Source organism: Streptomyces montanisoli (assembly GCF_017813245.1).
Taxonomy (GTDB): Bacteria; Actinomycetota; Actinomycetes; order Streptomycetales; family Streptomycetaceae; genus Streptomyces; species Streptomyces montanisoli.
The window spans coordinates 55886-111292 of the sequence record NZ_JAGIQL010000002.1 but is presented as its reverse complement, the minus strand read 5'-3'; the positions used below and the strand labels follow the sequence as shown (position 1 = coordinate 111292).

The window sequence follows — 55407 nt, the reverse complement described above, 5'->3', positions numbered from 1 at the left end:
AGCGCGATCCCGACATCGGGTGGGGCGAGGGACCCTGCCTCTTCCTGGGCGACATCCACACCCTGCCCGACCAGACAGACGACATCACCCGGCTGATCACCCTGTGGGCCTCCGACTACGCCGACCGGCTCGACCTTCCCCACGTACGAGCCGAAACCCTGACCGGCGAGAGCCCCCAAACCGAGCCCACCGCAGTCTTTCTGCGCAGGCTCACCGACGTGGGCTGGCACGTGCACGAGTCCGGCCCGGGCAGGGAGGCCGATCTTGTCACGCGCCTCGAACTCGCCGCCGAGCACCGGCCCGGGTTGAGCGCACTCATCGGCTGCCTCGTCGACGAACCACAGCCGGATCTGGGCGTTCGGGGCAGCGCGTGACGATCACAGAACCACAGCGGCCCGACCTCGCCCGCGAGCTGATCGCCCGCGCAGCACAATCAGCCACGCACCGGGCCCGACGGGTGCGCAACCAGCTCGACGCCGTCCAGTTCGGCCAAGCCCGCCACGCCGACCACGCCAACACGAAGGTGCTGCGCCGCATCCTGGCCGAACACGACTGGCCCGGCCACTGCCTTGTCGGCTCCACCGCTGCCCGCGCCGCCTGGAGCATCGCCCTGCACAGCAACGACGATCCCGCCTTCCAGCGCGCCGCCACCATCCTGCTGCAACGCGCCGTCAAGGCCGGCGATGCACCCATCCAGCACTGGGCACACCTGCACGATCGCACCCTCATCAACCACGGGAACGACCAGGAGTACGGAACCCAGTTCCTTCTCCACGAGGGCGGCGTCGAACTGTGCCCGCTACGCGCCCCGGAATCACTGGACGAGCGAAGGGCCAGCGTCGGACTGCCTCCCATCGCCGCCGCCCTCAAAACCGTGCGCTGCCGGTACGCCCAAGATCTCGGCACTGAAGATGCCCCGAACTTCGCGCTCGCGGAGGCCGCATGACACCGGAGCCGCTACCTCGCCACCAGGCCGACCCACTTCCGCAACTTCGCTCTACGACAGGACTGTTCAACCATGAAGCTCACCACCGCCGTCCTCGCTGCCGGTGCTGCCCTCTCCCTCACTACCGCCGTGGTGGGCGCCGCACGGCTCAGGCAGGACGCACGGCACCAAGCCGAGCGCAACGAAGCGATCGTCGCACGCAACCAGCTCGACTGGCTGGCGCAGTTGTCCGTCAACCCCGACCTCGCGAAACTCTGGGCACCCGAGGACATGGACGTCGATGAATACGTGCAGCTACTGAAGGCCAACCAGCTGATCTGCACACTCAGCCTGCGCGACCGCCTCGGCTTCGTCCGCATCGGTGACCTGCCGTTCTACGCAGCGAAGCTGATGGACAGCGAAGTGAGCCGACGGTACTGGCACCACTTCGGCGACCTCCGCGCCCAGGAGGCTGAGGGCGACGAGCGCGCCGAGCACTTCACCAGGGTGCTGGACCAGGCCGCGAACAACCACCCTCAGGCTCAGCCCGCAGCGGCAGCCTGACGGCAACACACCCCGACCCCCAGACGCCGCGGCTCGGTCGACTTCCCGAGCCTCTGCCGTCTGGCATCGATCTCCGGGGCCCCGACCGGGTTCCGGTAGGACACACCGTCCCACTCATAGGAGGCATGTATGACCGCCATCCAGGCCGAGAAGCCGGCCGAACAGGCCCAGGCGAACCTCGCGAAGACCGACGAGGACCCGTTCGGGCTCGACATCACCTTCATCGAGGGTACGCCGGCGACCGAGACGGTCCTGATGTGCAGCACCGGCGACACCTGCGGCAGTTCCTGCCCCAGCGCCTGCACTACTTCGTAAGCCGGGGCCACCCCGGCAGCGGCCGGGCGGGGATCTCCCCGTCCGGCCTGCCCCCGCCCGTCACGCCAGAAGATGAGGAGAGCGCTGATGACTCGGCACCGGTCCCGCCAGTACGAGGGCACGGGGCAGGCCATGCTGCGCGCCGCGGCGCACACGACCGAGCCCGCCATGCCGCCCTGGCCGGCGCCCACGGCAACAGCGGACCAGTGGCGCGGATGGCTGAGCACCGTGTGGTCCGACACCGCCTTCCGTCGGGCCGTGTCACAAGCCAGCCCTCACCTGGCTGAGCAGGTGCAGGCCATCATCAACGGCCGCACGCCGAAGGTGCGCCGGATGCATCGGGCGGCCCTGGCCACCGTGCGTTACGCGATCCGCTACGCCCACCGCTCGACCCCGTACGGTCTGTTCGCCGGTGTCACACCGCTCGGCTTCGACCAGGCCGCGTCCGTGCGCTTCGGCGAAGAGCACCGAGCCGTCGCCCGCCCCGACCCTGCCAGGCTCGACGAGATGCTCACTGCCTGGGAGAGCGACGCCGCACGCATGGCCAGCGCGGAGGTGTGCGTCAACACGCTGATCCGGCAGGACGGACAGCACATCCACGTGCCGTCCGAGGGCGATGCCGAGTTCCGCCTCGCATTGAACCCTGCGCTGCGTCTCGTGCTCGACCTGGCCCGATCACCGATCGCCTATCGGCAGCTGTCCGACAAGCTGGCCGCGGAGTTCCCCGCCGTGAACGACACGGCGCGCGACAGCTTCCTGCGTGAACTGCTGCGTGTGCGGCTGCTGCGCTCCTCGCTGCGCGCGCCCGCCACCATCGCCGACCCCGCCAGCGTCTTGCCCCCTATGTCGCGCGCGCAGATGGCCGACCTGCGGACAGCGTGCGACCTGCGGCTGGACGCCGAGGTGCGACTGCCCAAGCAGGTGCTGACCGAGGTGGAGACCGCGGCAACTGTACTGGCCCGCCTGGCCACTCATCCGAACGGGACACCGTCCTGGCGCCGGTGGATCGAGCAGTTCACCGCGCTCTACGGCGAAAACGCCGCGATTCCGGTGGAGCTGGCAACAGACCCTGACGGAGGTGTGGGCTTCCCGGCAGGGTTCACCGCAGCGAGCGAACCGCCCCGGCCAATGTCCCGGCGCGATCGCCTGCTGCTGGAACTTGCCGGCACCGCCGCCATCGAAGGCAGCCGCACCGTCACGCTGACCGGCGCCATGATCGAGGAACTGCAAGCAGCCGGCGACGATCCGCGCCACGTGGCTCCCCACCTGGAACTGGCCGCACAGGTCCACGCCACCACAGTTCCTACCCTGGACCGAGGCGACTTCCGGCTGCGTGTTCTGACCGTTTCCCGTTCGGCGGGATCGATGACCGGCCGGTTCTGGCACCTGTTCCCCGGCACCGAGGCAACGTACGCAAAGCTGCCTACCGTCGATCCGCAGGCGGAACTCGCGCAGCTCTCCTTCCACGCCGGGCGGGTGCCGGCCGATCTGCTCACCCGCGCGCCGCAGGCCCTGCCCCGCATCGTCAGCGTCGGCGAATTCCGCCACCCCGACCCGAGCGTTCTCTTTCCCCGCGACCTCTCGGTCACCGTCGCCGACGGCCGACCCCAGCTGGTGGAGTCCACCACGGGTAAACGACTGGAGCTGCTGGCCCCCACCGCCATCAACTTCCTGTGGAACAACTACACCCCACCGATGGCCCGCTTCCTCGGAGAGATCAGCCGGGCCGCGTCCCCGCAGGTGACCTGGTTCGACTGGGGTGCCGCTTGGACGCTGCCCTTCACCCCGGCCCTCACCTACCGGCGCACCATCCTCGCCGCTGCCCGGTGGAAGCTCCACAGCCGCACGCTGCCTGCCCGAACCGTCCCACTCCCGCAATGGGGCGACCAACTCCATGCCTGGCGTGCCCGGTTCCGAGTGCCGGAGCGGGTCCTTCTCCCCAAGGACGACCAGCAGCTGCCCCTCGACCTCACCCGCCACGTCGACCTGGCCCTCCTGCGCGCGCACCTGGACGCCAGCTCTTTCGGCATCGCCACGCTGCACGAAGCGCCCCCGCCGGACGCCGACGGGTGGATCAACGGTCGGGCCCACAGCATCGTCGTCCCCCTGGCCAGGCGCTCATGACCACGACAACCCTGCCCCGAACGCAGGACCTGTCCGAGGGCGCCCTGGGGATGGCTCTGCTCGACATCGAGCGCCGCGATCTGTCCACCGCCCGCCGCCACCTCGCCCGGGCCACCGCCCGGGGAGTCAGCACCGGCAGCAACGCCAGTCTCTTCCACGGCGCGCCCGCCCTGGAGTTCGTCCTGTCCCGCGCCCACAGCGCCGACGACGACGTCCGGGCGGCCGTCGATCGTGTCGTGGACGCCCGGCTCGCCGCCGCCCACCGCCGACAGGCGACCGGCGCTCTGCCCCATCTCGCCGAGTGGGACCTCGTCCGCGGCATGACCGGCCTTGCCGCACTGCTGCTGTCCCGCCGCCCGCCAGCACCCCGACTGCCCGACGTGCTTGCCTGTCTCGTCTCGCTCGCGCAACACGGCCGTTGTGAGGGGCGGATGGTGCCCGGGTGGTGGTCACCGGTCGGCCCGGACGGGAAGGAGATGGCCGGCGGGCACGGCAACAACGGCATGGCCCACGGCATCGCGGGGCCCCTGGCCGTGCTCTCCCTCGCCCTGCGCGCCGGAGTCAGCGTCCCCGGGCAGGAGGAAGCCGTCGACACGTTCGCCACCTGGCTCGACCGACATGGCGCCCACTACTGGACCACCGCAGCACACCTGGACACCGATCAGCCGCCCGCAGCGGAGCCGGCCCGCCAGTCCTGGTGCTACGGCCAGCCCGGCATCGCCCGCGCGCAACAGCTCGCCGCGCACGCCCTCAGGGACCCCGCCCGGCGCCAAAGAGCCGAGGACACCGTCGAGACCATCCTGACCGATCCGCTGCGGCTCGCCCGCATCACCGACTCGACGCTGTGCCACGGCTGGGCCGGACTGCTGGCCCTCGCCCGCGCGGTCGCCGCCGACAGCCCCGCACCCGCGCGCTTCATCCCCATCATCCACGACCTCCAGCGACGGCTGGCCGCTGACTGGGAGCGTCTGCCCAAACCCGGATTCATGGAAGGCCGCGCCGGCGCCCGCCTCGCCCTGGACGCCACCGACACCACCGGCTGGACCCGTGTCCTCCTGCTCACCTGACCCCACCCCGCCGCATCGCAAGGAGTTCCCTCCCTCATGACCTTCGACGACGAGAACCTGCCGATCCGCTTGGACACGTCCTGGTGGCACGCCTCCGTGGCCTTCCCCGACCAGCACGGGGACGCCGCCGCCCAGGCCCTGGCGACCGCACTGGCCGGACACCGCTTCCACTTCCTGCGCAAGGACGCCGGCGTGCGTCTGCGCACCGAACAGCCCTCCACCGGCCTGCTGGACCAGCTCGTCGCCGACAGCGTGATCACGGGCTGGGCGGCGGGCGTCTACGAGCCGGAGACCCATGCTTTCGGCGGTCCCGAGGGCATGGCGGTCGCGCACGACGTGTTCTGCGCCGACAGCCCGGCCGCGCTCGCCCAGACCGGCGTCCCCGGCGCCCGGGAGCGCAGCGTGATGCTGCTGTCCGCCATGATCCGCGAGGCCGGGCTGGACCCGTTCGAAGCCGGGGACGTGTACGCCCGGTGGGCCGCCCTGCGGCCCACCCTTAGCCCGCCCCAAGGGCCCACGCTGGACAAGGCCGTCTCCGCGATGCGGCGACTGATGAACGCGGACGCCGCCCTGCGCCCCGAGGCGGAGACGGGCTGGGGCGAGCGGTTCGCCGCTTTCGAGGAAGCCGGCCGCCGCCTGCGCCGGCTCGCCGCCGACGGCCGACTGATACGCGGAATCCGGGCCGTCATCGCCCATCACGCGATCTTCGCGTTCAACCGCGCAGGCGTGCCTGCCGACGTGCAGGCCGCCACCGCGTGGCTCGGCCGTCACGTCGCCTTCTCCACCGGAGAGGCAGCTGACGTGTCTACCCCCACGTCCGCCCCGGCGGACCCTAGCCTCCCTCGAATGGAGACCACCGTGACACCCGTAACCCAGCCCGCCCAGCTGAGCGAAGCCCTCGCCCAGCGACTCGTCGACAGCGGCCACCTGCACAGCCATACCGTCATCGACGCCTTCCGCACCACCGACCGGCACGCCTTCCTGCCCGGCATCGACCCGGAGAGCGCGTACAAGGAGGACGCGGTCCCGATCAAGCACGACGAGCACGGAGAGATGATCTCCTGCATCTCCGCACCGTCCATCGTCGCCACCCAGCTCGAACAACTCGGCGCCCAACCCGGCCACAAGGTCATGGAAGCAGGAGCCGCCACCGGCTACAACGCCGCCCTCCTCGGCAAAATCGTCGCCCCCGGCGGCCAGGTGTGGACCCTCGACGTCGACCAGGACCTCGTCGCCGGCGCGAGCAGGCACCTCGCCGAAGCCGGCGTCGACAACGCCACCGCGGTGATGGCCGACGGCGCGGCCGGCTTGCCCGAGCACGCCCCCTACGACCGCATCATCTTCACGGTCGGCGCCGGCGACGTACCCGTGAAAATCCTCGACCAGCTCGCCCCCGGCGGACGCCTGGTCCTGCCCATGCGGATCCGCGGCAGCATCTCCCGCTCCTTCGCCTTCGAACGCGACGGCGACACCTGGAAGACCGTCTCCTGCGAGATGGCCACCTTCATCCCGCTCCGTAAGGGCGTCTGCGACGACGTGTACACCCTCGTCCCCATGGCCGGCGAGGGCAACGTGCGCCTGGAGACGTTCAGCGAACAGGACGTCGACCGCGACGCGCTGCGTACCGTCCTCGACCAGCACCAGACCAAGATCTACACCGGGGTGAAGTTCCGGCAGGGCTCCGCGTGGGAGTGGCTGTACCTGTACCTGGCCTGCGTGCTGCCCAACGGCCTGTCTCGGCTGCCGGGCCAGCGCCCCGGGTTCACCCCACACTTCGGCTGGGGCTCCATGGCCGCCCTCGACGGCGGGTCGCTCGCCTACCTGACCATCCGCGAAGGCGAGGACGACAAGGGCCGGTACTGGGAGGTCGGCGTGATCGGCCACGGCGAGGCCGGCTCCACCCTCGCCGAGCGCGTCGTGGGCGAGATCCGTGCCTGGGACGCCAGCGGCGGTAACGACGCCCCCGAACCGGGCTTCCGGATGGCCGTCGCGGATGCACGTGACCGGCTCACGGTTGACGACACGCGCTTCCTCGTCGACAAGCCCTACAGCCGACTGGTCATCGACTGGGCGCGCAAGGGCTGAACCGATGGTTCCCGCGATAGCCGGCCGCATTCCACTGGTCCGCCGCACCAAGGCGCCCGCGCTCCCGCTTCCCGAGCGCATCAACCACCTCACCGGGCTGACCGTCGCGCCCGCAGGTGCGAGCCACCACGACCTGGTGGCCCGCGCCTGCGGGGTCCTCAACTACGCCGCGCTGATCGCCTCCGATGTCGGCCTGCCCGACCTGGCGGCCGACTTGTGCTGGCGCCAGCACCAGCTCTTCGCTCACACCGGCCGCTTGAGCGGGCCGATCGCCGTCATGTCGCTGATGCCGCTGGTCAACCTTTCCCGGCTGCTGACCCGCGACGGCCAAGGGGAAGCCGCCTATGACCTGCTGGTCCGCCTCAACCACGCCGCACGGCAGCGGGAGAAGACCGAAATCGACGGACGCACCGTCGATCTGTCCGACCTGACCGGCACGAATGAGGATCACCGCACGGTGTGCCGAGAGCTGTGGGTCACGCTCCTCGTGGACGGCGCCCGCGCCCTCGCCCGCATCGGGCGGTGGACCGACGCGGCCGAGGCCATGGCCCAGCATCGCGGCATCGGCAACCGGCTCCTCGACGGCCGGCAGATCAAGATCATGGCCCTAATGGAGCAGGGCCTCGACCAGCAGGCCCGCGAGCTGATCGACACCACCCAGCCCACGGAACCCTGGGAGATGACCGTCGCCACCATCCTGGGCGCCTACTGCCGTCCCGCCGCGGCACCGCTTCCGCGGGCCGACGTCGACCAGGCCCAGCGTGCAGCCGCCTCTCTCCTCGCTGATCCCGAATCGTCGATCGCCGTGTTCCAGGCCCGGACGGGCCTGGCCGCCCTGGAACTCGACGCCGACGGGCCGCACACGCACTCGCTCCTTTCGGCTCTCGCCGACGTGGCCCGCCTCGACGCCTATGCCGCATGTGAAGTGCTGGACCACCCGACCACCCGGACGCTGCTCAGCGCCGAGCGGGCATCCGCGCTCGGCTCGGTGGTCGCCAACGCAGGTCTCGGTTCCGGAAACCTGCCCGCGGATCATCAGCGGGCCTTGACCGAATCTGTCGCCTTTTCGGAAGCCGAGCTGAGGCGACTCCTCCGTGACGACCAGGCGACACCGGGCAATCCCCCGAAGGAGGTACCGCAACCACAACGTCGTCAAGGTCGTCGTCACGGCCCGCAGCGAGGCCCTCATGTTCTCGCGCCAGCCCATCCCGTACCCGAGGGGTGATCGGCCGAAGTACCTGCGTCAACTAGGCCTCTACGGCTTGACAGGCAAGGCTCTCCAACACTTTCGTGAGCTCCAGCAGGGGCCCTTGGAGCGTGCCGAAGGAGTGGAGATGCTGCGCTTCGTCGAGCACGGTAACGCCGTGCGGATGGTCCCCGTCCTGGACGGCGGTGTGGCAGTAGACACCCTCGAGGATCTGGCGCGAGCCGAGCGCCTCCTCGATCAGAACGACGGAGCACTGTGTACGCGAGGGGCCGCACGGCGTTCTGCACGGTGAGATGGGTTCACCTCACCCGCGGCTCGTGTCCGATCTTCGGAAAGCCCCCGCCCTCACACTTCTGGCGAACAGAAGTCCGGGGCCGGGAGCCTCTAAACACGGATGGGCAGTGTGACCAGCCCGCGGACGAGCCGAGTCCGTCGCCATTCCAGTTGGTCAGGCCGTTGGGCGAGCCGGATCCCGGGGAAGCGGGTCAAGATCGCCCGGAGCGCGATGTCTGCCTCGGCCATGGCCAGGGGAGCGCCGATACAGCGATGGATGCCGTGGCCGAAGCTGAGGTGAGCGGCGGCACTTCGGTCCAGGTCGAGCAGGTCCGGTGAAGGGAACTGATCCGGGTCGCGGTTGGCGGCTCCGAGAGCAACCAGCACCGGGACGCCAGCCGGAATATCGGTCTCGCCGAGAGTGACGGCCTCTGTGGTGAACCGGAAGGTGGCTGTACTGACGGGGGAGTCGTATCGAAGCAGCTCGTTCAGTGCCGCTGGGATGTCATCCGGATTCTCACGAAGGCGAGTCAGCGCGGCAGGGTTCTGGAGCAGCGCCAAGGTGGCATTGCCGAGGAAGTTGGTGGTGGTCTCGTGTCCAGCCACGAGCAACAGCACCGCCAGAGAGACCAGTTCCTCCTCGCTCAGGTGGTCGTCTCCGTCGCGCGCCGAGATGAGCCGGTCAAGGAGAGAGCTGCCGGCGGCCTGACGCTTGGCAGCGATGAGGTCGGTCATGTAGCCGGCCAGGGAATGCGAGGCCGCGTCGATCACGTCCGGCTTGCCTGCCGCGAACAGCTCCCCAGACCAGCGCTGGACATCGGGCCGGTCCTGTTCCGGGACTCCGAGCAGCTCACAGATCACGATGACCGGCAGCGGAACCGCGAGGCCGGCCACGAAGTCGAACTGGTCGCCGACGGGCCACTGATCCAGCAGTTCGTCGGTGACCTGGGCAATGAACGGACGCAGCTCGGCGACCGCACCGGTCGTGAACGCCTTGGTCACCAGCTTGCGGAGCCGGGTGTGCTGGGGCGGATCGCTGGCCAGCATGGTGTGCGCCACTGCAGGGTGCAGCCGACGCCGTGACCCCTTGTCTGCGAAGAACGTGGCCGTGTCCTTCGAGAGCCGAGCGTCACCGAGAGCCTCCCTCGCCTCCGCATACCCGGTGACCAGGTAGCTGACGTGCCCACCGGACCCGGTGGGCACGGCCTGCACCGGACACCTTGACCTCATGGCGGCATAGGTGGGGTAGGGGTCCTGGAGGAAGCGGGGGTCCTGAGTCGGGTCGGTCATGCCTTCAGGCTCCAACCCGGCCTGGATGGTTGTCGTCGGCGACACGCTCAACCTGGTACGCATTGGCCACCAGGAGGAGCCACTCGGTGTCCGCACGAAGGTCCTTGCGGGCGGCGGCCTCCGCCGATGGTACGGCAACCTCATCTGCGAACCGGCCCGCTTTCGCAGCGGCGAGCGCTTCCCTCACCACAGCCGCTTCCACCGCTGCGGCTCCCTTCGCCCTTCCAACGTCGAAAGCTTTTTGGGCCGCCTCCTGCACTCTGCGGGACCGGTACGGCCGAAGGGCGAGGATGCCGTCTCCGATCTCGATGACTCGCCGCTGGAGCAAGAAGTCGGAGTCCGCAGAGGTGTCCTCGGCGGGGTCTGAAGGCGACAAGACGATCTCCGGAATCGCTGCTGCCAGGTCCTGCCAAAGGGGGCCGAGCGCTTCGAAGGACTGCGTTTCCCAACGACGTCGGCGGGCCTGGCTGATCGGGTACGTCACGGCAGGCAACGTGAGGCCGAGGCAGATCAGCAGAACGGCGAGCGCAGGAGACGTCACGCTGAAGACGCAGGGTGCGGCTACGAGCGACGAGCACTTCGCGTGGTCGGGCACGAGGCGTAGCCCCAAGCCGAGGGAGACGAGAACCGCCAGCTTGTAGCCGGCGTAGACCAGCGCGATGACGCAGCCTACTGCCGCCGTCCGCAGCCCTACCCGGACGCTGCTTCGACGAGTTGACTTCGACTGCCGCACTGCCTGGAGCAGGAAATCGACGATGGCGAAGCCGAGGTAGGAGATGAACAGGAGCAGGTAGATGGCGTACACCTGCGGTGAGCGGTGCATCACCTGCTCGCACGTGAAGAGCGTCGTCATGCCGAGGGTTGTCGTGGCGAAAAGGACGAGACGCAGGCGGACTCGGCGCTGTGCTTCCGTGGGTTCCAGGTTGAGCTGGAACGAGACGGCCAAGACCGCGGTGGCAGCGGCCAGTGAAGCGCAGTTACTCAGCAATCTGGCAACGTGCGGCACGACCGCTTCGACTGCGTCCTCGAACAGCGGCGCGTAGGAGGCGAAGGCCAGGGCGAACGAGCCGAGGAGCGCGCCTGTGGCCCACGTGCCGGTCGGACGGGGGGTCCCTCGGCCCAAGACCCAGTAGCCGGCAGCCCCTGCGAGCAGGCAGGCCATGCCGAGGAAGATGGCGTTCATCGTGACCGGAACCGGCCTTTCCTGACGGGTTGGGCGAAGAGTGCATCCCAGCTATCGGCCCCATTTTCAGGCTGGCGAGCAGGAGATTCACGTTCGCGATAGATGCGCTGGCGGATAACCGTGGCCATCATCTCCGCTTCGCGTTCGTCCGCCGTTGCGTAGCTTGTTCGCCCTGCCATGCGCATCACCAGCGTGGCGTTCACCCCGAGTGCATGGGCCGTGTCCGCGTTGATTTGCAGGCTTCCAGGATGGTCGCAGTACACGTGGCACAGTTCGTGTGTGAGTATGTGCCGCTGGTGGTGAACGGATGTGCCTTCCTCGTAATAAAGGAGGTCGGCTGTTGGAGTTTCGATCCTCACACCGCAGGGCGCATCGACAGCGCCGAGCGTGCTCAACGGCTTCAAGACAATCGGCTTCCCGCGAAGGTCCGCTATCGCCGCACACAACTCACGCGTAGTGAAGCGGTACGGCAGACGCAGCTGATCGATTTGCTTCTCGCAGCATCTACGTAGACGACTCTCGTCATGTTCCGGCAAGGGCACGGAATCCCCCCTCGGCCTCGACTGTGCACCAACTCGCTGGTGCGCGACAGCCAGAGGATGCCAAGAGGAAGGATGAACTCACACTTCCCGGAACCAAGAGTTCCGGTTACGGAAGGTGACTCAATCCGGGGAGAGAGGGGCGGGATGGTTCGGAACAGAAAGACCTGTCGAGCTTGGCTTCTGTGGCCGGTGCCGGTGATTTCGGGCTGACGCGATCTTCGGGGCGGGTGATTGAATAATCGACTATCCGTTATGTCTGACTACGCTGCATGATCATTCCATGATCTTTTGACGGGGACCCAGGGCGTGTTGTGACGCACGCCTCTTGCGAACGGGACCTAATCTCAGGTCATGGACTCTCAGGGAGGGTGGGGCGAGGGGGGCAAGCCCGACGACGGCGAGTCCTTGCCTGAGCTGCTGCGATCGTGGAGAAGCCGTACAAGCCCTCGGGCGATCCCGGGTCTGGCGGTCGCGGGGCGTCGCGGCGAGGGGCTGACGCAGCGTGATGTGGCCCGCCTGACGGGTGTAAGCGAACGCTGGTACGGCGCGTTGGAACGGGGTAATAAGGCCGACTATTCCGCTGACTTCCTCGATCGGTTGTCTTCGGTGTTAGGGCTGAGCCGTGCAGAACGCCATGCGCTGTACATGCGGGCCGTCGGGCATCCGCCGGCGCTCGCCGCCGTGCCGGAAGCTGAAGCGGCGGCGGAAGTCGATGAGTTGCTTCAGCGTTTTCTGGATGAGCAGGCGCCCCACCCTGCCCTCGCCACGGATCTTGCGTGGAACGTGGTCGGCTGTAATGGCCCATTCCTGGATTGGTTTCCATGGGCTGCCCATCAGGCCAACCAGATGCGTTGGGCCTTTCTCAGCCCGGAAGCGCAGGAGCAGCTCGTGAATTGGGAGAACGACTGGGCCCGCTCCTACTTGGGGCAGATTCGCTTCGAGCGTTCTCGTCATCCCGAGAATGGCGCCCTGCGGCAACTGGAGCGAGACATTCTCGCCGGGTCTTCGGCCGCTCGGAGAATCTGGAATCGACGCGAGATGGTTGAGCATGCCGACGGTGACTTGCGTCGGCTCAGGCTCCCTTATCACCGCGGGCGAGAAGTTGCTGTTCGGTTCGTAGCTCTGCGGCCCATGCGCAGTGACCGCCTACGAGTGGCCGTGTTGTTGGCGGATCGCCGAAGATCCGAAGGTGCCTGACTCGGTCAGGGAATCGGGGCACCCGACGGTTCGGGCGAGGATGGAATTACTCGTCGTCGAGCAGACCGGAGTCGTCCGAATCGTCTGGCATGCCTTCCAGTCGTCGGGCCTGGTCGATCACGGTGTTCAGCATGTGCAGGCTCGACGTGCTGAGCCCGTTTGCGCGTAGGGCGACTCGGCGTACGCCTTGGTCGCGCATGGCGGCAACCACCTGGATCTCCGCGCGCTGTCTCTCGGCCTCCTCCTCGTCGAAGAAGTAACCCGGTTTCACCCCGAAGAACCCGGCCAATGCCCGGATGGTCTGCATCTTCGGGTTCGTGTTGGTCCCTGTGCGGAGCTGCTGGATGGCGCTTGCGGAGATGGCCACGCCGGCGGATTCGCGGATGCCCTGTGACACCTCCGCGTACGTGTACGGACCGCGCCCCTTTGGGTGCACTTCACGGAACAGGTAGTCGAGCAGCTCCGCGAAGGCGCGCTCGTTCTTGCCGGTCATCTCCAGCCCTTCGTCATGACCGCCATCCTATCCACTCCAGTGGTGGCCATGCCGCTCAACGCTGCACCCACCGCCACTGCGGTTGACGCGGAGGCGCCATTGCGATGTACGTTGTTCCGTGAATCCATCCAGTGCAGTGTTCCATGCCTGGTCGGAGCGATGGGAACGGGGTGGACTGGTGCCAGGTGTCGCCATATGGTTCTGGTCCCTGAACAAACGATCACCGGTCGGGGGACGGGCCGAGAAGGGTGGGGCGATGAACGCGCACGGGCCATGACGACCACAGGGGCCAAGACAACCGGCGCCCGGGAGCTACCAACTCCCAAGCGCCGGGCGCCGGCACCTCGAGGGGCACCGATTCACATCTCGCGGGCGACGGGGCTTTTTGCACGAGAACCGCCGCACCGCGCTCCTACAATCAACGGAGTATCGCATGCTCGCCACGCCGAGCGGCAATCCGGCCTGCCCGGACACCGACCGCCAGCAGCGCCTCGCCACCCAGCTCGCCGACATGATTCCGGGAGCGGCCACCATCCGGGTCAGCCTCAACGACCCGAAGCAGGCATGGCCCCACCCCCACGCCATCGTCAAGGACGAGGCCGGGGCGACCATGGAGCTGGGTCGGCCGACCACCAGGGTCGCGGCCCGGTGGATCTTGCGGGTCTGGCCGGAGGCGGACTGGACACGGCCGCACACCTTCAACCTCGCCGATGCGGCCCTTACTCGCAGCGACCTGATCGCCGCCGGTCGGGGCCGCTGACGTGCCGCGGATACGAACCGTCAAACCGGAGGCATTCACGTCCGAGTCCCTCGCCGAAGTGAGCGTCGAGGCAGAGCGAACCTTCTTCGGGCTGCTCACCCAGGCCGACGATCACGGTCGCCACCGTGACAACGCCGCGATTATCGCGGGGCTTCTTTGGCCCCTGCGTGCCGAGCACACCTCGGTCCACGTCGAGGACGACCTCGACCAGCTCTCGAACGCGGGCCTGATCTGCCGTTACACCGGATGCGACGGCCGCCGGTACCTCCACATCGTGACCTGGTCCGCGCACCAGAAGATCGACAAGCCGAGTCAGTCCCGCCTGCCCTCTTGCCCGCAGCACCACGGTGCTGACCGGTGCGGTCCCTGCAGGGGAACCTGCGCCAAGCGGGGCGAGGGGTCGCCCACCCCTACCCGAGGGCTCGCCGAGGCTTCGCCGAACGCTCCCCGGACCCTCGATCTGCCCGCGCAGCCGGCCGCGACACCTCGCGGCCACGCCGACCCGGCCCCCACCGTCCAGCAGGGCGCCTTCGACTGCATGGCTGGCATCCCTAGCAGCTTCGACTTGAAACGCGCAGGTCAAGAGGTATTCGACGAAGGCTCTCCGAACCTTCCCCGAAGCCTCGGAGAGGGCTCGTCGCCTGGATCTAGGATCGTGGATCCTGGATCTCCTGTCCCTACGGGGCGTACAGCGCCCGCAGAGACCGTCTCGGCCAAGCAGCTCGTCGGCGAGTACGTCGCTGCGTGCGACCAGCGCCCGCCCAGCGACGTGATCGCTCACCTCGGGCGGATCGTCAAGAAGCTCTTGGGCGAGGGCATCGCTCCGGAGCCCATCCGGGCCGGGCTGGCGAACTTCGCGGCCAACCCGAAGCACCCGAGCGTGCTGACCAGCATGGTCAACGAGGCGATGAACGCCCGCTCCGGCGGTTTGGCGCGGCCGGGATCCCGGCCTACCGTGCCCGGCCACCAGGCGTGGACCAACCCGGCCAACGCTGCTGCCGCCTACGCCGAGGAGCTGTGATGGGCACCCGCATCCGCGAACCGCAGACCCTCGCCGGTGCAGGCATCCTGGACCGGATGTCCCGGATTCTGGCCACCCGCGACATCGACCCGGCCAGTGTCGCTGCGCTCACCGACGAGCCCGAGCCGGTCTCCCCGCTGGACGCCTTGCTGGCCGGAATGCCCCCGCGCTACCGGACGGCCGTCGCCGACCACCCCAAGGTCCTGGACTGGGTCCGGGAGGTCGCCGAGGCGGCCGTCGCCCCAGGCCGGGGCGCCCGGCGGCAGGTCACCACCGGTCCCAGCCTGCTGATGGCCGGAGTTGTCGGCTCGGGCAAAACGCACCAGGCGTACGGCGCGGTCCGGCTGCTGATGCGCAGTGGGGTCGGCGTGCGCTGGAGTGCGACCACCGCCGCCGACCTGTACGCCGACCTCCGCCCCCGGCCCGGGGCCGACAGCGAACGGGGACTGGCGGCCGTCGGCCGCTGCCCGCTGCTGATCATCGACGACCTCGGCGCGGCCAAGGCCAGCGACTGGACCGAGGAGATCACCTACCGGCTGATCAACCGCCGCTACAACTACATGCTGCCGACCCTGATCACCACCAACCTGCGCATCCGCGATCTCCGGGCCTACCTCGGCGACCGAGTCGCCTCGCGGCTTGCTCAGATGACCACCCGGGTCGAGTTCGAAGAGATCGACCGCAGACGCCACCGCGCCGCGGCCTGATCCGCCGCAGGCCGCCACGCCAGGCCGCGCCCTTCCCGCGCCGCCCCATGCACTTCCCATGACCCAGCGCACCCCTCCGCCGACGCCCCCTGCGCGCGGAGAGCGATCGGAGCACGACGCATGACCACCACGAGGACAAGCCCTGCCCGCCACCGGTCACTCGGCGACCAGACCTGGCAGGACGAGGCCGTCTGCCGGAGCACCGAGTACAACCCGGTGGACCCGGACATCTTCTTCCCGGAGCCTGACGAGACCGACAAGATCACGACCGCGAAGTCGCTGTGCGGCCAGTGCCCTGTCCGCCGCACCTGCCTGGACGCCGCTCTCGAAGGGGGTGACACCGACGGGATCCGGGGCGGCCTGACGGAGGAGGAGCGCGGTCCGCTGCACGAGAGGCTCGCCAGCCGCCTCGACTACAGCCGGGTCAACGCCACCATCGCCGGGCGCGACGTGCACCTCACCCAGGCCGAGCGCCGCGCGGTCATCCACGCCGCTTACCACCACGGTGTGAGCGAACAGCGCCTGGCCTGGCTTCTGAAGATCACCGAGGAGCACGCACAAAAGCGGTATCGCGAGATCCGCCGCGCCGAGCGCAACCGAGACCTGGACCAGCCCACCACGAACACCCCGTCCCCCGATACCGACAGCGAGTGCCTGGGCCGCGACGACTTCGGGACGGCAGCGTGAGCACCGCGAGCACGCCGAAGACGGCGCACGTCACCGGCTGGGACCGCGCAGTCGTCATCGCCCTGGGCGGTGCGGGATGCGCCCTGTCGTACGACGCCCTCCAGCAGATGGCCACCGCCATCCACGTCCGTGGCTTTCTGACCTATCTCTTCCCCCTGGTGATCGACGGGTTCATCGCGTACGGCATCCGAGCGCTCCTGGTCCTGCGCGACGCCCCCCTGCACGCCCGGTTCTACGTCTGGACCCTCTTTGGCACAGCCACCGCCGCCAGCATCTGGGCCAACGCGGTCCACGCGGTCCGGCTCAACGACGAAGCGGTCGCCGGTACCGGCCTCCGGCTCGGGGACGTAGTGGTCGCGGTGCTGTCCACCATCGCACCCCTCGCCCTGGCGGGAGCCGTCCACCTCTACATCCTCATCGCCCGGGGACCGGCCAAGAGCACTGACCGGGAGAACCCCGGTCACCCCGTTCACACCGACCGGAGCGACGACATCGAGGTCGCCCGAAATGACCGGATCGGTCAGCAGTTGGAGGCCGGTCAGGGGAAAGCTGGTCAGCCGGTCACCGCCCTGACCGACCGGCTGCCGAGGCCCCTGGACAAGCAGACCGCCGCCCGGTCACTGGCCGGGGACACGAGTCCGGCGGACAGCATCCAGCCGGTCACCGACGACCATGGCCACCCCCACACGGCCGCTGACCTGCCCGGACACTCGAGCAAGGCGCGGCCGGTCACTGACCGCCCCGACCGCACCGCACCGGTCACCGGCGACAAGGACAGTCCAGCGGCGGTCACCGCCTCGCCGGTCACTGACCCGTCCACCCGGACACCCGGTGCTCGGCGGCCCGACCCGGACACCGAGGAGCTGCTGAAGATCGCCCGGTCGGCGGTCAGGGCCGAGGACAAATTGACCCGCAAGGTTGTCGCCCAGGCGATCCGAGGTCAGCAGATCCCGCTGTCCAGCGACACCCTGACCGCGCTGATGGCCCAGCTCCGCGAGCAGCACCGCCAGCCGGTCACCTCCTCCCGGCCCTGACCGAACCTCCACGGAGTGGGTGACCGAGCCGGTCACCCCGGCCGGTCATCCACTCCGCATGTCACCGACACACCCCGCCACAGCAGAAGCGGAGAGCACCCGATGCGCACTCACCCGGCCACGCCCGCCGAAGTCGACTCCTGGCTGACCGTCCTGCACCAGCACGGACACCTCCACCGCGCCCAGTCCGGCCCCGACACCACCTGGATCGTGCAACGCGAGCAGCACGACCGGCCCTGGACCCTGCACCACCCCGTCCTGGCCATGGACTGGATCGAGGAACTCGTCCGCGAAATCCAGCAGCAGGACCCGGAGACGAGCCGGTGAACACCAACGACCCGGTGGCCACCTCCGCTGGACAGCAGCGTGACCCCACCACGGCTCCTGGCGGAGCAAGCTATCGCGTACGACGGTCCTACGGCCCGACGTACGCACTTGCCCCCGCCCAGGGGGGCGGGGGAAGCCCGGCTGGTCCCCGAGCGAGGGCGCACGGGGACCAGCCGGGCAACCGGCACCAGGGGGCGCCGGTCACGGGGGGAGAAGCCGACCGCGACGACCACCGCGAGCAGCCGAGCCCGAGCATGCCCACCTTCCCCGACCGCATCCCGCGCCGCCGCAGCCGCAACCCAAGCGAGCGCGCCCGCAAGACGACCACCCGCCTCTCCGACACCGAGAAGGCCGAGATCACCGACGCCGCCACCCAGCGCGGCGTCACCGTCGCCCGCTTCCTCGCCACCGTCGGCCTGAGCGCCGCTCGCGGACACGCCGCCGTGCACAGCAATGACCAGCTCGACACCGCCATCGACGAACTCGCCGCCCTGCGCACCGCGCTGGCCCGGATCGGCAACAACATCAACCAGATCGCCTTCGTCCTCAACAGCGGTGGCCAGCCGCGCGCCGGTGAACTCGAACACGCGCTGGGCGCGCTGACCGGACTTCTCGCCCGCGTCGATGACGCGGCGAACGAGCTGGTGACCCGGCGGCTGTGATGGTGCCCGACATCGGACGCGGTTCCCGCACCCACGGCCTCCTCATCTACCTGTACGGCCCCGGACGGCGCGAGGAGCACACCGACGCACACCTCGTCGGCTCCTGGGACGGCTTCGCCCCCGACCCCGGCCGTGACACCGGACTCGACCCCGACCCGAAGGTCACTCTCGCCCGGCTCACCGCCGCCCTGGACCTGCGGGTCAAGCAGGCCGGCGACCGCGCGCCCGCCAAGCACGTCTGGCACTGCTCGGTGCGCACCGCCCCCGGGGACCGGCGGCTGGACGACGAGGAGTGGAACGCCGTCGCCCAGCGCATCGTCCACGCCACCGGCATCGCCCCGGCCGGAGACCCCGACGGCTGCCGGTGGATCGCCGTCCGCCACGCGGAGGACCACATCCACATCGTCGCCACCCTCGTACGCGGTGACCTGCGCAACCCGCGCCTGAACTACGACTTCAACAAGGCCCAGGCCGAATGCCGACGCATCGAGAAGGAGATGGGCTTGCGGCGCCTGAACGCGGGCGACGGAACCGCAGCGAAGAACCCCAGCAGCGCCGAGAAGTTCAAGGCCGAGCGCACCGGCCGCCCGGAGACCTCGCGCGAGACGCTCCGTGAGGCCGTTCGTCGAGCCGTGGCGGGAGCGGATTCGGAAGAGGAGTTCTTCACGCGGCTCCGAGAGGCGGGGTTGCGGGTGAAGCTGCGGCACGCTCCGTCCGGTGACGCGCTCGGCTACAACGTGGCCCTGCCCGGCGACCGAAACCGCGACGGAGACCCGGTCTGGTACCCCGGCTCCAAACTGGCCCCCGACCTCTCCCTTCCGAAGATCCGCCTACGTCTCACCGACGGGGCCGCCGAGCCGAGCGCGCCCGCGGTCGGCGCTGACCGGACGAACTGGTCACCGCCCGCCCGTCAACGACGCAACGCCACCGTCATCGCCGAGCGCTCGGCCGCGCTCCTGGAACGCGACGAGGACGGCGAGTCCGCCGCTCAGCTCGTCGGCGTCGGAGAACTCCTCGACGCGGTGGCCCATACCTCACCGGCCACCACCCGCGCCGAGCTGGCCGCCGCAGCTCGCGCCTTCGAGCGGGCGACCCGCAGCCACGTCCGCGCCGAACGCGCCGATACCCGAGCCCTCCGCTCAGCCGCCCGGGGCATCGTCCAGGCCGGCGGGGCGCTCGGCCGAGGCGAGGACGGCGGCACCACCGCCATGCTCGTCTCCGCCCTCGTCCTGGTCACCCTCGCCGCCGCCCGCTGGCACTCCGCGCGCGGACACGCTCAGCAGGCCCACGCCTCCCGACAAGCCGCCGCGCACCTGCGCACCGCCTACCGGCAGGCCGCCGCCACGCCGATGCGAGTGCTGCACGACCAAGGTCGGGCCCTTCCAGAAGCCCAGCGCCGCACGCACGAAGCCACCCTTCGCGCCGTCCTGCCGGAGAAGGTCGTACGGGCAGGGGGCATGGAAGCGAGGGCCGACGCCTTGGTCGCCACCCTCGCCCAGGCCGAGCGGGCGGGCCACGACTCCGAAGCCCTCCTGCGCCAGGCCATCGACATGCGCGGACTCGAAAGTGCCGATGACGTGAGCGACGTCCTGGTCTGGCGCCTGCGGCGCATCGCCCAGCTCCCGGCACACCCAGGTGACGCTGCGCGCCGCTGGCAGGCCGCCACGCGCCATGCCAACACGCCGAGCAGCCGCACCGATGAACGGAACGCGACGGCAACCGCGCCGCTCGGGACCAACCAAGACCCCAACCGCCACTCGCCACGTCGCTGACCAGGTCGAACCGGCAGCCGGCCACCGACCGAGCGGACGCTGCGAAATGTATGGACAGCCGGTTCCACCGGCTGTTACGGATGAAGACAGGACCGACAACCGGGAGATGACGCTCGTGCTCAGAACCACCACCCGCACCACGGAGCCGGCCGCGCTGCCCGTCCTCCCCACTGGTACCGACCCCCTGCTGCAGCTCCAGGCCGAGACGCGGCCGGCCGACGGACCCGGGGCGATTCGCTGCGTCGGCCACTCACGCGAACTCGCCCTCGGGGGCATCCCCGTGATGTGCTCCGCCTGCCGTGCCCGACGCGACTGGCTGCTCATCAACCACGGGCGCAACGTCTGGGTCCGCTGCCGGTGCGGCAACCAGTGGCTCGAGCCCGAGATCAGCCGCGCCGACTTCGACGCCCTGGTCGGCGGCCCGCTCGGGACGACCTACCCGAGTGTCGAGGCGGGCTTGGCCGCGCTCGGGTTCGACGGCGTATTCGCCGGCATCTACCTGGAGTAGGCGGGCACCAGACGGAACGCCGAGGAGCGCCACCGGCGTATCGGTGGCGCCCCTCGGCGCGCAGTTGAGGGTCAGCCGCGTGCGCTGTCCTTCGCCAGCCCACCCCGGAAGTCGCACCCCGGGCATTCGTCCTCACCCTGGACGCGTCCCTCGTACCAGCCGTTGACCGCCGCGTGCAGGAGCCTTCGGCGGTCCTCGGTCAGACTCCGGAGAGCCGGTTGGAGAGGTCGAGGGCGTCGGTCGCGAAAGAGAGGGCGGCGCACAGGCCGGTCACCTCGTACAGGGTCGGACGGACTAGGCGCGGCCAGTCGTCCGGGGCGGCGGGCCAGGAACCGAGGAGCACCTCGGCAGTGGTCAGCCCCAGGTACGTTGTTACGTCCCAGCCGCTGCGCGAGGCGGGCTCCCAGCGCAGTCGGATTCGCCCGAGGGGAAGTTGAGGAGTTTCGGCAGCGAGCCAGGTGATGTCGAGGGGGCCGTCGGGGCGGGTGGAGATGCGCTGGAGAAGCGCGCCGTGCACGCCGTACGGCATGGGGCGCACGGCGACATCGTGCAGCGCGAGACGAGGCGCGGGGCGCGAGAGGGACGAGATGGAAGCCTCCGTGGTGGTAGGGAAGCGATCAAGCCCAGGTGAGGGCATCGCGCGCCCCCACCGGGAGGTAGTCCTCCTGACCGTCGTCGGCGATGTACGCCTTGCCGTCGCGGACGACGATCTCGGCTCCCACGAAGTGGGCGAAGGGGAAGTCGGGATTGACGGCGAGACGGACCGGCAGGTTGGGGTCGAGCCCCTGAAGCTGGCGGAGCAGGTGGCCGACGGTCAGGTACTGGGGCAAGGGAGTCTCCGTGAACGGTGGACACCGACGGGGCTGGTCGGCCCGAGTAGAGGAGTCGTCGAGCCGTCGGTTGATGGATGAGCGGAGCCTGATCGGCAGTCAGCACGAGGAGTTGGTGACCAGGGCGGCGAGGAATCCGGCAACGGCCTCGGAGGGGGTGTGGAGACCGAACTCCTGGACCCATGCGTCGCCATCGGCGGGCCGCACCCGGACGTGCCAGACGATGTTGCGCTGCCAGGCCGACGGGTCCTCGGGGAGCCAGCCGACGTAGACACAGCCGTCGGGGCTGGTCGCGTGGACGTTGGCCTCGGGGGTGTCGACGATCGTCCACCCGAGTGCGTCCAGGAGATCGAGCACCGGCCCCGCACCGTGGTCGGCGGAGAGCCAGTGGAGAGCATCCGCCGTGGGGCGGACAACGGCCGGAAGGAGGGTGGCAGAGGTGCTCACGGTTTGATGAAGAACCCTTCGTTGAGCTGCGGTTTTCCCGACATCCGTACGTTGGCATGCAACATGCCGAAGTGCGTAGTCGTTTCCCGGCAAGGACGTCTGCCGTGGGCGAACTCGGGGCCGTCGGCAGGCGACGGGAGACCGGGAAATGGACAGGCCACCGCGGTTGTCCTACGTGGGTTGCGGTGACGGGCCGCAGGCGAGGAAGGGGGACAGTGATGGTCGAGACGAGCAGACACTGGGACGGCGCTGGGTTGGAGCGCAAGATTCGCGCGGCCGGGCGGCCGTGGACCGTGGGCGACATCGCGTTGGTCGCTGACGGCCAGTGGGGAGTCGGCGCACAGCCCGACCAGTGGCCGGACGGGGAGACGGTGGAGCGCCGGGTTGCCGAAGGCCGGCGAGTGGAGCTGACGATGGAGGAGCTGGCCCGCGCGGTGGGCCCGCGGGCCGAAGAGGGCCACCGCGACGAGAATCCGAGCTAAACGTTCAACGTCGAGGCCCCGTTGTGGGCGCCGGCGGCTCGACGGCAGCCGCCGGAGAGGATGGTTCGGGCACGCCCCCCGGGGCGTGCCGCGTCTGCCCGGAGCGGGCGACAGCGGCCTGTGCCAGCTGAACCGCCGGTGCCTCAACTTCGGGTGCGGCGGCCTCACGAGCCTCCACCACGCGCCGGATCGCCTGGAGGTACGCACGGCTCTCCGCGTGGGCGACGCGGAGGCTGATCGCCGTTTCGGTGATCCGGTCCAGTTCGTAGAAGTCCGGCACGTACCCATGCCGGGACAGGGCGTGAAGACGGTCCTGGTGGGCGGTTACCGCGTTGTCCGTGATGGCCAGGGCCGTCCGGGTGTGCATGGCGCAGCGCAGGAGCGGGTCCGCGCTGGGGCGGCGGACCGCGAGGACCTCAAGTGCTTCGAGGGGCTGGCCCCAGGCATTCTCGATCATGGCTGTGGCCTGGTCGAGCATGGTGGTGGTGGGCATGGTGGGACTCCTATTGTGCAGGGACGGTCGCGATTGAAGTGCGGCTTCGGGTGGGAGTCAGCGTCCGCGCCGGGGCGCCGGGGAGGTGGTCGGCAGCCGGGCAGAGGCCGCGGTCTCGGGCTGTCCCGTCCGTTTCTGCGCCGCACCCGCGGAGCGGCTCTGCGCGGCCATCACCCGGAGGTCGGCTGCTGTGCGTGGTGCCCGCGCGGCACGGTGTACGGCCTGGGTGACCGCGGTGCGGCGTACGTCCAGCGGAGTCGGAGCGCGCGGGCCCTGAGCCTCGGCGATCGGCGTGGCCGAAGCGACAGGGGTCATGGTGACCAAGTGCTGCATCCGCCGGTCGACTTGGTGGCGCTCGCGGACCACCGGGGTCGACTTCGCCATCACAGCGGCGGTTGCGGCGATCAAGTGGGACGGGGTGCGGGCTGTGAAGGTCGCTTCGGCACGAGTGCCCCAGCCCGGCGGGCCAGCCCACAGCTCGACGGTCCTGCGGTCGGAGCCGTAGCCGCGCCGATCGATGAGGATGCCAGCTTGGTCGTCAGGAGCGATGATCTCGACGGTGCCGAGTTCAGCAGCTCCGTCATGGTTCCAGCCGGCATCGGTCAGCGGCCGGACGGTTTCCCTCCAGGGGACGGTTGGCCCTGTCAGGAAGCGGCCGGGGGTGTCGGAAGCGATGGCTTCGCCGTAGTCCTGGACCAGTGCGGCGGTGAGGCCGGCGACCATCTCGGCCGGGGTGACGTGGTTGAACGTTGCCGTCCAGCGAGGCGCTGAGAAGGCGTCCTCGGCTGCGCTGATCTTCCACAGTTCGAAGTCGTCGCCGAACCAGCCGATCCGAATCCGTTGGTCGGGGGAGGTTACGAGGAGCTGGCAGGGTCCCTCATCGAGGTACTGGTGTGGCCAGTGGGCGACGGGCGTGAAGCCAGCGTCGCCGGTCCCGTTGGAACCAGCCAGATACATGGGGCTGACCAGCACCTCTTGGTACCGGTTCGGGTCATCAGGGGCGTGCATGGTCGAGTCTCCCGAAGCGAAGGAGGGGAACGGATCCGCGTGAGCAGCGGCGGGAGCCGCTGGAGCGCACGCGCATGCCGTGGCGGCGGCGAGTGGGCTCTGGTTCTCACTCCCGTCACCGGACCCGGCCCGGTGCCGACTGAGCGGTCACGGCCGCCGGCACCCGCGGTTGCGGCTGAGGCGCGTGGCTGAACATGACATTCGACGCGGCGGCGCTCCGCCGCACGGCCGCCGCGGTCCGGGCGCCGTCGGCCCCCGCCTCCAGCGGAATGCCGACGTGGGTGCGCGTGGCTGCCGCTGCCCGACGCGGTGCCGCTGCTCCAGTTCGCAGCGCGAAGGGCTGGCTCCAGTGCTCGACACTCGCGTAGACGGCCCCCAACGCTTGGCCGGCATCGGTGAGGACGTAAGGGTCTCCGTGTCGGGAGCCCGTCCGCGCGACCAGCTCATCGGCCTGAAGCCGGAGGAGTCGCTGTCGCGCGAGGCCGTTGTCCAGGTGCGCCGCCTCGGCAATGTGAACGAACCGCATCGGGCCGTCAGCCGAGTCGAGAGCCTGAATCACGGCAGTCGAGTGCCGAAGGTGCAGGCGGCGCAGCGCATCCTCGACACGTTCGGCTTCGGCCATCGGCTCCTGTGTCAGGTGGGTGCGGGACCAGTCCGACACCGTGCGGAGTACGGGGGCCAGAGACGCGCCGAGCGCGCTGAGTCGGTACGGCGCTCCCCGCCGGTCGTCATCGCGGATCACCAGTCCGTCAGCGTGCATCGTAGCCAGCCGTTTGCCGACGAACTGCTCGCTCACGAAGGGCAGCTGCGCAGCAACATCGCGGATGCGCATGGAGCCTTTCACCTGGGCCAGGGTCATCGCTGTCCAGGTGGTCCACTTGGGCCCGATCCGGGCGAGAGCCTCCTCGACGCGCTGGGCGTCGATGGAAGCGATGGAGAAGGCGGGAGGCAGGCCGGGGGTAGCCATGGTGGGGTCCTTGTCGGGATGGGGTCAGCGTGAGCGGGGGACCGCGAGGGAGGTACTGACGACGGGCACGGCGGCCGAGTCGGCGAGCGCGCCTGACTCGGTCTGCGTGGTGGTGCGGCCGAGAGCGGCGGACACCCGTGAGGTCGTCGCGCGACCATCACGCAGGGCGACTTCCCCCAGCGAAGTGAGTGAGAGGAGCTGGCCGGGCCGATATACGTTCTCGGTGGTGTCCTGATGCAGTAGCCCGTCGGCGAGCAGCCGCTGCACGGTCTGCGGGAAGACCGCAGGGTCCTGCCGCTGGGCCTTCTCCCGCGAGATGTGCGGGTCCTCGCCGATCGCGTTGCGACGAAAGCGAACGCCTCCGGCCGCAACGGCTTCGAGGGCTACCAGCCCGCGCTCCCCGGCGACGGCCCAGTCGTCGTCCCGGTCGGGCCTCGTCTTCTGGCCCGGCCCGTGGCTCTTGTTGGTCGCGCGTTGAGCAGGCTCAGGCGAGGAAGGAAGCCGAGGGTAGGCGGACAGGGACTCGACGAGCTGGCTGTACGCCCGGTCTTGCTGCGCCAGAGCGTCTCCGAGTTCGGGGAGTGCGGTCCGCAGCAGCGCGTACGGCACCTGGGCGCGGCCGGCTTCACCGCGACCGGTGCCTTCGAGCAGCTGCTGAGCCCGTTGGACCGCGTTGAGCACGCTCTCGTGTCGCTCGTCCAACGTCGCTGCGGCTCCGATGACGTGCGTAGCGGCCTGGTGCAGCGGCTCCCTCGGACGATGTGCGAGGGCCGGCACGCTGACATCCCCGACACCGAGCACTTCGACGACGAGATAAGGCCCAGGGTGTGTGTCTGCGTCGTACGGGTTCATTCCGTCGCCTCCATCCGGGCGAGCAGGGAGCGGACCAGAGCGGGCAGGCTCCCGGGATCGTCGCCGAGCAGGGGGCGGTCGCTCGCTTCGCGGAGGAGATTGGCGTCATCGAGCAGACCGCTGGAGATCTCCATGCAGGCGTCGGTGATCCGGGCGGTGGCGAGCAGTGACTGGGAGAGGACCTCGACGTAGTCGACCGGCGCGAGGCCGGCGGCCTCGGCTGCGTTGCGGACCGCCTCCAACTCGAGTGCGCTGAAGGCGAAGTCGAACTCGTCATCCGGCTTGGTTCCGCCGGACTCGGCGGCGATTGGGGCGCTGGGCCCCGCAGGGATGCCCACGCGGGTGCAGATCTCGTCGACCGAGGCGGTCAGCTCGGCGAACGACTCGGTGAGCCACCCCAGCGCGGAGGCGTAGGAGGCCAGGGCGAACAGGGCCGCCGAACCGGTGGGGCGTGGCTCGGCGGCCATGAAGCCCTCGAACTGGTCGTTCAGCCCGGTGATCACGCGGGGCCCAGCGGCTAGCGGGCCCAAGACGGGGTGCAGGTAGGAGCGGGCGGCGGCCGTGGGGTACTCGGCGGCGGGGATGCCGGCGACGTTCTGAGCGGCATCGGTGAGAAGATCCGCCAGCTCTGAACTGGTCAGTGTGGTGCGGTCGTTGGTCATCGCTGGGAGACCTTTCGGGGAGCGGTGGCCGGGGGCGGCGCTGTTGGTGGGGCAGTCGTGCGGGCTGCTGTCGGCCGTTCGGCGGTGAGTGTCGAGCGGGACCTGGCGGCCTGCACGCGGGCCTCTGTGGCGGAGTCCGGCCCGACCTCTTGCTGGGGGCCGGTACGCAGGTGGGCCATGCGGTAGACCGCGTAGTCCTTCCGGCTGCCAGCGGCTACGAGGTAGATCTCGCGCTTGTGAGTCGAGGTCGGTGGTGCCTGGCGGAACTGGATGACCAGCCGGTAGGAGACCTTCGGGTCGACGTACACCTTGTGGAAGCCGGCGAGACGGCCCTTCAACGGCAGGCAGTCATCGCTTCCGTGGACCAGGTTCTGCAGCTCCAGCAGTGCTAAGTCGCGAATTTCATCGGGAAGTTCCCGTAGGTCGGCGATGGCGTCAGGGTGCGCGGCGAAGGCGAAGCGGGCGCGGCTCACAGCAGCCTTCCCTGGACCGTGCGCTGGACCGGTACCGTCGCTGTCGTGCGGGGCGCGTCGAGACCGGTCTGCGGTGTCGGAGAGGTTCCGGCGGACCGGGAGAGGGCGATGCGGGCGATGCGGGCCCTGACGACAGCACCGTTGTGGTCGCTGTACTCCGGAGGCTCGGGCAGCGGTTCGCTGCGCTCGTCCAGCCAGGTCTGGGCGACGCCGACGTCGGGGAAGGCGCCCTCGCGCATCGTGTACGTGCCGGCATCGTGGTTCCACTCCTCGTAGAAGAGGCGAACCGGTGCCTGCGTGGCCTGGGAGTCGTTGACGAGTGTCCACGCTTCGCTGGGGTCGTGGTCGGAGGTGTAGGTTTCGAGGACCTCGTAGCGGGTGCCCGACTTCTGGATCTGGTGTTCCACCTGGACGGTGAGGTCGTCGGCGGGCTCCATGAAGTCGCCACCGCGAAGTGCGAGCTTTTCGAGGGGGCAGCCGCGTTCTGCCAGCCAGTTCTGGGCGAAGGACGCCGTGGCGTGGTGGCTCGTCTCGAACGTGAACGTGGACTGCCGCAGATCCCGAGCGACCGCGATCGCAACGAGCTGTGGCTCGCCGGGTACCCCCCAGGTGACCGATCGGTCGTGGGCGAGGACGAAGCTGTGCGAGCCGTTGGGCTCGGTGTGGTGCTGAGACAGCGCCGTCAAGTCTCCAGTCCGGAGAGCCTTCATCGCCTCCTCGGAGTCGTCGTCGACCGGCGAGAGATCGTCGAGGTCGAAGTCGAGGATGTCGATCACGCTGCCACCCCCGCCTGCTCGGGCGCCGGGGTGGCCAGCACCCGGTGGTTGGGGCGAGTTGCGCTGGTCGTGCAGGCCGCGAAGGGTCCGTCGGGTGCACGCAGGTGCGCCAAGGTCTGGTCCAGGTGGTCGCGGTGCCAGGTCGACGGGCCGGACAGGCCGGCCTCCGTGTCGGTGAACTGCTGCCAGGCGAGCCAGAGTGCGTGGAGCCGGGCGACGGCCTCGGGGTGTTCGTGCCAGTGCGCGCACCAGGGGCGGCTCGTGCTGATCTCCCGGCCGTACACCGGTAGGAAGAGGTAGTTCACCCAGTCGCTGAGGGCAGCGAGTTCGACGGCATATTCCTTGCCGCCCAGGGCGAGGATGAACACCGAAGCGGGGCCGTCGGCCTTCTTGCCGTCAGCCGCCTCGGCTTCCGGAGCGCCGTCCGGCGGCTGGATGGCGACGGGTTCCGGCTCGGAGCCGAGGCGGTCAAGGATGACGCCGTGCTGCCTGACCTCGGCCATGGTCTTGGCGAGGGTGCTGGCGAGGTCGTCGAGGTCTGCGTCGGGGACGCGGTACGGCTCGGGGCCGGGGGAGGTCGGGCTGGTGTCGGCCATGGGGGTGTGCTCCATCTGTGAGACGGCGACATGCCCGAGAGGATCCGGAGAATCAGCGGTTTGGTCCGGCCGGAAGAACGCGGTAGGGGAGCGCTACCGGTCGGTGCAGCGGGGGCAGCGGGGGCAGCGGGGGCAGCGGGGAAAGGGCGGGGCCAGCAACTGCAAGGCGCTCGCAGCCTGTTGTGGGACGACGCCGTTACCGAGCGCAGTGAGCTGCGCTGGACGGCCGAGCCCTGGAGTCGCGGTGACCCAGCCTGCGTCGAGGCCCTGCATCCACTCCACGAAGTCCGCGCGGAGTCGACCGGCCGCGTCCGTGGGAGCTGGGGCCGGACGGGTGAGGCTCTCCCATCGGGTGATGGCGGATCCGTACGCTCCCCATCGCCTGTCCGCGCCCCCGCCTCGGGCGTCTCCTCCGCCCAGAGGGGCAGGACCACCGCCGCCAAGGGAGGCCGCCATACCTTCCCGGGTCGGCGGCCCGGGGTGCCCGTGATGCTGGCGCGCGGCGTGGGCAACAGCGACGCCGCGGCACTGGGCAGGGTCATGTCGCCATTGCCGTGCCGCTGGTTCGGCGAGCCCTTGGTTCCGTCCGACGCCTTCGGGGTCGGCAGCAGCCACTCGACCTCGTCGGCCAGGTTCGGACCGTGCCCCCCGCTTTTCCGCTTCGACGGATGCTGCGAGCCGCCGTTCTTCCCGATGTTGCTGGTCGGCGTCTTGAGCAGGGTGCCCGGCGGGCCATGCGGCGAGGAAGGTCCGCTCGCGGCGGTGTGGGGCCCCGACGTCGGAGGCGCGAAGCACGAGCCACTTCGCGTCGTACCCGATGTCGGCCAGGGATCCGAGTACGGCACCGAGTGCCCGCAGAGCAGGCTGACCTGCGGTGTCTCCCAGACACCACGGGCAGGGTGCCACGTCGCCAGGGGAACCGGCGGGGGAGGTGAGGAGGCCGCGCACATTCTCGATCACAACCAGGCAGGGTCGGAGGGCATCGACCGCACGGGCGACGTGCAGCCAGAGCCCGGAGCGGGTCTGGGCGTTGAGTCCGGCCCGGCGGCCGGCAACGGAGACGTCTTTGACAGGGGAAGCCGGCCGTCAGGACGCACACCCGGGGGACGGTGGTCCAGTCGACGGCGGTGATATCGCCCAGGTTCGGGACGCTGGGCCAGTGGCGGGCCAGGATGCGTGAGGCGTTCGGGTCGACCTCGGCATGCCAGGCCAGCGTGCCGCCGAGCGCGGACTGCACGCCCAGGTCAAGGCCGCCGTACCCCGAGCAGAGAGACCCGATCAACGGAGAGCGCAACGGGGCGTCGAGACTCGGGTCCGTGCCGCGCAGGTCCGGCGCGGATGAGGAGGTGGGGAAGATCAAGGCGAGTTCCAGAGGCAGAAGAGGGCTGGTGGGGCGGGGCTCTCACGGGTGGCCGCGCGAGGGTGGTCGGGTTGCTGACAGCGTGGGGAGACGGCTGGCCGGGGCTGGGTGTGACGCGCCTGGGCGGGGTGTGCTGCGGGCGCGGGCGGCCTTCACTCGGTCGGGCGGCGGCTCGGCCGCCGGCGGAGCGGATGGCGTGGCCTTCGGAGCTGGACTGCTGTTCGCGGTGGCCCAGCGGGTACGTGCCTCGACGAGCGGACCGAGCGCGTGCAGGGCGTGGTTGATCAGCCGACCGGGCCCCAGTACCTCGTCCTGGGCCAGGGTCCGGATGGCTCGCGCGGAGGCGGCGGCGGTGCGGGTGACGGAGGAGCGCATCACCCGCCTCCCGAACCAGTCAGCGCTGCCGGGGGCCATGCCATCGCAGAGGGCGGTCAGCTGCTCGCTCGACACAGTGCCGTCGGCCAGCAGACCGCGTCGCTGGGCCTCCCAGAGCAGGGTGATCCGGTCGATGGGTTCGCCCCGGTGGTGCAGCGCGCCCAGGCACCGGTAGAGCTGCCCGTGGGTCGGGTCGGCGAAGTCTCGCGGCCGCAGCCAGGCCACCACCTCGGCCATGGCCCCGGGCTGTTCGGCGAGGACGGCCAGGAGGAACCGCTCGTCCTCGGCGACCTGGCCGCTCTGTTCCGGAGGCGTGATGTCCGTGGCGGCAGAGGGTCCAGCGGTGGGTGGGACCGGTCGAGGGTCGGTTCCCCAGCGTCGTGCAAGGTCGGTGAGTACGCCGGTCAGGACGTCCGCCGTACGCAGCGCTCCCTCGACCTCGCTCTGGACGGCGTCGGCCCGAGCCGCCTGGTGGAGACGGATCGCGTGCTGGGCGACGGTGCGGTGAATCGCCCCCTCCAGCACCATGCGTCCGTACACCGGGGCGTGCTCGGTTCGGGGGCACACCTGGATCAGGGTGTGGGCGAACGCCGCGGTCAGCCCGCGCACGTGCTGTCCGGCCTCCCCGACCGCGTCGGTCACCCACGACAGCGGCAACGGACTATCGGCCGAGAGCGCGGGATGCCCGTCGTTGCGCAGCTTGCGCAGTGCGTCGAACAGCGCCTGGTGGACGGGCCGATAGAAGTGGTCCGCAGCGAGCCACTCCAGGTGCGTGAGCTGCTCGGGGTCGAGGAGCACGGCGCCGAGGACCGCCTGCTCGGCACTCATCAGCGGGTTCACCGCCGGCCGCCGGGATCAACGGAGGTCGCCTCGTCCTGCCGGAAATGGAGGTTGGCGACTGCCCGGTCGGCAGCGGCCATCGACAGCGCGAAGTCGTCCAGGACGGCGGTGAAGGCGGGATCGGAGGCAGGGATCGAGCCGACCCCGCCGTCAAGCCACCACTGGCCACCGCGCAGGACGACCGGAGCGTGGGCCAACCGCCCCTGTCGTGGACTGGGCGCGCTCATGCCGATAGTCCAAGATCGTCCTGGTCGATGCTCTTCGCGAGGGCACGCTCGGTGATGGCCTTCGTGGCGCGAGCGGAAGCCGGGCCGATTACCTTGGCGGAGGGCTCCTTGTACCAGGGCTTGAGGTTGAGCATGGCGACCCGGATGCCGGTGGCCAGCAGCAGAACCTTGCCCTTGGGCAGGGCGCGGATGGCGTCCGGCGGAAGGATCCGCTCGGTGCGCATGCTCACCGAGGTGGACTTGCCGCCCTCGCTGGTCGACACCGAGGTGGTCTGGACGTCGTGATCGCCGACCTGACGGCTGAGCCGGTCGGCGAAGTCAGCGTCGTCGATGCCCGAACCGATGATCTTGATGGTGGCGGCGGAGTACAGGGCGTCCATACCGGCCTCGCCCCAGCACCGCTGGCCCTGACGGTAGGACTGCAGGATCGTCATCGGGATGACGCCCCGGCTGCCGAGGTGCGAGTACAGGTCGGGGAGGTCGCTGATGCGGCACACGTTCGCCGCCTCGTCGAGGACGCACAGGGCGGGTGGGTCGAGTCGCCCGCCGGAGCGCTCGGCGACGATCACGGCCGCGCGCATCACGGCGTCGGCCGCCGCCGCGATGATCGCGGACGCACTGCCGCCGCCGTCCTTGCTGAGCAGGTACAGGGTGTCGTGGGACGTGGCGAAGGCGAACGGCTGGAACTCGGGGAGGTCCTCGTTCGGGGTGACCCAGGCGGCGACGTCCGGGTCGAGCAGGCAGCTCGCGTACTGCCTCGCGGTCTCATAGATGCCGTCGCGGGTTTCGGTCGCGCCGGAGACGGTGCCCTGGAGCTGGGCGGCGACCGCATGGTGGCCGGCGTCGGTGAGCAGGTCCACCGGGGTGCGGTCGGCCGGCATCGCGAGCCAGGCCAGGACATCGGTGATCGGCCGCCGGTGGGACGCGGCGGCAAGGAAGAGGGCGCCGAGGGTGTTGCTGGCGGCGGTGGACCAGAAGTCGGAGCCGCTGGACTCGTCCACGCTCGCGGTGACGAAGTGCCCCGCCAGCCTCTTCGCCCCGGCGAGGTCGCGGGCGTCAGCGAGGATGTCCCACCACAGCTCGCGCGGGTGATGGGCGATCTGCTGCGGATCGAGGTTCCAGATCGTGCCGACCTCGGCGCGGGCGTCCACCGTGGTGGTGAAGGCGTCGTTCGCGGCTTTGTTGCTGGTGAGTAGGACCGGGCCCGGTGCCGAGAGGATCGCGGGGATCGCCAGCCCGGACGTCTTGCCGGAACGCGGGGCCATGATCGCGACGATCACGTCCTCCCAGGACGCGCGGACCTCCGCACGACCGGGATCGAGGGTGCCGAGCAGGATGCCGCGGTCAGCGGACAGGACCTCTTTTACTCTCCCGGCCGCCCAGGCTCGGGCGCAGGCTCTTCGCCTTGGCGACGATCTCCTTGTCCAGCAGCGGCGCCAGATCCGCCTTGCGGGCGAGGCCGGACTTGGACCCAGAACGCCAGCGCATCCACAGCACCGCAGCGGTGACGACCAGGGCCACGGTGAACAAGCCGGGGACGACGCGGGCACCGACCATCAGCATGCTGGTGCTCAAGGTCGGCCACAGCACGTCCGGGTGCAGCAGCGCGTCCGTGACGCGGAAGGGGGCCCATGTACCGCTCCCGAAAAAGGTATTGGTGAGATTTCCGGTCAGCCAGGCGAGGGAGCCGAAGGCCATGACGGCGCCGAGGACGCCGAACAGGAGGTAGAGGAGCGCGTCCGACCCGGTGGAGGTCGAGGGCGCGTTGGTGCGCGGGGAAGGCACGGCGGATCCTTGGGTGTGCGAGCGGGCGGGGGCGGGGCGTGCTCGGCTCTCGTGCAGCTCATGGGGATACTCCAGGGAGTGTGAAGCGGAACGTTTCAGCGGGGTCGGCCGGCAGGACGAGGAGCGGGCGGAGGCGGTGCGGTGGCCGGCGGACTGCTGGTCGACGGCGACGGTCCGGCGCACGGCGAGGAGGCGCGGGCGGCGCGCTGCCGGTCTGAATCGAAATTCCGGGCAGCGGACGGCGCAGGAGCAACTTCGGCACCGAGGACATCGTCGAGCAACTCCCGGCTGCGCAGGACGTTGACCATTTGGTGGTGCCGGGGGTCTGTGCGCTCTGCAGGACAGGCAGCGACACCGTCCTCGGCGACCTCCAACTGCTCACGGACGTTCTGGAGCATTCCGTAAGCGGCGGCCAGTCGCGTCCACGTCTCGAAAGTCGGATTGTGACTCGGGTCGTCGAAGTCGAGACGGGCGCGAGTCCAGTCTGCGGCAGAGGCGACGAGTTCGGTCAGCTCGGGCAGAGCCCCGACCAGTGCGCCGTTGACCTCCTCGATGATGCCGGCCACTTCATCGGGCGAGGCATCCTCGTGGAGGCGAGAGATCATCCCGCGGACGGAGTACGGATCCGCAGAAGCGTTTGGCAGGCGCCTGACCTGCAGCGGCTTGTCGGAGCTCGGTGCCGCGCTGCGGTTGGCGAGCCGGATGTTGTGCTGCATGGCCGCACCGACGGCCTCGCCGATGCTGGAGTAGTACTCGGGCATGTTGCCTCCTCCGGGGAGTGGCCCTGGACGGCCGAGTCGAGCGGGGGAGTGCGACGTACTGGTGGCCGACGGCCAAGAGAGCGGCTGGGGTCACCGTCGGGGGGCTGAGACGCGCGGCTGGTGACTCGTCGTGGTGAGGGGCGCAGTCTGGGAACTGGACGACGAGGAGACCTTGGCCTGGTTCGCCGCGGGGGAAGTGGCCAGAGCGGCACCACGGTGATCACGGACGGTCTGTGCTGCGGAGTTACTCGCTGACGCGGTGCCTACGTGGCGTAGCTCGGCCTCGGAATCGACGAGTTCAGACTGGGCCGAGCTGACGAACTCCGAGGCGAAGCCGAACCGGTCAGCGAGCGCATACGCTTCGTCGTCCAGGTCGTTGACCTGTTCTCCCGCCGCTTCCAGGGCCTCCCGGACACGCTCCAGAGCACCGTGCTCGGGGTGAAGGAGGTGGTCAACTGCGCGCTGAAGGCTGGCCCCGTCTTCGGCCGCCCGGATCTGGTCCGTGATGGTGAGAAGTTCGGCTCCGGCGGCGTAGGGCTTGAGCGCATGCACCGGAGGGCTCTTCCGGGCCGTGTCGAGAGAGGGCGGAAGGGTGACGTCGTAGCGAGCGGCTCGGAGCATCTCGGCAGCATGGGTGGCGATGGCGACCTGCTCGGCGAGCGGCGTGGTGGTGGGAAGGCGATGGCGTCGGCCGTGCCAGTCGTTGATCTGCTTGAAACCGGCGTGGCGGAGGAGTTGCGCGGAGAGGTCATCGGTAGCGCCCTTGGCAACGACGCTGCCGCTGAACTCGGACGTGATGGTGATCGAGGTAGGCACGGAAGTCTCCGGGGCAGAGGGAGCGAAGGACCCGTTGGAGGTGGGCCAGTGGGCAGAGCGTCCGGCAAATCCGGGGTTTGGTCCGGCCGAGAAGCGCTGGTAGAGGCCGCACGGTGGCGGTCAGCCGGGTGCCCCGCCGCAGCAGGGCACCCGGTCGGTCAGAAGAAGGGGTTCTCTGTCGGCCGGTCGGCCCCGGTGGCGGCTCGGAGCAGTTCGGTGAGGTCCTCGGGCTCGGAGGACCTCTGGTCTATCCACCACCCGGCGCGGGTCACCGTACGAGCGCTCTCCTCGATCTCCGCCCACTCGGCTTCGCTGTTCGTGCCTTCGGTGACCAGTGCGGTGTAGGCGTTGGTCAGGATCTGGTGACGACAGCGCACGCCCCAGGGCACGGCCCGCTCGGTCCCCTCCAGTGGAGGCATCTGGTACTGCTCGGACCAGGCTTCGGACGCGGTCTGCTCCTCGGCGCGCTTCGCCTTGAGCCAGGCGGCCTTGTCCTGCTCGTCGCCCTCGTTCGAGGCGCGCCAGCAGTCGGTGCACTCCTGCCTGGCGAGCCATTCGGCGAAGCCTGCGCGGCGGTCGGCCGGTCGGTCGGACAGGTCGCGGTCGGCATGGTGGCCGCAGGTGTGGTCGATGGGCCAGATCGTCTTCACGGCCATGGGAGGGCCTCCTTAAGGAGTTGGATCAGCGGTCGCGTGAGTACGCGATGCGGGGGTCAACCGGACGGACCGCCGCTGTGGTGACGGCGGAGGTGGGGACCGGCGCCCTGCCCGGGATACCGGCACGGGCCGGGCTGGCGGCGAGCGCGGCGGCGCTCAACGGAGACGCGCGAGCGGGACCGTGGCCGCGCTCACGGCCAGCGGCCGGCGTGTCAGCAGGGCGGGGGTGGGCCGTCACCTCTTGAGCGAGGCGGGGCTGCACTGCGACCTGGAGCCTCGAACGGTGCAGGGCCGACGTGGCGTCGGCGACCTTTCCCAGCGCTTCGACGCGATCGGTGGTGGCGGGGAGCGTGTAGATGTCCAGGCTCGAGTTGTGCCGCCAGCCGTCCTCAACCAGCATGAGCCCGCTGATGGCGGAGACCCGGTCGTCGAGGGCTGCGACGATGCCGAGCTGCGGGTGATCGGCGAAGGCGACGTCTGGCTCACTGGGGAGACCGCATTCGCGGACCTGTGCCGTATCGGGCGACAGCGTAGGGTCAAGTGCGGTGTCCACATCGACCTGGTAGCCGGCCTTGCGCAGCAGCTCGACGGCCCGGCTCGTACGGCCTCGTCCGTCACGGTTCTGGTCGGCCAGCGCGTACAACGTCGGCTGGTCGGGGACGGGATGGAAGTCAAATCGCTTGAGCATCCAGGCGCTGGCCGCGAGGTTCTTCGGGTTCTCGGCGACGATGCCGTGGACGGGGTGGTGGCCGAAGGCCAGGTCGGGCAGCACGTCGTAGTGGCTGGGCATGGCAGATCCATCCGAGGGGGTGCGGGTACAGGTGCGGGCGACGGGCGAATCAGTGCATGCGGGCGTCGGTGTCGAACAGCTCCCGCTCGGCCGGGTGGAGGATGTGCTGGGTGATGAAGGAGCGGTCGGCGACCTTCCACAGACCTCGGCCCTTGGTCAGGGCGGACACAGCCTGGGTCTCGACGCCGGTCAGGCCGAGCAGAGATGCAGCGGCGGCGAGCTGGTCGGGCTCTTGGCGGTAGATGATCCGGGTGGAGCAGTCGGCCAGCAGGCCCTCGGCCAGAACTCGGCCGCGCGAGCCTGCATCGCCCGCCGAGAGCAAATCGCTCAGGCGGTGGATCACCATCAGGTTCGCGATGCCCAGCCCTCGGGAGAGCTTCCACTGGCTCTGCATCCGCTCCAGCAGCCCGACGTGCCGCATCAGCCGCCACGCCTCGTCGTAGATCACCCAGCGACGGCCCCCCTCGGGATCGCTGAGGGCTGACTCCATCCACGCGCTCGCGCACGTCATCGCGAGCACCAGTGCCGTGTCGTCACCGGAGCCGCCGAGACGGGAGAGGTCGATGGACAGCATCGGTGTGGTCGGGTCGAACGACACGGTGCTCGGCGCGTCGAACATGCCGCTCAAATCGCCGTGCACGAGACGTCGCAGGGCGTGGGCGAGGTCCTGGGCGGCTGAACCGAGTTGCCCCGCCTGGTGGCCGAGGGCCCGGTCGAGGCGTTCGGGGGAGCCGAGTACGTGCGCGATCTCGCCGAGCAGCGGCACCGTGCCCCGGGCGGCGGCGTCAGCGACGACCAGATCCAGGGCCAGATCGAGGGCGGTGTGCTCCATCGGCAGCAGATCGCGCTTCAGCACGGTGCGAGCGAGGCCGGCCAGCAGCAACAGGCGGCGCTTGCGAACCTCCGTAAACCAGTCCTCCTCGCTCACGGAGGTGGGCCGGGCCGGGGCGTCCAGCGGGTTCAACCGGCCGGGGAGCCCTGGGCCCAGGGCGATGCTGTATCCGCCGAGGGCTTGCGAGACACCGGTCCACTCCCCCTTGGGATCGCAGGGGATGTAGATCCGGTAGCCGTGGGCGATCGACCGGGTGGCGATGGATTTCGCCAGCGCCGACTTGCCCATACCGATGATCCCGGCCAGGACCGCGTTGGGGTTGGTGAAGCCCTCCACCCGGCCGCTGTTGTAGAGAGAGAACGGGTCGAAGCAGAAGGCCGCCTCCGCGTGCACATCGCGGCCGATGAACACCCCTTCGGCGCCCAGGCCACCCTCGGCCACGAACGGGTACGCGCCGCTGGCTGTGGCGGTGGTCATCCGGTGTGCGGGCAGGTCGAGCTTGCCGCCGCGGGCGGAGGCCGGGCCGGGGCGGCCGGCGAGCGGGTAGGTGGGCCGCAGATCCGGGTCGAGAGTCTGCTCGGCGCGGTGCTTGGGCGGTTTTCCGGCGAGGCGTGCCTGGCGGCGGGCCTCGGCGAAACCGGCTCGGGCGGCCCGCTGCTCGGCGCGTGTCGTCTTACGGGGCACGAACAGAGGGGAGGCGGTGGCGCGGATGCGAGGCATGAGCGTTTCTCCAGGTGAGGGGGTGGGTCAGCGGCGGATGAGGCCGGTGAACGGGGCGTCCAGGTCGGTCGGGGTGGTGCGCCGCCGGACGAGATGCGCGGTGCGCTGGTGGCGCTGGCAGATGGTCAGTTCCGGTGCCCCCTCTGGGAGGCCGGCCTGGCACGCCTCCGGTTCGGGGATCTCGCCGGAGTCCGGCCGGGGCGCCGCGTGGTAGGCGGCGTGGAGGTGCTCGGCGGCCTGCCAGATGCGGGTACGGGCGGTGCGGAGCTGGTCGCCCTCGACCGCGACGAGCTGCCCAGTGCGACCTGCGTCGGCGTCGAGCAGCCCGTACAGCGAGACGAGGTGGGCGTGCAGGGCGTCCAGCTCGGCGCGGGTGGTGACCAGCGGGCCGCCCGGGATGTTGAGTGCGCGGTGGAAGTCGAGCGCGGCGGTGGCGAAGGGCACAAAGTCCTGCGCGGTCGGGCTGGCGGTGCGGGACATGAGGGTGCTCTTTCGAAGGGGAGGATCAGGCAGCAAGCGCGAGCGGCAGGGCGGCGGCGGTGAATGCCTCGGCCTGCTGCCAGGTCAGGGGCCGGAGGTCGAGCTGGGCGCCGACGGCGGCGGTCTCCACGACGGCGCAGGCGGTGCGCAGCTCTTCCTCGGTGTCGGCCGAGACCGTCAGCAGACCGGTCAGGGCGACGTCGGCGTGCCCGGCGATGAGCTGGCGTTCGCGGGACTTGATGTCCTGGTACTCGATCGAGTCCGCCTCGGAGTCGACTTGGCCGCGCCGGGCTCGTTCGGCGGCGTCGGCGATCACGCTGGACTTCTTGCGCTGCACGTCGCGCAGGGCGGCGTCGAGGTTCTTCGGCTCGTAGGAGAGCGACAGCGTGCGCCGGACGCCGCCGGTGAACAGGAGTTGGTGCAGGAAGCCGGCGCCGGTCTCGGTGCGCGGCCAGTTCTCCACCCAGTAGGTGGTGTGCACGGCGGAGTCGGTGGCGATGCGGTCCGCCTTCTCGACGACCACGACGGGGCCGGCGGCGGCGGGCTCGGCCTCGGGGCGACCGGCCGTGGACCAGCGGTCGAGTGTCGCCAGCGCCTTCGGGTCATAGGAAGTGCGCACCACGGCGGCGATCTCGCGGGCGGTGAGCCAGCCCGTCGGGGTGAGACCGGCGGTCCGCGCCGCCTGGTCGAACGTGGAGGTGAGCTGGGCGAGGACGCTGAAGGCACCGGTGAGACCGCCGCCGGCCTGGTTGATCAGCCGACGGGCCGCCTTGGTGTCCAGGGACACCGCGACGTACGCCTCGTGCGGGGCGGCTGCGGGACCGGCGCTCTGGATCAGCTCGTTGTAGATCGCGCCGGCCATCGGGGTGTCGGGGTGGCCGTGCTCTTCCCAGTAGCGGCGCAGCGCGTCGCCGGAGTCGGGGATGGTGCGCTCGATCACCTGGATGCGGGCGATCTGCCCGGTACGGGCGAGAGCTGCCAGCGCGCGTCCCCAGCCGCCGACGTTGGCCTGCTGGGTACCCGGGTCGAGCAGGGCGTAGGCGCGGGAAGAGACCTTGACCACCGCGGTCAGCGTCCCGGTGTGCGGGTTGTGGACGGCGCCGTACTTGCCGTCGGGAGCAGTGGTCACGCGCAGGCTGGCAGCGGTGCCGGGAAGGTGGAGCAGTCCCTCGCGGGTCGGCCGGCGAGAGGGCCGGGTGAGCCAGACGAGCTGGCCTCGCATCCGGCGCAGCGCGTACCGGACGACGATCGGGGCCCAGTCCGCCAGAGCACGGCCTCGGTGGCGGACGAAGACGAGCAGGGCGATCACGGCCCACAGCGGGATGAGCTGGAGGGCGCCGACCACACCGCGGGCGAGGATCACGGCGAGAAGGAGAAGGCCGGTGAGCCCGGCGACGACCAACTGCGGGACGGACAGGCCGAGCAGGACGCCGCGCCTGCTGCGGTGCGGGAACTTCACGGTGGGCGTGGAGGACTGGTGCTTGCCGGACATGGTGGTTCCAGACGGTGAGAGCGGGCGGAGGACGGGGCGCGCGGCGCTCTTCTGGACGTCATGGCGAAACCTTCCTGCTGGTGGGGAGGCGGGGGCGGGCCGTGGAGTGCGGCCCGCCCCCGGGGATGTGGGTCAGGAACCCGACGGCGGCTGGGTGGGATACACCCAGTTCGTCGGCGTCGCGGAGCCGGTGGCCGACGGACCGGACCCGGACGCCGGAGTGCCCGAGGCCGAAGGTCCGGGGTCGGCTGGCGGCATGGAGGTCATGTCGCCGCCCGGAGCCGATGCGGCTGCGAGGTGACCGGAGCCGCCCGCAACGCCTTGGGCAGTCGATTCGGACCCTTCCGGTTCGTCCTCGCCAGGACGTGTGATCAGCGGCGGGATCCCGGGGCGCTGGATCAGAGCCCGGCCCTTGTCGCCGCTCGCGTCCGGGTCTTCGCCGTATCGGAAGCGGGTCTGCTGCTTGGGCGGCCCGGCGTCGATGCCCTCCTTGGTGAGGTTGCCGCCGGAGGGGTTGATGCCGGAGGCGACGCCATCCGTCCCTGCACCAGGGACCTGGTTCGGACCCTGCGGAGCTGGGGTGCCGGTACCGGCCCGCAGTGCGAGGCTGCCCGCGGTCTTCGCGGCTCCGGCGGCGACCGCCATGCCGGCGACACCGGTGCGGTGCATGTCGTCGTGGCCGCCGCCGTCGCTGGCCCAGTGGACGAATTTGTACGTTGCGTAGGGGCAGAGCAGCACCAGGACCATCACGACGATGCCGGCCAACGCGTCGGACAGGGCCGCCATCCCGTCGCTGGCGTCGCTCTTGCCCATGGCGGAGACGCCGATGAGGAAAACGACGGTCATCAACAGCTTGGAGACGATCAGGGTGCCGGTGGCCTCGATCCAGCTGCGCCGCCACCGCTTGGCGACCTCCCAGCCGCCACCGGCCCCGGCGAACACCGCGAGCGCGACCATGATCAGGACGCCAACCTTGCGGGCGACCATTACGCCCCAGTAGAGGAAGGCGCCGATCGCGCACCCGAAGGCGACCAGCGCGGGCACACCCCAGCCGAGGTCGTACATGGCCCCCATCTGGTCGACCTTGATCACACGACGGATCGCGTCGTCGATCGAGGTGTTGGCGGCTTTGAAGAGGCCGTCGGACAGCGCGTCCACGACGGTGATGGCGACGGTGGTGAAGGCGATGGCGGAGAAGCTGAACAGGACTCCGGTCATGGTGCCGAACGCCGCCTTGGCGAGGGCACGTTCGTCTCGGCGCCAGGCCGCGGTCATGAGCTGGATGCAGAAGATGCCGACGGTCAGGGCGAGGCCGATGGGCAGCAACAGCTCGTAGTTGTCGCGGAACCAGCTGGCGTTGAGGTCGATGGCCGTCGTCTTGTTAACGGCGTTGGCGGCCAGGTCGGCCGCGCTGGACGCCAGCTCGCCCGCCGACTTCGCGATCCATGCGCCGAGACCGTCGGTGACGGTGCCGGCGGGGTTGGTGGCGAAGTCGACGGCGCCGCACACCTTGTCCATCAGCGGGAAGTCGCAGACTCCCATGGGTCGTACCTCCGTTCTGGGGCGAGGGTCAGGGCGCGACGGACGGCATGACGCCGACCAGGGCGCAGGGGTGGTCGGGTCGGCACTGGACCGCGAGGGTGGTGGAACGGCTCTCCGCGCCGCCGGCGGGTGAGCCCTTCCAGCTAATCGACTGCTTGCCGGAGACCGTGACGGCGTAGACGTACGCCTGGGTGATCGCCCCAGGGTCGTCCTGGAGGGCCTGGGTGAAGGCGTGCGGGAAGTGCCCCTCATTGATCTTGGCGGTGGCGACCTGCTTGTTGGCCGCCATCTCCTTCCACAGCACGGGCGAGGGGACCGCCTGGTCGACGGAGGCCGGATCGGCGTACTTCGACTCCTTGGTCAGCCAGCCGCGCAACGCCTTGCGCAGATCGGGCTGCGAGTACGCGCGGGTGTCGTACGACCACAGCGCTGCTGCGGCGGCCTTCCCGTAGGTGATCGGATCGTGGGTCTTCGGCGGAACGGGCAGAGCGCGGGGCCGGGTGTGCGGCCCGGACGGTGCCGCGGTCGACGAGGACGCCGTGGGCGAACTCGGCGGTGGCGCCGGAGTGTCGGAGGGGCTTCGGCCCTCGCGGGTGAGGTAGGCAGCCAGGCCGGCGAGGGCGACGAGCACCGCCAGGACTGCAGCGCCGAGCAGCGCCCGGCGGCGCACGCGAGATGCGCCGCCGGGGTGGGTGGAGTGCTGAGCCATCAGTGGACCTGCGTCCCGAGTGTCGAGAAGAACGCCACCACACCGTTGGCCGCACCGAGCAGAAGGGCCGCGCCCGCGCTTACCAACACGCCCTTCTTCCCGTTCGCCTCGGCCTGGTGGCCGCCCGAGTGATGCCCCCAGGCCCATACGCCCGCACTGACGGCGAGGGCGCCGACCACGGCGATGAGCCCGAAGAGGTTGATCGAGCCCATTACCTGCTTGAGGACGTTGAGGCCCGGGAGCCCGCCCTCGTTCGGCTTGATTCCGGGGTCGTAGGCCAGCTGTATGACCTGGTCAGCGAGATACATAGGGAACTCCAGTTTGAATGAGCGCACGCCGAAGCCTGGCGAGGCGAACCAGCGGTGCGAGGGCGAGGTGAGGAGGGGGAGGAGCGCCGGTCAGACGACTCGGCGGGCCGCGAGAATCCGTGATTTCCAGGACGCGACTGTTGTGATCCGTACGACGTCACCGGTGTGTGGGGCGTGGACGATCAGGCCCTGTCCGATCGCCATCCCGACGTGCTCTGGCACGGCGGCCGTCCCCTCGGTGAAGAGGAGATCGCCCGGCTTGAGGGCATCGACCGAGACGGCCTTGCCGTCCTTGACCTGCGTGTACGTGGTCCTTGTCAGGGTGACCCCGGCGGCCTTGTACGCGCCCTGCATCAGGGAGGAGCAGTCGCAGCGGCCCATCGGGTTCTTGCCGTGGGAGTCGGTGCAGGTGCCGCCCCACTGATACGGGGTGCCGAGCTGGCCGAGCGCCCACCGGATCGCCGTCTGCACTTTCGGCGGCGCGGAGGCGGGGATCTTGTACTCGTCCGGCAGGGCGCCCGCCGGGATGGTGCCGAAGTCCGTCCCGTCGCCGTCCGCCGAACAACCGCCCGCGGAATCGGGAGAGGGGCTGCTGGTGTCGACAGAGCCGGACGGCGACGGGCTCGGCGATGCACTGCCAGCCTTCTGCAGCAGGGGCTCGATGGACTTCTGCAGGGCGGTGGCCAGCGGCTCCCACTTGGCGTACGCCTCGGGGAAGCCCGACTTCTGCACCGCCTGGGCGGCCTGGGCGACGGACAAGGACTGCCAGCCGGAGACCTTTTTGAGTCCCTCGTAGAACTTCGTCGAGGCGTGCACTGGGTCGAGGATCTGGCTGGCCGTGCCCCAGCCCATCGACGGCCGCTGCTGGAAGAGACCCAGCGAATCGCGGTCGCCGTAGGTCAGGTTTCGCAGGCCGCTCTCCTGCAGCGCGGTCGCCAGGGCGACGACCTGCCCTCGGGCGGGGATGTTCATCGCGACGCCCGTGGCCTGGATCGTCTTGGCGTTGGGCACCTGGTCGGCAGGCGCGTCCAGCCCCGGCACCGAGACTGAGCCCTTGTCGCCGCCGTCCAGGATGGCCTTCACCTGCTTGGCGACGGCGGAGGCGTCCACACCCTGTGCACCACCGGTCGAGCACGAGGCCGATGCGATCCCGGCACCGATGCCAAGGATCGGCAGTGCCAGCAGGAGCGGTCCGGTAGCGCACAGACCGACGAGGGCTCCCGTCGTCTTCTTCACGGCCGCCTCCGTACAGCACGACGGCGGTGCGGACCAGACGACGGAGGTGGGTCGGGGCGCGGGTGTGCCTGGGCATGCTGCATCGCAGCGGCTCCTCGGTGTTCGAAGGAGACGCGGTGCCGACTTCTCGTGCAAAGCCGTCGGCACCGCGCCGATGTGCATCCGCCTCTCGGCGGGCCTGGGGCGGAGGAGTTGGTAGCTCCCGGACCCCGGTTTCAGGTCACGCGCGGCAGCCAGCCGCGCTCGTAATCTCAGGCAGTGCACGTGGGCCTCCTCACGGCGCTCGCGCGCAGATGGGCAACATGCCTCCGACGCTGCTCGATTGGACGAGACAGCGCGGATAAGCACAGCTCAACGGGGGTGGGAGCAGCGCTCCTTCCCGGTGGCACGGCGAGACAGTAGACCGGGATTCCGGCCGCACCAAACGACTGCCGTCCCGGGGTCCAAAGCGGGGAGCCGCCGCGTTAGGCGCGACCGGAATTCGCCGCTAACCTCCGCTGCAACCCCGCGCCGGATGCACGCCGTTGAGCGTTGTCCGGAGCGGGTCAAGACTCCGCCGTCCCCGAAGAGAGGCCCTCCCCATGAGCTACACGCTGCACCGAGGCGATGCCCTGACCGTCCTGAAGTCCCTCCCGGACGAGAGCGTCCAGGCGGTGATCACTGACCCGCCGTACAACTCCGGGGGCCGTACCAGCTCCGATCGAACCGGCCGCACGGCACGTGCCAAGTACGTCACCAGCAACTCGGCGCACGACCTCGCCAACTTCCCGGGCGAGAACCGTGACCAGCGCTCCTACCGCTCCTGGCTCACCGAGCTGCTCACCGAGGCGTACCGGGCCTCGACCGAGCACGCGGTCGCCATGGTCTTCACCGACTGGCGCCAGGAGCCGACCACCTCCGACGCCCTGCAGATGGCGGGATGGACGTGGAGCGGCACGATCTCGTGGATCAAGCCGTCCAGCCGGCCCCGCAAGGGTGGACCGAAGCAGGACTCGGAGTTCATCATCTGGGGCGTCAAGGGCTCCCTCGACAACACCCGCGACCTCTACCTGCCGGGGCACTACATCGCCTCCCAGCCCCGCAAGGGCCGGGTTCACATCACCCAGAAGCCGGTCGAGGTCATGCAGCAGCTCGTCCAGGTCTGCCCCGAGGGGGGCACCGTCCTTGACCCGTTCACCGGCAGCGGCTCCACTGGGGTCGCGGCCCTGCGCGAGGGACGCCGCTTCGTGGGCGTCGAGCTGTCCGCGCACTACGCCGACGTCGCCAATGAACGGCTGCTGGCCGAACTGACGAAGGACGACTTCGAGCTGGCCGGACCGGAGGCATGAGCGTGAGAGCGGAGAGGCCGGGGCCGGCGGCCCGCAGATGCCGAAGGGTGGCTGGTGCATCGACTACCCGATGCACCAGCCACCCTTCCTGTTGCGTCAGGCGGCCTCAAACGCCCGCCGGATGAGCGGCGCCGCCTTCTCCAGGTCGGTTGCCGAGACGACGCGCACCTCCAGGTCGCCAGTCCCAAGGTGTCCGATGCCGTGCATATCCCGGGTGAAGCCCTCCTCCAGCTCGACCGAGTCCGGGTCGAGTCTGAGGTACACCAGGATCGCCTCGTGCTTCGGACGAAAGATCACCGACGCCACGTTCACCAACCGCCGGTAGGCGATGTAGTGCCGCAGCGGCGCCACCTCCACCTCGCCCCACGCCGTGAGTGCTTCGTCCAGTTCCGCGTACAGGTCCCGTAGACACTCCGGTACGGCACCGCCACCCGTCGGCGAAGAAATCGCCGGAACCACCGGAACGCTGTCGACCACCGTTGCCCGCTCCCGGCCCCGGCGGGACGAGGCAGCGCTCGGGAAGCCAATAACCGAATCAACGAGCAGCAGCCCCAAGAGGCCACCGTCGAAGATCCGGTAGCGCACCAGGTCGATCCGCTCGGGCAGCCTCTGCACGGCCACCCGGTCGTGGTGCGAGAAGCCGGCAGCGATGCAGATCATCCGCGGACGGCGCCAGTCGATTGACGCGGCGGCCTCCGCACCCAGCGCCTTCCGCACGAGCGCCTCGAACTCGTACTGGGCCGACTCCAGCCAGGACAGGTATGACACCGCCTGCGACATCACCCCGCTGTCCGAGCCCTTCTTGAACTCGATCACCACCGGGCTGCCGTTCTCGTCCAGCCCCAGGGTGTCGATCCGGCCCCGGTGCCACGGACCGGTCGGATACTCCGATGCCAGGAACCGGACGCCCAGCATCTGCTCCAGGCCGGCCTCGACTCGCCGCTGCAGCTCCACCTCCAGCGCCACCGTCGAACTGGGCAGCTCGACATCCCGTCCGTCCGCGTCCCGTCGGAACATCATCAGCTCGGCCACCAGTGCCCCCTCCCACGATCACTACAGGAGAAGCAATCAAAACCAGCTTGCGGGTATTCCGCTGCTGGCCAGGTCACGAGTGCACCCCGGGCGCGCTCCCGGCAAGCAGGACGTGGCTGCGACTGCAGACCTACGGGCACTTTCCCTGCGGGCTTCGTCAACCCCCGATTGGCGTTGCACTTCCCGGAGGGGAACAGGGCCGGTCTCTTGCGTTCCGCCGGGGTGGGCATGCGGCCGTAGCGGCCAGGCCCGGGACCGCTCCGTCTGCCGGACGGGAACGTCAGGCAGACGTCAGCGTCCAGCCGCCACCCGAAGGGGATGTCAGGAGCGCGGCGGGGCGGCGGCGTGAGCGGTCATGCGTCTTCCTTGACCGGTTCGGGTACAGGGTCAGGGGCAGGCGTTCGTAGGAAGACGGCTGCGGCCAGGGCACCCAGGAGTGCGATGGCACCCGCGCCGAGGAACGCGGCGGAGAATCCGTCGGTGAGGGCGGCAGGGTTGCCGAGCTTGTCGGCCCCCATTGCCGTGGCGACAGCGGTCATGATGGCAAGGCCGAGGGCCGAGCCGACCTGGTAGCTGGTGTTCACGATGCCGGAAGCCAGGCCTCCCTCCTCGGGGCGCGCGGACGAGATCGCGGTGCCGAGCGACGGAATGAACGCCAAGGACATGCCCAGAGCCGCCACCAGCGAAGCAGGCAGCACGTCGACCAGGAAAGAACCCGAGGAGCGTACGGCTGAGAGCCACACCATGCCGAGGGCCAGCACCAGCAGGCCGGCGACGATGACAGCCTTCGGCCCGAAACGAGCGATGGCCCGGGGGGCGAGAACGATCATGCCGATCATGATCAGAACCGTCATCGGCAACAGGGCGGCTCCACTGGGGAAGGCCGTGTACCCCAGTACCTGCTGCAAGTAGAGGTTCAAGTAGAACCACATGGGGATCCACGCGGCCCCGAGGAGCAGCTGCGCGAGGTTGGCGGCGGCGAGGTTCGGGGTGGAGAAGATACTGAGCCGCACCAGCGGCGCTCGTCGTCGGGCCTGGGTGACCAGGAAGATGGTCAGCAAAGCGGCCGCGGCGAGGAGCACCAACCAGGTCCGCGCGGCGCCCCATCCCACCTCGGGAGCCTGGACGACGGCATAGACAGCGGCAGCCAGGCCGCCCGTCACGGTCAGTGCCCCGAGCACGTCGATGCCGCCGCGGCCGCGGGCCCCTCCCGCGGGCATCAGTGAGGGAGTGACGGCGAGGATGACGACGGCGATCGGGATGTTGATGTAGAAGACCCAGGGCCAGCTGAGGTATTCGGTGATGACGCCGCCCAGAAAGACGCCGGCCGTTCCCCCCGCCGGCGCGGCCGCGCCGTACAGTGCGAGGGCCTTGGTCAACTCCCGGGGCTGGGTGCCGAACAGCATCATGAGCATGGAGAGCGCAGAAGGCGCGATCAGCGCGGAACTTCCGCCCTGGAGGGCGCGCCCGGCCAGTTCCAGGCCGACTGAGTCGGCGAGGCCGGCCATGAGAGAGCCGCCTGCGAGCAGCACCCAGCCCAGAGTGAAGATGCGGCGTGCACCGAACAGATCGGCCAGCCGTCCACCCAGCAGCAGCAGACCGCCGAGAGCGATCACGTAGGCGTTGAAGACCCAGCTGAGGTTCTCCTGTGAGAAGCCGAGATCCTCCTGCATCCGCGGCAGCGCGACGCCGATGATGGACGTGTCCATGATGACCATGAACTGGGCTGTGGCGATCACTGCCAATCCAAGCCAGCGACGAGCCGCGGGTGGTGACGTAGTGCTGGACACGATGCCCTCCTGACGTTTCGCCGGCGTGGCCCGCCGGCATCGCCTGGAACATACCCTAGGGGGGTAGTGTATTCCAGTCCCAAGTCCCCAGTCGCTCCCGAACGCGCGCGGATGGTGCCTCGGTGGAGTGGCCGCGTTATCCGTCGAGTTGGGCATGTGGGCATGTGGGCATGTGGGCGTGTTGGTGAGCGGTGCGACGCTGACGGGTGGCGGAACCGGGACCTTGTGGGCGCGGCGAGGGGTGCGCGTCAGCGGGGAGGCGTCGAGACAGCGGGGGTAATGCCTACGTCTCGACGCGCCGACGACGCCTGCCCGCCTCGGTGCCTCTGTGGCGATCTGGCCCTACCCATTCATTCCCTCCCATGCTCGCGGAGCTTGCCTCTCATAGGGGGAGGGGGTATACCTGAGAGTGAGAATACCCCCAAGGGGTATACCTGGCAATGTGCTCGTACACGTTCGATCTCGGAGGAATCCCATGTCGTCCTGCTGCACCCCCGACGGAAGCTGCCACAGCGAGGCCGGCGATCAAGCCACCGGAGGCGTCGTCACCGTCTACCAGGTCTCTGGCATGAGCTGCGGTCACTGCAAGACCGCGATCACTCAGGCCGTCGGCGATCTCGCCGCCGTCCGTGCGGTCGACGTCGACGTCGACGCGGGGCGCGTCACGGTGACAACCGACGGAGCTCCGGACGAGTCGGTGATCGCCAAGGCCGTCGACGAGGCGGGCTACGAGCTCACCGGCCACGCCGCCTGATCAGCCACACAGCCGCTTCGCCGCCGCGCGGCGGCGAAGCGGCCCGCGGCCGGGCCCTGGACGACTGAGTCAAGCTCTGGCCGGGGAATCTCCAGTCCAAGGAGCAAGAATGACGACCACGGTTGCCCCCGACGGGGGCCAGGTCGAACTCGCTATCGGCGGGATGACCTGCGCTTCGTGCGCTGCCCGTATCGAGAAGAAGCTCAACCGCATGGACGGGGTCGAGGCCACCGTCAACTATGCCACCGAGAAGGCGAAGGTCAGCTACAGCCGCTCCGTCACAGTGGACGACCTGGTCGCCACGGTGGAGGCGACCGGCTACACCGCCGCGCCTCCCGCGCCCCCCGCTGCCTCGACGGATGCCGCAAAGCCGGGTGTGGACGGCGTTGACGAACTGCGGCCGCTGCGCGAACGGCTCATCACCGCCGTCGTCCTGGCGGTGCCGGTCATCGCGATGGCCATGATTCCTCCGTTGCAGTTCGAGTACTGGCAGTGGCTCTCCCTCACGCTGGCAGCCCCTGTCGTGGTCTACGCGGCCTGGCCGTTCCACCGGGCGGCCTGGACCAACGCGCGGCACGGGGCGGCCACCATGGACACCCTCATCTCGCTGGGCACGTCGGCCGCATTCCTGTGGTCATTGTGGGCGCTGTTCTTCGGCACCGCCGGCATGGCCGGCATGACACACTCCTTCGAGTTCACGGTCGCCCGCACCGACGGCGCCGGGAACATCTACTTGGAGGCGGCGGCCGGCGTCACCACCTTCATCCTGGCCGGGCGCTTCTTCGAAGCCCGCTCCAAGCGCAAAGCCGGCGCGGCTCTGAAGGCGCTCCTCCAGCTCGGGGCCAAGGAAGTCACCGTCCTGCGGGACGGTCTCGAGCGACGTGTACGCACAGAAGAGCTTGCTGTCGGAGAACACTTCGTGGTCCGCCCCGGCGAGAAGATCGCCACCGACGGGCTCGTGGTGGAGGGCAGCTCTGCCGTGGACGCCTCGATGCTCACCGGCGAATCGGTGCCCGTCGAGGTGCAGGCCGGGGACACGGTCACCGGCGCCACGCTCAACGCAGGCGGACGGCTGGTGATCGAAGCCACCCGCATCGGCGGCGACACCCAGCTGGCCCGGATGGCCAAACTGGTCGAGGACGCACAGAACGGCAAGGCCGCAGCCCAGCGCCTCGCCGACCGCATCTCCGCGGTCTTCGTGCCCGTCGTCATCGCCCTCGCACTGGGCACCCTCGGCGTATGGCTGGCGAGCGGCGCCGAACTGACCACCGCCTTCACCGCAGCCGTCGCAGTCCTGATCATCGCCTGCCCGTGTGCTCTGGGGCTGGCCACACCCACCGCCCTGATGGTCGGCACCGGCCGTGGCGCGCAACTGGGCATTCTCATCAAGGGGCCCGAGGTACTCGAGGTGACCCGCAAGGTCGACACCATCGTCCTGGACAAGACCGGCACCGTGACCACCGGCAAGATGACGCTGCTCAAGACCCACACCGCTCCCGGGATCGCGGAGACCGAGGTACTCAGGCTCGCAGGCTCCCTGGAGCACGCCTCCGAGCACCCGATCGCCCAGGCGGTCGCAGCCGGAGCCATGCAGCAGACCGGCACGCTGCCCACGCCCGAGGACTTCGCCAACGTGCCCGGCCTCGGCGTCAAGGGCGTCGTCGACGGCCACTCGGTGCTCGTCGGCCGGGAGAAGCTGCTGGACACCTGGTCCATCGCGCTGCCGCCTGCCCTGAAAGAGGCCAAAGCGACGGCAGAAGCCGCCGGCGCCACCGTCATCACGGTCGCATGGGACGGGCAGGCGCGCGCCGTGCTGCAAATCGCCGACGCGATCAAGGAGACCAGCGACGAGGCCATCCGTCGGTTCCGCGCCCTCGGCCTTACCCCGATCCTCCTCACCGGCGACAACAGCACCGTCGCCGAAGCCGTGGCCCGCGAGATCGGCATCGAGCAGGTCATCGCCGAGGTCATGCCCGAGGACAAGGTCGAGGCCGTCAAGCGGCTCCAGGCCGAGGGCCGTTCGGTGGCCATGGTCGGTGACGGCGTCAACGACGCGGCTGCCCTGGCCCAGGCCGATCTCGGCCTCGCCATGGGTACCGGCACGGATGCCGCCATCGAGGCAGGCGACCTTACCCTCGTCCGTGGCGATCTGCGCGTGGCGGCGGACGCGATCCGCCTGTCCCGCAGGACGCTGGGCACCATCAAGTCCAACCTCTTCTGGGCCTTCGCCTACAACGTCGCGGCCCTACCGCTGGCCGCCGCCGGTCTGCTCAACCCGATGATCGCAGGAGCGGCCATGGCCTTCTCCTCCGTCTTCGTCGTCGGTAACAGCCTGCGTCTGCGAAGCTTCCGCGCGACCGACCAGTAGGGGGTGCTTCATCCGGCCAACCCCCGTGAAGGAAGGCTCACATAACAGCCATTTGCCGCGCGGGCGAGCGACCATTTCGCGCTCTTGACGAATTACCCTAGGGGGGTATGGTAAAGCGCAGCTCGCTCCAGCCACCGAGCTCATGCCTCAGTTTCATCCGGTGCGCTGCCGCTTTGCGGGAGCGCACCGGATGGAGACATTGCGCGCCGGTCCGGCGTTGCGCTGGCATAGCACTTAACAGACCTGTTAGTTAAGGAGTATGGCTCTGAGCACCGCACATCAAAGGCTGGTCGACACCGCGGCGGATCTGTTCTACCGCCACGGCATCACGAACACCGGAGTCGACCGCATCGCCGCAGAGTCCAAGGTGTCCAAACCCACCCTGTACGCGCACTTCCGCACCAAGGACGCCTTGGTCGCAGCGGTCCTGAAGACCCAGCACAGCCGCAGGCGCGGCGAGATTGAGGCGTACCTCGCCGGTCAAGAGGCGCCCGACGGGCGATGGCCGCTGCTGGTCTTCGACTGGCTGGACGATTGGCACCGCACCGAGGGCAGGCGCGGCTGTGCCTTCGTCAACGCCTCCGCCGAGCTCGCCGGCCCGGCGGCCGCAGAGGCACGCGCCTGTGCCGCCGGCCACAAACGCTGGTGGCGCGGCCTGTTCACCGAGCTGTGCGCCCGGACCGGAGCGGATCGTCCCGGTGAACTGGCCGACTCGCTGTGCCTGTTGATGGACGGGGCGAATGCCCGTCGCCTCGTCGAAGATGACCCGCGCGCGGCATCCGCTGCCCGCCGAGCCGCTGCTGAGCTGCTGACCGCCCACCTGGAGGCACGATGACCATCCCCCGTACGGTGCGGGCTGTGCAGGGCACCGACGGCGTCGGTGAGCCGCACGCGTTGGCCAAGGCGCTGGGCCTGGCCGTGATCCCGGCGGTCTCGCTGGGTTTTGCCCGCTTCGCCTACGCGCTGGTGCTGCCGGCCATGCGCACCTCCCTGGACTGGTCCTTCGCCACGGCCGGGACGCTCACCACCGCGAACGCGGTGGGCTACCTGGCCGGGGCCCTGGCCGCACCCGTGGCCGCCGCCCGTCTGGGGGAGCGCACGGTGCTGCTGGGAGGGGTCTTGGTGACCGCCGCCTCGCTGGCTGCCAGCGCCCTCAGCGGGGCCATGGCCGTCCTGCTCGTGCTGCGCCTGATCGCGGGCATCGCCGGCGCCGCCGCCTTCATCATCGGCGGCTCGCTGGCCGCCCGGCTGGGTGCCTCCGACAGGGGACACAGTCCGGCCCTGCTGCTCGGGGTCTACTTCGCCGGAGGGGGGCTGGGCGTCGCGCTCTCCGGCGCCCTTGTCCCGGCCGTTCTGGGCGCCTCGCACTGGCGGGCCCCATGGCTGCTGCTCGGCGTCCTCTCGCTGGCTGTCGTGCCCGGGTGCCTGCCGGCGCTGGGCACTGCCGAGCGGCGCGCGGACGGTGCGGCGCAGGCGCGGCGTGAGAGGTGGCCCGCGCGCACACTCGCGGCGCTCCTGGTCTCCTACGGCCTGTTCGGGGCCGGCTACATCGCCTACATGACGTTCATTGTCGCCTTCCTGCGCCAGCACGGAGCCGAGAACAGTCAGGTCACCGTCTTCTGGGTGGTGCTCGGGGTCGCGGCAGCCCTGGCAGGCTTCGCCTGGAGTCCGGTACTCGGGCGCCTGACCGGAGGGCGCGGAAGCGCGTTGCTGATGGGCGTCGTCACCGTAGGCGCGGCTTTGCCGCTGGTCTCCGCCTCCACAACTGCGTCCTACGTGTCGGCGCTGGTCTTCGGTGTCTCGTTCCTCTCCGTGGTCACGGCCGTCACCGCCTGCGCCCGGCAGAGCCTGCCCGCACGTCATTGGACGGCGGCCATCGCGGGACTGACCACCGTCTTCGCGATCGGCCAGTGCCTGGGGCCGGTGCTGGCGGGCACGCTGTCCGACGGGCCCAGCGGGATCCGCGCCGGACTGGCGATCGGAGCCGTGCTGCTCGCCGCCGGAGCCATCGCCGCGCTGGCGCAGCGTCAAAACCGGGCGGACGCGGCAGCCTAGACCGCCCCGAGCGGCGAATCACACCGCCTCGCAGAGAGTCCGGGCAGCGAACGGCCTGCTCAGAAGTCCCTCGTTGATCGCATACGGTACAGGGGTACCGTAACCCCTATTCCTGTGTCGCCGTGCGTGTGCTAACGTGCACGGGCGTTCGACTGAAGTACCCTACGGGGGTACCGATCACGCACGGGGGAGAGTGGCGTACGTTCCGCTGCACGGCACAGTTGCGTCATCTCTTACCCGGACGACCGATCCCGCGCCAAGCACGTCCGGCACCTCGCCCTCGGCGACTGCCGGACACCACTCGTCGCGGCCCGCCTCCCTCTTACTGCCTCAGTCACGCCCCAGGCCCGCGCTGCACCCATCCGGGAGCACATCGCGGTCGGGCGTGGATACACGCCCGCCAGGCACACCAGACAGAGGAAGAGGACTGTGAAAGCACGCCAACACGACACGTTTCAACAGCTCGTTGATTGACTCGCATTGCCGAGGACTGCCTGCACGACTTCTCCCCGGCGTCCGAGCGACACGACTGGCCGCTTGAGAGGATCATCGACGAGCTCGACCGCGGATACCGCCAAGCCGGCCCGGTGATCGCTGCGGCGAACGGCCGACTGGACGTCATCGCGCTCGGTGAATGGGTGCACGCAGGGGACGTGCGTGCCGCGCTCGGCATCTCTCCCGCCTACGCGGTCGAGGGCACCGACGACGCTCTCGCACTCCTCGCCACCTGCAGCCAGACCCGCGACACCCCGCTCCTGGCGGCCCACCTGCCTGAGGGAGACCTGCTCATGGGGACCTGGCTGCCGCACCAGGAAACGCCTGCCGGTCTGGTCGCCGACGCTGACACTCTGGTCCGCCTGTACACCGGGCGGCCCGTCAACGACCACCCCTTCACCCTGCGTGGCGCTTTCCCCGCCGAACTCGTCATCTACCGATGACAGGGGCGAGCACCCTTGCGGGGACGGCGCGGTTGCTCCCGTCCTGACCAGGTACCCGATATACGGTGGGGGCGTATAGTAAAAGGAATCTGCGCAGGTCTTCTCCCATCGCATGCTCGCCGAAAACGGTCCGCGGCCCGCCAGCGTGCTGGATCTTTGCCAGCCACCTGAGCGCAAGGGACGCCACCGCCACAAGGCCGCCGCTGCGGGTAGTGTGACGGCGTGTAGGGAGGACATGCCTGGAACGGGCAGCGGGTGCTGGAAGGTGGAATGGGCATGGTCAGCTACAGCAATCACAAGGACGACGTCCTCAAGCGGCTGCGCCGAATCGAGGGACAGGTGCGCGGGCTGCAGCGCATGGTCGAGCAGGACACCTACTGCATCGACGTCCTCACCCAGGTCTCCGCCACGACGCGCGCCCTGCAGTCGTTCGCACTCCAGATGCTGAACGAGCACCTCTCCTGCTGTGTCCGGGACGCACTTGCCGAAGGCGGCGAGGACGCGAACATCAAGATCAAGGAAGCGCAGGACGCCATCGGCCGGTTGGTGCGCTCGTGACCTCGCCGCTGATGGCTCGCTGAGGGAATCCGGATTCTGCTGAGACTGTCCTGCCCCGAGTTCGATGGAGATGTCGAAAGCACGGAAGGAAGCGGCTGGGGGCGTGCGGCCCGCGCTGTACACGGGGCACCCACTCGGGCTCACCCGCGCCGCTGCGCTGCCGGCGCTACGCGGAACGCCCGCACGCCCCGAGACCGGACTTCCGCCTTACGACCGCACCCCGGACGGCACGACAACCGCCAGATGCGCAGGAGTCGCCATCGTCTCCCGTTCAGCTGAGTACGCCGTCGGCCAGGTCTGCGTAGCGCAGCACCCCTCGGCGCAGCACGCGGTGCAGCGCTCGCGCGCTGTCGCCGACATCGGAGAGGAGGTGGTGGAGACGCCGCAGCAGTCCCCCATCCGGCAGTGGGCGCAGTGCATGGGGCAGTTGGAATCGCGGACGTGTGCGTGCGTGGGCATGGGTGTGGCCTGCGTGCGCATGGCCACCGCCGTGGCGCGGGCAGGTGCTGACGCACCGTCCCCTGCGGGCGCCGAGAAGGCCTGGGCGGGTCCGGCGAATCCCGCCGAGGCCACCAGCAGCCCTCCGGCGAGAACGCCGAGGCGGGCGAGGAGAAGTCGGTTCATGTGACGCCTTCCGTAGTGCTCAGGACTGCGACTTTGCGTCGCATGTCGCTTACCCTCCGGCACGTTACCCGATCACCTAAGCGCATTGGGTTTTCGTTCACCCGTCTGGGGGAGCGGGGTTCCGCAGTCCGCGTCCCGGCGCCCGAGGCCGCAAGCTGACGCCTCGGGATGCATGGCCTGTCGGCGCGACTGGCGTGCTTACTGCAATGGAACCGGGTGATCGGTCCTGGGCAGCACGTACTATGCCGCTTAAGTTTTCATACGGGAGGCGGCCGGAATGCGAGGGTTTGGTGATCTTGAGCAGGCGATCATGGACGCGGTATGGGTCGCGGACGAGCCGCTGACGGTGCGTGAGGTGCGTGAGTGCCTGAACCGTGGCCGGTCGCAAGGGCTGGCGTACAACACGGTGCAGACCGTGATGGAGATCCTGCACCGCAAGGGCTGGCTGTCCCGCGCGAAGGACGGCCGCGCCTTCCGTTACCGGGCCACGAAGAGCCGCGAGGAGTATGCGGCTTCGCTGATCGATCAGGTTTGGGCGAGTGGGGCCGACCGGACGGCGACGCTTGTGCGGCTGTTCGACGAGATGGACGAGGAAGAGGTGGCTGAGGTGCGGGCGGCCCTCGCCGCACGCCGACGGGGACAGCGGTCATGAGGGTCGCGCTGCTGCTGCTCGGCTACGCAGCCCTTGTCGCGACAGCTGCC

The 55407-nt window shown here is 69.7% G+C and carries 59 protein-coding genes and 3 pseudogenes (2 of these 62 only partly in view); 29 read left to right on the top strand and 33 right to left on the bottom strand.

All coding sequences use genetic code 11. The features are described 5' to 3' along the window. The 9 genes from JFN87_RS01315 to JFN87_RS34460 form a co-directional block, all read left to right on the top strand. Positions 1-374, top strand: partial view of a hypothetical protein gene (locus JFN87_RS01315; protein ID WP_209337942.1) — the 3' portion only. It extends 190 nt beyond the left edge of the window; the window shows 374 of its 564 coding nt (coding positions 191-564); the start codon falls outside the window, past its left edge; its stop codon occupies positions 372-374. Then, positions 371-946 (top strand): DUF6624 domain-containing protein, encoded by a 576-nt coding sequence (locus JFN87_RS01310; RefSeq protein ID WP_209337919.1) that lies wholly within the window; start codon positions 371-373, stop codon positions 944-946. Before JFN87_RS01315 ends, JFN87_RS01310 begins: the two co-directional genes overlap by 4 nt. A gap of 72 nt (positions 947-1018) precedes the next feature. Further along, on the top strand, positions 1019-1489 hold the full coding sequence (locus tag JFN87_RS01305) for a DUF6082 family protein (protein ID WP_209337918.1): 471 nt from the start codon (positions 1019-1021) through the stop codon (positions 1487-1489). A gap of 129 nt (positions 1490-1618) precedes the next feature. Continuing rightward, positions 1619-1804, top strand: coding sequence for an FxLD family lanthipeptide (locus JFN87_RS01300; protein WP_209337917.1), 186 nt, complete (start codon positions 1619-1621; stop codon positions 1802-1804). Between the two features lie 87 nt (positions 1805-1891). Next, positions 1892-3928, top strand: a complete 2037-nt coding sequence (locus tag JFN87_RS01295) for a lantibiotic dehydratase family protein (RefSeq protein WP_245178546.1) — start codon at positions 1892-1894, stop codon at positions 3926-3928. Then, a complete protein-coding gene (locus JFN87_RS01290) occupies positions 3925-4995 on the top strand; it encodes a lanthionine synthetase C family protein (RefSeq protein WP_209337916.1) in 1071 nt (356 codons plus the stop codon). Before JFN87_RS01295 ends, JFN87_RS01290 begins: the two co-directional genes overlap by 4 nt. 36 nt (positions 4996-5031) lie before the next feature. Further along, positions 5032-7080, top strand: coding sequence for a methyltransferase, FxLD system (gene fxlM / locus JFN87_RS01285; protein ID WP_209337915.1), 2049 nt, complete (start codon positions 5032-5034; stop codon positions 7078-7080). A gap of 4 nt (positions 7081-7084) precedes the next feature. Next, entirely contained in the window at positions 7085-8305 is a 1221-nt protein-coding gene (locus JFN87_RS01280; protein ID WP_209337914.1) for a hypothetical protein, read from the top strand. Further along, positions 8268-8579, top strand: a complete 312-nt coding sequence (locus JFN87_RS34460) for a glycosyltransferase family protein (RefSeq protein WP_372449162.1) — start codon at positions 8268-8270, stop codon at positions 8577-8579. The genes JFN87_RS01280 and JFN87_RS34460 overlap by 38 nt, the downstream gene beginning before the upstream one ends. A 92-nt stretch (positions 8580-8671) precedes the next feature. Here JFN87_RS34460 and JFN87_RS01275 read toward each other — a convergent pair whose 3' ends face one another. Genes JFN87_RS01275 through JFN87_RS01265 form a run of 3 tightly spaced genes read right to left on the bottom strand, consistent with a single transcriptional unit; the run spans position 8672 to position 11575 of the window. Next, positions 8672-9850: a cytochrome P450 family protein gene (locus tag JFN87_RS01275; protein WP_209337913.1), complete on the bottom strand. Its 1179-nt coding sequence runs from the start codon at positions 9848-9850 to the stop codon at positions 8672-8674. Between the two features lie 4 nt (positions 9851-9854). Then, a complete protein-coding gene (locus JFN87_RS01270; protein WP_209337912.1) occupies positions 9855-11033 on the bottom strand; it encodes an MAB_1171c family putative transporter in 1179 nt (392 codons plus the stop codon). Beyond that, complete coding sequence (locus JFN87_RS01265; RefSeq protein ID WP_209337911.1) at positions 11030-11575, bottom strand: regulator component; 546 nt, start codon at positions 11573-11575, stop codon at positions 11030-11032. Before JFN87_RS01265 ends, JFN87_RS01270 begins: the two co-directional genes overlap by 4 nt. A gap of 351 nt (positions 11576-11926) precedes the next feature. On the opposite strand from JFN87_RS01265, the gene JFN87_RS01260 reads away from it, so the two are divergent. Continuing rightward, a complete protein-coding gene (locus tag JFN87_RS01260; RefSeq protein WP_209337910.1) occupies positions 11927-12772 on the top strand; it encodes an MmyB family transcriptional regulator in 846 nt (281 codons plus the stop codon). Positions 12773-12818: 46 nt separating this feature from the next. On the opposite strand, the gene JFN87_RS01255 is transcribed toward JFN87_RS01260, so the two are convergent. Next, positions 12819-13265 (bottom strand): Secondary metabolite protein, encoded by a 447-nt coding sequence (locus tag JFN87_RS01255; RefSeq protein ID WP_209337909.1) that lies wholly within the window; start codon positions 13263-13265, stop codon positions 12819-12821. 433 nt (positions 13266-13698) lie between these two features. On the opposite strand from JFN87_RS01255, the gene JFN87_RS01250 reads away from it, so the two are divergent. From JFN87_RS01250 to JFN87_RS01210, 9 genes are all read left to right on the top strand, one after another. Further along, the gene (locus JFN87_RS01250) at positions 13699-14025 is read left to right on the top strand and encodes a transcriptional regulator (RefSeq protein WP_209337908.1); all 327 of its coding nucleotides are present in this window, start codon (positions 13699-13701) and stop codon (positions 14023-14025) included. Between the two features lies 1 nt (position 14026). Then, on the top strand, positions 14027-15046 hold the full coding sequence (locus JFN87_RS01245; protein WP_209337907.1) for a hypothetical protein: 1020 nt from the start codon (positions 14027-14029) through the stop codon (positions 15044-15046). Then, positions 15046-15753, top strand: a complete 708-nt coding sequence (locus tag JFN87_RS01240) for an ATP-binding protein (protein WP_209337906.1) — start codon at positions 15046-15048, stop codon at positions 15751-15753. The genes JFN87_RS01245 and JFN87_RS01240 overlap by 1 nt, the downstream gene beginning before the upstream one ends. Before the next feature lie 120 nt (positions 15754-15873). Beyond that, positions 15874-16440 (top strand): WhiB family transcriptional regulator, encoded by a 567-nt coding sequence (locus tag JFN87_RS01235; RefSeq protein WP_209337905.1) that lies wholly within the window; start codon positions 15874-15876, stop codon positions 16438-16440. Further along, entirely contained in the window at positions 16437-17474 is a 1038-nt protein-coding gene (locus tag JFN87_RS01230; protein ID WP_209337904.1) for a DUF2637 domain-containing protein, read from the top strand. Before JFN87_RS01235 ends, JFN87_RS01230 begins: the two co-directional genes overlap by 4 nt. A gap of 102 nt (positions 17475-17576) precedes the next feature. After that, positions 17577-17801: a hypothetical protein gene (locus tag JFN87_RS01225; RefSeq protein ID WP_003972986.1), complete on the top strand. Its 225-nt coding sequence runs from the start codon at positions 17577-17579 to the stop codon at positions 17799-17801. Between the two features lie 254 nt (positions 17802-18055). Continuing rightward, on the top strand, positions 18056-18463 hold the full coding sequence (locus tag JFN87_RS33375) for a plasmid mobilization protein (RefSeq protein WP_245178545.1): 408 nt from the start codon (positions 18056-18058) through the stop codon (positions 18461-18463). Continuing rightward, positions 18463-20235 carry a relaxase/mobilization nuclease domain-containing protein gene (locus JFN87_RS01215; RefSeq protein WP_209337902.1) on the top strand — a complete coding sequence of 591 codons (1773 nt, stop codon included), beginning with the start codon at positions 18463-18465 and terminating at the stop codon, positions 20233-20235. Before JFN87_RS33375 ends, JFN87_RS01215 begins: the two co-directional genes overlap by 1 nt. 106 nt (positions 20236-20341) lie before the next feature. Next, positions 20342-20743, top strand: coding sequence for a hypothetical protein (locus JFN87_RS01210; protein ID WP_209337901.1), 402 nt, complete (start codon positions 20342-20344; stop codon positions 20741-20743). A 199-nt stretch (positions 20744-20942) separates the two neighbouring features. On the opposite strand, the gene JFN87_RS01205 is transcribed toward JFN87_RS01210, so the two are convergent. The 3 genes from JFN87_RS01205 to JFN87_RS01195 all read right to left on the bottom strand — a co-directional run bounded on the left by JFN87_RS01205 (position 20943) and on the right by JFN87_RS01195 (position 22020). Beyond that, on the bottom strand, positions 20943-21272 hold the full coding sequence (locus JFN87_RS01205) for an esterase (RefSeq protein WP_209337940.1): 330 nt from the start codon (positions 21270-21272) through the stop codon (positions 20943-20945). 88 nt (positions 21273-21360) lie between these two features. Continuing rightward, positions 21361-21573 carry a hypothetical protein gene (locus JFN87_RS01200; protein WP_209337900.1) on the bottom strand — a complete coding sequence of 71 codons (213 nt, stop codon included), beginning with the start codon at positions 21571-21573 and terminating at the stop codon, positions 21361-21363. A gap of 99 nt (positions 21574-21672) precedes the next feature. After that, positions 21673-22020 carry an SPDY domain-containing protein gene (locus tag JFN87_RS01195; RefSeq protein WP_209337899.1) on the bottom strand — a complete coding sequence of 116 codons (348 nt, stop codon included), beginning with the start codon at positions 22018-22020 and terminating at the stop codon, positions 21673-21675. A 218-nt stretch (positions 22021-22238) separates the two neighbouring features. Here JFN87_RS01195 and JFN87_RS01190 point away from each other — a divergent pair, with 218 nt between their 5' ends. Further along, a complete protein-coding gene (locus JFN87_RS01190) occupies positions 22239-22502 on the top strand; it encodes a hypothetical protein (RefSeq protein ID WP_209337898.1) in 264 nt (87 codons plus the stop codon). Positions 22503-22506: 4 nt separating this feature from the next. On the opposite strand, the gene JFN87_RS01185 is transcribed toward JFN87_RS01190, so the two are convergent. The 24 genes and pseudogenes from JFN87_RS01185 to JFN87_RS01070 form a co-directional block, all read right to left on the bottom strand. After that, positions 22507-22995, bottom strand: coding sequence for a hypothetical protein (locus tag JFN87_RS01185; RefSeq protein WP_209337897.1), 489 nt, complete (start codon positions 22993-22995; stop codon positions 22507-22509). Between the two features lie 57 nt (positions 22996-23052). Next, on the bottom strand, positions 23053-24003 hold the full coding sequence (locus tag JFN87_RS01180; RefSeq protein WP_209337896.1) for an SPDY domain-containing protein: 951 nt from the start codon (positions 24001-24003) through the stop codon (positions 23053-23055). Positions 24004-24118: 115 nt separating this feature from the next. Beyond that, entirely contained in the window at positions 24119-24970 is an 852-nt protein-coding gene (locus tag JFN87_RS01175) for a winged helix-turn-helix transcriptional regulator (protein ID WP_209337895.1), read from the bottom strand. Between the two features lie 24 nt (positions 24971-24994). After that, positions 24995-25672, bottom strand: a complete 678-nt coding sequence (locus JFN87_RS01170; protein ID WP_245178543.1) for a large ATP-binding protein — start codon at positions 25670-25672, stop codon at positions 24995-24997. Between the two features lie 146 nt (positions 25673-25818). Then, on the bottom strand, positions 25819-26484 hold the full coding sequence (locus tag JFN87_RS01165; protein WP_209337893.1) for a hypothetical protein: 666 nt from the start codon (positions 26482-26484) through the stop codon (positions 25819-25821). After that, positions 26481-26957: a hypothetical protein gene (locus JFN87_RS01160; RefSeq protein ID WP_209337892.1), complete on the bottom strand. Its 477-nt coding sequence runs from the start codon at positions 26955-26957 to the stop codon at positions 26481-26483. Before JFN87_RS01160 ends, JFN87_RS01165 begins: the two co-directional genes overlap by 4 nt. Then, a complete protein-coding gene (locus JFN87_RS01155) occupies positions 26954-27733 on the bottom strand; it encodes a glycosyl hydrolase (protein ID WP_209337891.1) in 780 nt (259 codons plus the stop codon). Before JFN87_RS01155 ends, JFN87_RS01160 begins: the two co-directional genes overlap by 4 nt. Beyond that, the gene (locus JFN87_RS01150; RefSeq protein WP_209337890.1) at positions 27730-28329 is read right to left on the bottom strand and encodes a DUF4913 domain-containing protein; all 600 of its coding nucleotides are present in this window, start codon (positions 28327-28329) and stop codon (positions 27730-27732) included. The genes JFN87_RS01155 and JFN87_RS01150 overlap by 4 nt, the downstream gene beginning before the upstream one ends. A 93-nt stretch (positions 28330-28422) precedes the next feature. After that, positions 28423-29343 (bottom strand): annotated as a pseudogene (locus tag JFN87_RS01145) (DNA cytosine methyltransferase); the annotation flags it as partial. A 121-nt stretch (positions 29344-29464) separates the two neighbouring features. Beyond that, positions 29465-29566: pseudogene (locus tag JFN87_RS34025) on the bottom strand (DNA cytosine methyltransferase); the annotation flags it as partial. A gap of 165 nt (positions 29567-29731) precedes the next feature. Next, positions 29732-30904 (bottom strand): DnaB-like helicase N-terminal domain-containing protein, encoded by a 1173-nt coding sequence (locus tag JFN87_RS01140; RefSeq protein WP_209337889.1) that lies wholly within the window; start codon positions 30902-30904, stop codon positions 29732-29734. Continuing rightward, positions 30901-31131 (bottom strand): hypothetical protein, encoded by a 231-nt coding sequence (locus JFN87_RS01135; protein WP_209337888.1) that lies wholly within the window; start codon positions 31129-31131, stop codon positions 30901-30903. Before JFN87_RS01135 ends, JFN87_RS01140 begins: the two co-directional genes overlap by 4 nt. After that, a pseudogene (locus JFN87_RS01130) lies at positions 31128-32916 on the bottom strand (type IV secretory system conjugative DNA transfer family protein). The gene JFN87_RS01135 and the pseudogene JFN87_RS01130 overlap by 4 nt, the downstream one beginning before the upstream one ends. A 95-nt stretch (positions 32917-33011) precedes the next feature. Continuing rightward, entirely contained in the window at positions 33012-33677 is a 666-nt protein-coding gene (locus JFN87_RS01120) for a hypothetical protein (protein ID WP_209337885.1), read from the bottom strand. Between the two features lie 90 nt (positions 33678-33767). Then, positions 33768-34493 carry a hypothetical protein gene (locus JFN87_RS01115; protein WP_209337884.1) on the bottom strand — a complete coding sequence of 242 codons (726 nt, stop codon included), beginning with the start codon at positions 34491-34493 and terminating at the stop codon, positions 33768-33770. 158 nt (positions 34494-34651) lie between these two features. Further along, positions 34652-35149 carry a hypothetical protein gene (locus JFN87_RS01110; RefSeq protein WP_209337883.1) on the bottom strand — a complete coding sequence of 166 codons (498 nt, stop codon included), beginning with the start codon at positions 35147-35149 and terminating at the stop codon, positions 34652-34654. A gap of 25 nt (positions 35150-35174) precedes the next feature. Continuing rightward, positions 35175-35939: a hypothetical protein gene (locus JFN87_RS01105; RefSeq protein ID WP_209337882.1), complete on the bottom strand. Its 765-nt coding sequence runs from the start codon at positions 35937-35939 to the stop codon at positions 35175-35177. A gap of 49 nt (positions 35940-35988) precedes the next feature. Further along, positions 35989-37491: a putative type IV secretion/conjugal transfer ATPase gene (locus JFN87_RS01100; RefSeq protein WP_209337881.1), complete on the bottom strand. Its 1503-nt coding sequence runs from the start codon at positions 37489-37491 to the stop codon at positions 35989-35991. Positions 37492-37518: 27 nt separating this feature from the next. Further along, positions 37519-37971, bottom strand: a complete 453-nt coding sequence (locus tag JFN87_RS01095; protein WP_209337880.1) for a DUF6238 family protein — start codon at positions 37969-37971, stop codon at positions 37519-37521. Positions 37972-37996: 25 nt separating this feature from the next. Beyond that, entirely contained in the window at positions 37997-39463 is a 1467-nt protein-coding gene (locus JFN87_RS01090) for an SCO6880 family protein (RefSeq protein WP_209337879.1), read from the bottom strand. A 132-nt stretch (positions 39464-39595) separates the two neighbouring features. Then, entirely contained in the window at positions 39596-41005 is a 1410-nt protein-coding gene (locus JFN87_RS01085) for an SCO6881 family protein (protein WP_209337878.1), read from the bottom strand. 28 nt (positions 41006-41033) lie between these two features. Further along, on the bottom strand, positions 41034-41714 hold the full coding sequence (locus JFN87_RS01080) for a hypothetical protein (protein ID WP_209337877.1): 681 nt from the start codon (positions 41712-41714) through the stop codon (positions 41034-41036). Continuing rightward, on the bottom strand, positions 41714-42022 hold the full coding sequence (locus JFN87_RS01075) for a DUF6112 family protein (protein ID WP_023421641.1): 309 nt from the start codon (positions 42020-42022) through the stop codon (positions 41714-41716). The genes JFN87_RS01080 and JFN87_RS01075 overlap by 1 nt, the downstream gene beginning before the upstream one ends. A gap of 90 nt (positions 42023-42112) precedes the next feature. Continuing rightward, positions 42113-43258, bottom strand: a complete 1146-nt coding sequence (locus tag JFN87_RS01070) for a C40 family peptidase (protein WP_209337876.1) — start codon at positions 43256-43258, stop codon at positions 42113-42115. 581 nt (positions 43259-43839) lie between these two features. Here JFN87_RS01070 and JFN87_RS01065 point away from each other — a divergent pair. Continuing rightward, positions 43840-44586, top strand: coding sequence for a DNA-methyltransferase (locus tag JFN87_RS01065; protein ID WP_209337875.1), 747 nt, complete (start codon positions 43840-43842; stop codon positions 44584-44586). A gap of 96 nt (positions 44587-44682) precedes the next feature. Here the strand turns inward: JFN87_RS01065 and JFN87_RS01060 are convergent, their stop codons facing one another. Beyond that, on the bottom strand, positions 44683-45618 hold the full coding sequence (locus tag JFN87_RS01060) for a DUF5655 domain-containing protein (RefSeq protein ID WP_209337874.1): 936 nt from the start codon (positions 45616-45618) through the stop codon (positions 44683-44685). Positions 45619-45971: 353 nt separating this feature from the next. Further along, positions 45972-47357, bottom strand: coding sequence for an MFS transporter (locus JFN87_RS01055; protein ID WP_307865248.1), 1386 nt, complete (start codon positions 47355-47357; stop codon positions 45972-45974). Between the two features lie 526 nt (positions 47358-47883). Between JFN87_RS01055 and JFN87_RS01050 the strand changes: the two genes are divergently transcribed. The 8 genes from JFN87_RS01050 to JFN87_RS01015 all read left to right on the top strand — a co-directional run. After that, positions 47884-48162 (top strand): heavy-metal-associated domain-containing protein, encoded by a 279-nt coding sequence (locus JFN87_RS01050; RefSeq protein ID WP_209337873.1) that lies wholly within the window; start codon positions 47884-47886, stop codon positions 48160-48162. A 109-nt stretch (positions 48163-48271) separates the two neighbouring features. Then, positions 48272-50530 carry a heavy metal translocating P-type ATPase gene (locus JFN87_RS01045; protein WP_209337872.1) on the top strand — a complete coding sequence of 753 codons (2259 nt, stop codon included), beginning with the start codon at positions 48272-48274 and terminating at the stop codon, positions 50528-50530. Positions 50531-50789: 259 nt separating this feature from the next. Beyond that, positions 50790-51365 carry a TetR/AcrR family transcriptional regulator gene (locus JFN87_RS01040; protein WP_209337871.1) on the top strand — a complete coding sequence of 192 codons (576 nt, stop codon included), beginning with the start codon at positions 50790-50792 and terminating at the stop codon, positions 51363-51365. Beyond that, complete coding sequence (locus JFN87_RS01035; RefSeq protein ID WP_209337870.1) at positions 51362-52585, top strand: YbfB/YjiJ family MFS transporter; 1224 nt, start codon at positions 51362-51364, stop codon at positions 52583-52585. Before JFN87_RS01040 ends, JFN87_RS01035 begins: the two co-directional genes overlap by 4 nt. Positions 52586-53055: 470 nt before the next feature. Then, on the top strand, positions 53056-53523 hold the full coding sequence (locus JFN87_RS01030) for a maleylpyruvate isomerase mycothiol-dependent enzyme family protein (RefSeq protein ID WP_209337869.1): 468 nt from the start codon (positions 53056-53058) through the stop codon (positions 53521-53523). 270 nt (positions 53524-53793) lie between these two features. After that, positions 53794-54081 carry a metal-sensitive transcriptional regulator gene (locus JFN87_RS01025; RefSeq protein WP_245178541.1) on the top strand — a complete coding sequence of 96 codons (288 nt, stop codon included), beginning with the start codon at positions 53794-53796 and terminating at the stop codon, positions 54079-54081. A gap of 901 nt (positions 54082-54982) precedes the next feature. Then, the gene (locus JFN87_RS01020) at positions 54983-55357 is read left to right on the top strand and encodes a BlaI/MecI/CopY family transcriptional regulator (protein WP_209337867.1); all 375 of its coding nucleotides are present in this window, start codon (positions 54983-54985) and stop codon (positions 55355-55357) included. After that, a protein-coding gene (locus JFN87_RS01015; protein ID WP_209337866.1) for a M56 family metallopeptidase crosses the window boundary here: on the top strand, positions 55354-55407 show its 5' portion. 993 nt of this gene lie beyond the right edge of the window; the window shows 54 of its 1047 coding nt (coding positions 1-54); its start codon is at positions 55354-55356; its stop codon lies beyond the right edge, outside the window. The genes JFN87_RS01020 and JFN87_RS01015 overlap by 4 nt, the downstream gene beginning before the upstream one ends.

Bases quoted from the DNA above. Each gene is read 5' to 3' on its own strand.
- JFN87_RS34460 (WP_372449162.1), top strand. From the start codon at position 8,268: ATGTTCTCGCGCCAGCCCATCCCGTACCCGAGGGGTGATCGGCCGAAG.
- JFN87_RS01280 (WP_209337914.1), top strand. From the start codon at position 7,085: ATGGTTCCCGCGATAGCCGGCCGCATTCCACTGGTCCGCCGCACCAAG.
- fxlM (WP_209337915.1), top strand. From the start codon at position 5,032: ATGACCTTCGACGACGAGAACCTGCCGATCCGCTTGGACACGTCCTGG.
- JFN87_RS01110 (WP_209337883.1), bottom strand. From the start codon at position 35,149: ATGGCCGTGAAGACGATCTGGCCCATCGACCACACCTGCGGCCACCAT.
- JFN87_RS01175 (WP_209337895.1), bottom strand. From the start codon at position 24,970: ATGGCTACCCCCGGCCTGCCTCCCGCCTTCTCCATCGCTTCCATCGAC.
- JFN87_RS01045 (WP_209337872.1), top strand. From the start codon at position 48,272: ATGACGACCACGGTTGCCCCCGACGGGGGCCAGGTCGAACTCGCTATC.
- JFN87_RS01250 (WP_209337908.1), top strand. From the start codon at position 13,699: ATGCTCGCCACGCCGAGCGGCAATCCGGCCTGCCCGGACACCGACCGC.
- JFN87_RS01185 (WP_209337897.1), bottom strand. From the start codon at position 22,995: ATGCCCACCACCACCATGCTCGACCAGGCCACAGCCATGATCGAGAAT.
- JFN87_RS01240 (WP_209337906.1), top strand. From the start codon at position 15,046: ATGGGCACCCGCATCCGCGAACCGCAGACCCTCGCCGGTGCAGGCATC.
- JFN87_RS01135 (WP_209337888.1), bottom strand. From the start codon at position 31,131: ATGAGCGCGCCCAGTCCACGACAGGGGCGGTTGGCCCACGCTCCGGTC.
- JFN87_RS01260 (WP_209337910.1), top strand. From the start codon at position 11,927: ATGGACTCTCAGGGAGGGTGGGGCGAGGGGGGCAAGCCCGACGACGGC.
- JFN87_RS01190 (WP_209337898.1), top strand. From the start codon at position 22,239: ATGGTCGAGACGAGCAGACACTGGGACGGCGCTGGGTTGGAGCGCAAG.
- JFN87_RS01090 (WP_209337879.1), bottom strand. From the start codon at position 39,463: ATGTCCGGCAAGCACCAGTCCTCCACGCCCACCGTGAAGTTCCCGCAC.
- JFN87_RS01150 (WP_209337890.1), bottom strand. From the start codon at position 28,329: ATGGCCGACACCAGCCCGACCTCCCCCGGCCCCGAGCCGTACCGCGTC.
- JFN87_RS01165 (WP_209337893.1), bottom strand. From the start codon at position 26,484: ATGACCAACGACCGCACCACACTGACCAGTTCAGAGCTGGCGGATCTT.
- JFN87_RS01100 (WP_209337881.1), bottom strand. From the start codon at position 37,491: ATGCCTCGCATCCGCGCCACCGCCTCCCCTCTGTTCGTGCCCCGTAAG.
- JFN87_RS01065 (WP_209337875.1), top strand. From the start codon at position 43,840: ATGAGCTACACGCTGCACCGAGGCGATGCCCTGACCGTCCTGAAGTCC.
- JFN87_RS01040 (WP_209337871.1), top strand. From the start codon at position 50,790: ATGGCTCTGAGCACCGCACATCAAAGGCTGGTCGACACCGCGGCGGAT.
- JFN87_RS01255 (WP_209337909.1), bottom strand. From the start codon at position 13,265: ATGACCGGCAAGAACGAGCGCGCCTTCGCGGAGCTGCTCGACTACCTG.
- JFN87_RS01095 (WP_209337880.1), bottom strand. From the start codon at position 37,971: ATGTCCCGCACCGCCAGCCCGACCGCGCAGGACTTTGTGCCCTTCGCC.
- JFN87_RS01085 (WP_209337878.1), bottom strand. From the start codon at position 41,005: ATGGGAGTCTGCGACTTCCCGCTGATGGACAAGGTGTGCGGCGCCGTC.
- JFN87_RS01050 (WP_209337873.1), top strand. From the start codon at position 47,884: ATGTCGTCCTGCTGCACCCCCGACGGAAGCTGCCACAGCGAGGCCGGC.
- JFN87_RS01305 (WP_209337918.1), top strand. From the start codon at position 1,019: ATGAAGCTCACCACCGCCGTCCTCGCTGCCGGTGCTGCCCTCTCCCTC.
- JFN87_RS01020 (WP_209337867.1), top strand. From the start codon at position 54,983: ATGCGAGGGTTTGGTGATCTTGAGCAGGCGATCATGGACGCGGTATGG.
- JFN87_RS01075 (WP_023421641.1), bottom strand. From the start codon at position 42,022: ATGTATCTCGCTGACCAGGTCATACAGCTGGCCTACGACCCCGGAATC.
- JFN87_RS01215 (WP_209337902.1), top strand. From the start codon at position 18,463: ATGGTGCCCGACATCGGACGCGGTTCCCGCACCCACGGCCTCCTCATC.
- JFN87_RS01205 (WP_209337940.1), bottom strand. From the start codon at position 21,272: ATGCCGTACGGCGTGCACGGCGCGCTTCTCCAGCGCATCTCCACCCGC.
- JFN87_RS33375 (WP_245178545.1), top strand. From the start codon at position 18,056: ATGCCCACCTTCCCCGACCGCATCCCGCGCCGCCGCAGCCGCAACCCA.
- JFN87_RS01275 (WP_209337913.1), bottom strand. From the start codon at position 9,850: ATGACCGACCCGACTCAGGACCCCCGCTTCCTCCAGGACCCCTACCCC.
- JFN87_RS01180 (WP_209337896.1), bottom strand. From the start codon at position 24,003: ATGCACGCCCCTGATGACCCGAACCGGTACCAAGAGGTGCTGGTCAGC.
- JFN87_RS01035 (WP_209337870.1), top strand. From the start codon at position 51,362: ATGACCATCCCCCGTACGGTGCGGGCTGTGCAGGGCACCGACGGCGTC.
- JFN87_RS01270 (WP_209337912.1), bottom strand. From the start codon at position 11,033: ATGAACGCCATCTTCCTCGGCATGGCCTGCCTGCTCGCAGGGGCTGCC.
- JFN87_RS01105 (WP_209337882.1), bottom strand. From the start codon at position 35,939: ATGCCCAGCCACTACGACGTGCTGCCCGACCTGGCCTTCGGCCACCAC.
- JFN87_RS01235 (WP_209337905.1), top strand. From the start codon at position 15,874: ATGACCACCACGAGGACAAGCCCTGCCCGCCACCGGTCACTCGGCGAC.
- JFN87_RS01225 (WP_003972986.1), top strand. From the start codon at position 17,577: ATGCGCACTCACCCGGCCACGCCCGCCGAAGTCGACTCCTGGCTGACC.
- JFN87_RS01120 (WP_209337885.1), bottom strand. From the start codon at position 33,677: ATGCCCGAGTACTACTCCAGCATCGGCGAGGCCGTCGGTGCGGCCATG.
- JFN87_RS01080 (WP_209337877.1), bottom strand. From the start codon at position 41,714: ATGGCTCAGCACTCCACCCACCCCGGCGGCGCATCTCGCGTGCGCCGC.
- JFN87_RS01300 (WP_209337917.1), top strand. From the start codon at position 1,619: ATGACCGCCATCCAGGCCGAGAAGCCGGCCGAACAGGCCCAGGCGAAC.
- JFN87_RS01025 (WP_245178541.1), top strand. From the start codon at position 53,794: ATGGGCATGGTCAGCTACAGCAATCACAAGGACGACGTCCTCAAGCGG.
- JFN87_RS01290 (WP_209337916.1), top strand. From the start codon at position 3,925: ATGACCACGACAACCCTGCCCCGAACGCAGGACCTGTCCGAGGGCGCC.
- JFN87_RS01295 (WP_245178546.1), top strand. From the start codon at position 1,892: ATGACTCGGCACCGGTCCCGCCAGTACGAGGGCACGGGGCAGGCCATG.
- JFN87_RS01210 (WP_209337901.1), top strand. From the start codon at position 20,342: ATGACGCTCGTGCTCAGAACCACCACCCGCACCACGGAGCCGGCCGCG.